The following is a 40,412-nucleotide window of genomic DNA, read 5'->3' as shown; positions in this document are numbered from 1 at the left end:
CATCCAGTACGAGGGCGTCCGGCCGGCACGCCGAGAGCACGCACCGGACGCCGCTCCTTGACGGGCAAACGTTGCCTGCCGCGGCACTAGCGGCCACCGCACACGGGGGTTGCGGGGGCCGGGGAGTGCGCACACTCCCCGGCCCCCGGTCCTTTCCCCCAGAAGGCCTCCCCGCCGCCCATGGGCGGCGAGGATGGGGCCGTTCGCCAGAAGGTCCCGCGGCCGCCCACGGACGGGAGGGGGCGTGTCGGGGGGTGCCCGCCCGCAGCGGCCGGCGCGTCGACGCCGGGTGCGCTCCTAGGAACCGAGTTCGCGCCGGTCCGAGGACGGGCACCCCCCGGCGCGCCCCCGGCACCCCGGACCCCCGGCTCGCGACGGCCGCTCGCACCGACCGCACCGACCGCACAGGCCCGGACCGCGCGCCGGACCGCGTGCTGGACCGCGCGGCGCTGGACCGGCGTAGCCTTTGCAGGCGCGTCGCCCGGACCGGCGGACCGGCGCCGGCAGTGAGGACGCCCCGCCGAGCCTGCGCCGGGGCGGACAGCCCCGCCGCCCCGGCTCCCTGCCGGACAGCCCCGGCTCCCCGCCCCGCCGCCCCGGCTCCCCGCCCCGGACCGCCCCGCCGCCCCGGCTCCCCGCCCCGGACCGCCCCGCCGCCCCGGGCCCCCGCCCCGGACCGCCCCCGACCCCCCCGGCCCCCCACCGGGCTTCGCCGACCACGGCGGACCGCCGCCGACCACGGCGAACGGCACGTTGTCCACAGCCCCACCAGCCGCCACTCGGGCGTCGTACGCTGGAAGTACCCCCGGCCCGCAGCGCGTGCCGGGCCGTTCGTGTTGCCTACCCCCCGGGACGGAACCCATTTCATGAGCCTGCACGGTCTGCTGGACGCCGTCGTCAAGGACCCCACCCTCGCGGAAGCGATCACGGCGGCCGCGGACGGCAACCGCATGCACGTCGACCTGGTCGGCCCCCCGGCCGCCCGCCCCTTCGCGGTAGCCGCCCTCGCCCGCGAGACCGGCCGCCCGGTCCTCGCGGTCACCGCCACCGGCCGAGAGGCCGAGGACCTGGTCGCCGCCCTGCGCTCGCTGCTGCCCCCGGAAGGCGTCGTGGAGTTCCCCTCCTGGGAGACGCTTCCGCACGAGCGGCTCAGCCCCCGCAGCGACACCGTGGGCCGCCGTCTCGCGGTGCTGCGGCGCTTGGCCCACCCCCGCCCCGACGACCCGGAGACCGGCCCCGTCTCGGTCGTCGTCGCGCCCGTGCGCTCCGTACTGCAGCCGCAGGTCAAGGGCCTAGGCGACCTGGAGCCGGTGTCCCTGAGGCCGGGCCAGAGCGCCGATCTGAACGACATCGTCGAGGCCCTCGCCGCCGCCGCGTACTCCCGTGTGGAGCTGGTGGAGAAGCGCGGCGAGTTCGCCGTGCGCGGCGGCATCCTGGACGTGTTCCCGCCCACCGAGGAACACCCCCTGCGCATCGAGTTCTGGGGCGACGACGTCGAGGAGATCCGCTACTTCAAGGTCGCCGACCAGCGCTCCCTGGAGGTCGCCGAGCACGGCCTGTGGGCCCCGCCGTGCCGTGAGCTGCTGCTCACCGACGAGGTCCGCACCCGCGCGGCCGCCCTCGCCGAGCGCCACCCGGAGCTCGGCGAACTTCTCGGCAAGATCGCCGAAGGCATCGCGGTGGAGGGCATGGAGTCCCTCGCCCCGGTCCTCGTCGACGACATGGAGCTCCTGCTGGACGTGCTGCCGAAGGGTTCCATGGCCGTCGTCTGCGACCCTGAGCGCGTGCGCACGCGCGCCTCCGACCTGGTGGCCACCAGCCAGGAGTTCCTGCAGGCGTCCTGGGCGGCCACGGCGGGCGGCGGGGAGGCGCCCATCGACGTCGGTGCCGCGTCCCTGTGGTCCATCGCCGACGTACGCGACCGCGCCCGCGAGCTGGACATGATGTGGTGGTCGGTGTCGCCGTTCGCCGCGGACGACACCGCCGAGGGCACCGACACCCTCAAGCTGGGCATGCGCGCCCCCGAGGCCTACCGCGGCGACACCGCCAGAGCCCTCGCCGACACCAAGGGCTGGCTCGCCGACGGCTGGCGTGCCGTCTTCGTCACCGAGGGCCAGGGCCCGGCGGCCCGCACGGTGGAGGTGCTGGGCGGTGAGGGCGTGGCCGCCCGCCTGGACGTCGACCTGGGCGAGCTGACCCCGTCGGTGGTGCATGTGGCGTGCGGCTGCGTCGACCACGGCTTCGTCGACCACGGGCTGAAGCTGGCGGTGCTCACCGAGACCGACCTGACCGGCCAGAGGACGGCCGGCCGGGACGGCGCCCGGATGCCGGCCCGCCGCCGCAAGACCATCGACCCGCTGACGCTGGAGTCGGGCGACTACATCGTCCACGAGCAGCACGGCGTCGGCCGCTACATCGAGATGGTGCAGCGCACGGTGCAGGGCGCCACCCGCGAGTACCTCGTGGTGGAGTACGCCCCCGCCAAGCGCGGCCAGCCCGGCGACCGCCTGTACATCCCCACCGACCAGCTGGAGCAGATCACCAAGTACGTCGGCGGCGAGCAGCCCACGCTGCACCGGCTCGGCGGCGCCGACTGGACGAAGACCAAGGCGCGCGCGAAGAAGGCGGTCAAGGAGATCGCCGCGGACCTGATCCGGCTGTACTCCGCGCGGATGGCGGCGCCCGGCCACGCCTTCGGCTCGGACACGCCCTGGCAGCGCGAGCTGGAGGACGCCTTCCCGTACGCGGAGACGCCCGACCAGCTCACGACCATCGCCGAGGTCAAGGAGGACATGGAGAAGACGGTCCCGATGGACCGCCTGATCTGCGGCGACGTCGGCTACGGCAAGACGGAGATCGCGGTCCGGGCCGCCTTCAAGGCCGTGCAGGACGGCAAGCAGGTCGCGGTCCTGGTGCCGACGACGCTGCTGGTGCAGCAGCACTTCGGCACGTTCTCCGAGCGGTACGCGCAGTTCCCGGTGAACGTGCGGGCGCTGTCCCGCTTCCAGACCGACACCGAGGCGAAGGCGGTCCTGGAGGGCCTGAAGGACGGTTCGGTGGACCTCGTCATCGGCACCCACCGCCTGTTCTCCTCCGAGACGAAGTTCAAGGACCTGGGCTTGGTCGTCGTCGACGAGGAACAGCGCTTCGGCGTCGAGCACAAGGAGCAGCTGAAGAAGCTGCGGGCCAATGTCGACGTGCTGACGATGTCCGCTACGCCGATCCCGCGCACCCTGGAGATGGCGGTGACGGGCATCCGCGAGATGTCGACGATCACCACCCCGCCGGAGGAGCGCCACCCGGTGCTCACCTTCGTCGGGCCGTACGAGGAGAAGCAGATCGGCGCGGCGATCCGCCGCGAGCTGCTGCGCGAGGGACAGGTCTTCTACATCCACAACCGGGTCGAGTCGATCGACCGGGCGGCGGCCAGGCTGCGGGACATCGTGCCGGAGGCGCGCATCGCGACCGCCCACGGCCAGATGTCGGAGCAGGCGCTGGAGCAGGTCGTCGTCGACTTCTGGGAGAAGAAGTTCGACGTCCTGGTCTCCACGACGATCGTCGAGTCGGGCATCGACATCTCCAACGCCAACACCCTGATCGTCGAGCGCGGCGACACCTTCGGCCTGTCGCAGCTGCACCAGCTGCGCGGCCGGGTCGGCCGGGGCCGCGAGCGCGGCTACGCCTACTTCCTGTACCCGCCGGAGAAGCCGCTGACGGAGACCGCGCACGAGCGCCTGGCGACGATCGCCCAGCACACGGAGATGGGCGCGGGCATGTACGTGGCGATGAAGGACCTGGAGATCCGCGGCGCGGGCAATCTGCTCGGCGGCGAGCAGTCCGGCCACATCGCGGGCGTCGGGTTCGACCTGTACGTGCGCATGGTCGGCGAGGCAGTCGCCGACTACCGCCGGCAGCTGGAGACGGGGGAGCCCTCGGCGGAGGAGGCACCGCTCGACGTCAAGATCGAGCTGCCCGTCGACGCGCACGTCCCGCACGACTACGCCCCCGGCGAGCGGCTGCGCCTGCAGGCGTACCGGGCCATCGCCTCCGCCAACTCGGAGGAGGACGTCAAGGCCGTCCGCGAGGAACTGACCGACCGCTACGGCAAGTTGCCCGAGCCGGTGGAGAACCTGCTGCTGGTGGCGGGGCTGCGCATGCTCGCCCGCGCCTGCGAGGTCGGCGAGGTCGTCCTGCAGGGCAACAACATCCGCTTCGCCCCGGTGGACCTGCGCGAGTCGCAGGAGCTGCGGCTCAAGCGCCTGTACCCGGGCACGGTGATCAAGCCGTCCTCCCACCAGGTGCTCGTCCCCCGCCCCAAGACCGCGAAGATCGGCGGCAAACCGCTGGTCGGCCGGGAACTGCTGGGCTGGGTCGGCGAGTTCCTGACGTCGGTCCTGGGCTCGTGACCGGGACGTCCCGGCGACGCCCGCCGGCGGGGCAGGCCGCACCACCCGTGCGGCCGGCCCCTGCACGGTGAGCCGCACCGTGATGCGGGCGCCCGTCATGCCGTCCCCGCTGCCGGGCGGAACGCGGGACGCCGTCAGCGCCCCGCTCGATCGGCGGGACGCGCCGCGCACACCGGGCAGACATCCTGCCTGCACGGATGCCCCGGGATCACGTCACACCGTTGTCGCGGCTGTGCCGTCCGCATGCCGGGGGTGCGCCGGGTCCGTCAGGGCTGCGGCGGGCCGCTCGGTGCCGTCACCTCCGGTCCGGATCCACCTCGGCTACGGCGCCATCCGTGAGCCGGGGGGACGCCCCGTTCGCCCGCGCCGGGCGGTCTGATCCACGCTCCCGGCCGTTGAAGGCGACGTCGGGGCGGTCTGTGCCGTGCCGAGGAAACGACGTCCGTGCCGGTGCTTCAGGAAGGCCGGCAGGGAGGGTGCGGACGCCCTCCCTGCCGGCCTTCGTTCGTCTGTGGGGTCGCGGTCCTACGGCTCGTCGTCGGGCCGGCGGTCGCGGTGGCTGCCGTACCTGCCCTCGATGTTTCGCTGGGCGTCGTCGACCTGGCTTTCGTACTTGTTGCCCGTCCTCTCGTTGATCTTCTGCTCGGCTGTGTCGGACATGTTCTTCGCCCGCTGCTGTACCTGGCGCTTGAACTTGTCGAAGATGCCCATGCAGGAGCTCCTTCCGGACGTCACTCAGAACGACGATACGACCGTTAGAGGGGCATCTGCACCTTTACAGGTGGTATGGTCTGGACATTTTCCCTGCTCCGGCGGGCATCCGGACCACGTGCGCCCCCAGCGGGGCGGCGATCGGGGAGGAACAGGGGAGGAGCGCACCGTGGCGCGTCTGAGGGGCGGGAGGGCCGTACCGGCGTTCGCCGTGACGGTGGAGGGGCACATGAGGCGCGGGGCAGTGGGCAGGGCGCGCTTCCTGCGCACGGCGACGGTGTCGGCGGCCGTCGTGCTCCTTCTTTCGGGATGCAAGGAGGACCTCGGCGCGGACGGCCCCTCCGCACGATCGGGCCCGGCCGTGGCGGACGGGCGGGCGGCCAGTCCGCTCGACAATCCGGAAGGCACGAAGCCGGGACTGGCGCCGCTGACGACGGACGCGGACAGGGCCGCGGCCCGCAGGCTCATCGGGAAGGTGCCGACGAAGGGGCGAGGACCGAAGACGGGCTACGACCGGGACGAGTTCGGCTACGCGTGGATGGACACGGCCGACGGGGTGCCGTTCGCGAGGAACGGGTGCGACACCCGCAACGACGTCATTCGCCGCGACGGCCAGGGACTCCGTTTCCGGTCCGGCTCCGACTGCGTGGTCGTCGCCATGACGCTGGACGACCCCTACACCGGGACGACCATCACGTGGCGCAAGCAGGAGGCCGCCGAGGTGCAGATCGACCACGTGGTGCCGTTGTCGTACAGCTGGCAGATGGGTTCGTCGCGCTGGCCGGAGAGCAGGCGCGAGCAGCTCGCCAACGACGCCCTGAACCTGATCCCGGTCCAGGGGCGGGCCAACTCCGCCAAGGGCGACTCCGGTCCCGCGTCCTGGTTGCCGCCGAACCAGCGCATACGGTGCTCCTACGCGGTCCGCTTCGCCCAGGTCGCCCTGGAGTACGAGCTGCCCGTCACGGCGCCGGACAAGCAGGCGATGCTGCGCCAGTGCGGCGGCTGACGGGCGGGCCGGCGGCGTGGCGGCGCCTCGACCCGGGCGAAGCCCGGTGCTCGGCGGCGTCGGGTGACGGGGCTTCAGCCCCGGGCGCTCCCCTGTCCGTGTCAGGCCGCGGCCGGCAGTGCCGACACGAACCGCGGGCCGTCCCCGCGGTGCTGCACCGGGAAGGTGACCTTCAGGCCCTGCTCCTGGCCGGCCACCGACAGGACCGTGACGTACTGCAGGCCCAGGAACGCCTTCCTCGAGCCGCCCGCGGTGACGTGAGGGCGGGGCAGGCTCACCTCGAGCCGGCCCGGCCTGCCGCCGCGGTTGCCGTCGAAGAACAGCACTCGCCGGTCGGTGAGGACGACGTACATCGGGCGGGGCGTGACCGTCGCCATGACCGTCCCGGCGCTCAGCACCCCGACGACCGCGGCGGTGAGCGCCTGCCGGCGCACGGAGACGGAGCCGACGCCGGCGAGGCTGGTCAGCTCGACCTGCTCGCCCTCCACCAGCACCGGGGCGGTGGCTTCCATCAGTTGACGGGCGCGACGGGCGTTGAGGGCCATGACGGACTCCTTGAGACGTGGAAGAGGACCGCGCAGGCCCCGGAGGTCCGGTACCGGTGCGGAGGAGAAGAAGGAACGGTGGCGCCGGATCCGGCGGTCCGGACCCCGGCGCCGGCAGGCGGCGGGCGCCGCCTGATGCTGTCCGGCGGGTCGTGCCGGAGACGCGGGGCCCGGCACGACCCTCTGCGGCGTCGTCGGTCGCCGACGCCGGCGCGTCGACGCCCCTCCCCGCTTTGCGGCCGCACGCACCGGATCCCACTCACCCGGGCCGCGAGGTGCCGGCGTTTTCCGCCGGCCTGATCCGCCGGAGAGCCCTACCGTCCGTACGGATAGCCGTACGGACCGGCCTGCGGCGCGACGGGCGCCGCCGCGTACGCGGCCGGCCCCGCCGTCCGCTTGTCGAACACCGCGAACAGCAGCATGCCGGTGCCCAGCAGCAGACACAGGACCATGACGAGGCCCAGCATCGCGTCGCCGTCGGCGTCCTCCGGCGTGAGGACCAGCCACGGCAGGGTCACGCACTCGTAGACCACGAACGAGGCGAAGGCCCCCCAGTCCGATCCCCGGCCGCGGCGGATCGCCACGTACAGGAACGGCACCCACGCCAGCAGCCCCAGCGAGCCCCACAGCAGGACCGACCACGCCGCCCGCTGGAACCAGCCGGCCTCCAGATGCTTGTTCATCACACACCCCCCAAGCGGCTCCGCCCCGCGGGACGGAGGCGAAGCAAGGGGGCAAGATTAAGCCACGAACGGCGCGCCGAGGCGGGGCGGGAGGAGCGAACGCACCTCGGAGGACCGTCAGGTGGTCTTCCGCAGCGCCCCGACGATCCGCTCCGTCAGCCTGCGCGCCGTCGCCGCCCCGTTGTCGTGGCCGTCCGTCGACATCACGGTGACGACGTTGGTGCCGACGCGGGCGGCGATCAGCGTGGTGCCGTTCTGCCAGGCGGTGTCGGTCAGGGTGACCGTGTAGGCCTCGTCGCCCAGACCGGGCGTGGCGGCGCCGGCCACCTTCACCTTCGTGTGGGTCTGGGAGTCGGCGAAGCCGTCGCAGGCCGCGACCGTCTTCTGCACGGCCTTCACGACGTCGGAGGCCGTCGTGCCGCGGTAGGCGTCGATCTCCTGGGCGATGTCCTCGGAGGTGTTCTTGCTGATGTAGTCGTTCTGCGCGAAGGACACCCCGGAGATCCCGGTGACGTCGATCCAGGCGGTGCCGCCCAACTTCGCGCAGTCCGGCTTGCCCGCAGGGGCCGTGGACGGAGCCGTGTAGGTGTCGCCGGAGTCCCTGGCCCCGCTCGGGTCCACCGCGAAACCGGTGGGGAAGAAGGACGCCGGAGCGAGCGCCTTCTTCAGCTGCGCGCCGGTCAGCAGGCCCGCGTTCGGGTCCTTGGCGGGAGAGGAGGACGCCGCCCCCTTGGCGGACGTGGCCTGCTGGGGTCCGCAGGCCGCCAGGGCCAGGGGGAGTGCGGCCACGGCGAGGACGCGGGCGGCGCGGGCGGTGCGGGACGGGATGTGCATCTGAGTCCTTCTGGAGAGACAACTGAGCCGGACCAGCGCCTGTTTGAGGCGGGGGAGCGGCCATCGGACCTTACGGCGTCCAGCGCGTGCCCAGTACACGTATGGGTATGGCGTTGCCCAAGATCACGTAAAGAGCGGCGAGTTGACGTGCGTGGTGCGCGCCTGCCGGTAGCGGTGCGTAAGTCTTTGCCGTTGCTTGAGGTAATCATGTGCTGAGCAAGGGGCTCCGTTTCCCGTGTTCATGGGCACGATCGGTTACTTTGCGATCCGCTTCGGGCGCCGGGGAGAGTGCCGGCGGACGGACTCACGCGCGCCGTAAGCCGTTTCAGGGGACCAAGCGACGTTTCTCAGCGGACGCACGACGCCCGACCGCCGTCGTACGCCGCTCCACACGCGTGCGCGGACGACATACACGCACACACAGACAAAAAGGGGTGGGGCATGGCCGAGCACCGGCAGTCCAGGAAGCGCAGGTACGCCACGTGGGCGGTGGCCGGGGCGGCCGTCGTCGCGGGAGCCGGGATCGCGGCGCAGACCTCGATGGCCACCACCACCTGGCCGGCCCAGAAGACGTACACCGGCCGCGCCTTCGACACCTGCACCGCGCCCTCGCTGTCCACCATGAAGGCCTGGCACACCGGGTTCTACGGCGCCGCCGCCGTCTACGTCGGCGGCAAGAACCGCGGCTGCAGCCAGCCCAACCTCACCGCCTCCTGGGTGAAGTCGGTCAGCTCCATCGGCTGGAAGCTCATCCCGATCTACGTCGGTGCCCAGCCGCCGTGCCAGACCAGCTCCAACCCCGAGAAGCTCACCGCCTCCACCGCCGCCTCCCTCGGCGCGAGCGACGGGGCCGACGCGGTCGCCAAGGCCTCGGCGCTCGGCATGAAGGCCGGCAGCGCGGTCTACCTGGACATGGAGCCGTACGACACCACCAACAAGTCGTGCAACGACGCCGTGCTCACCTACGTGCGCTCCTTCGACAAGGCCCTGCACGCCAAGACCTACCGCACCGGCTTCTACGGCTTCACCAGTTCCAGCGCCAAGGCCATCGCCACCGCGACCGACAAGACCGACCTGCCGGGCAACCTCTGGTACGCCCTGTGGGACAAGCACAACACCACCACCACCGACTGGCCCTGGGGCTCCACCCAGTTCACCAACCACAGCCGCGGCCACCAGTACATGGTGAACAGCAAGGAGTCGCACGGCGGCATCACCCTCACCGTCGACCGCGACGCGTGGGACGCGCCCGTCGCCATCACCGGCTGACGCGGGACCCGAGAGAAGAACGGGGACAGGAGCGGGCGGTTCTCGCGACCAAGCAGGTCGGACAGGTGACGCAGGCGCGCCCGGCGAAGGACGCGCGGACCCCGGCGGGCGGACGGCTCGCCGGGGTGGGGCGGGCCGTCGTCACCTGGCTGCGCTCGCTGCGCGGGCGGTGCGCGACCGGAGCTGAGCTGCGGGGCGGTGCGGCGGTGCGGCGGTGCGGCCGTGCGGCGGTGCGGCGGTGCGCGAGCGGGCTGAGCTGCCGGGGTCGGGCCACCGGGGGTGCGGCGGTGCGCGAGCCGAGCTGAGGGCCCGGGCGGCGAGGCGGTGCCCGAACTCGTGGTGAATCGTTGGTCGAATGGGTTGGCCGGAGCCCGGCCGCTGCCTACCATCGATCATCGCAAGACTTTGTGCACCGTCGCACAATCTCTCCTCGGGAGGCCTCCTTGCACCGCCGTCGTCGCACCGCGCTCCTGCTGTCCGCCGCGCTCGCCGCGGCGGCACCCCTGCTCACCGCCTGCGGGAACGACGCGCATCCGGGCGCGGCGGCCGTCGTCGGGGGGCAGCGGATCACCGTGGCCCAGTTGCAGAGCCGGGTGGACGAGGTGCGCCAGGCCCAGCGGGCCGCGGTACCGGACAGCACGCAGTACGAGCACGCCGTCGCCGGCACCGGCACCCTGACCCGGGACACGCTGCACGGCATGATCCTGGACCGCGTCGTGCACCGCGCCGCCGCGGACGCGGGCATCGCCGTCACCCCGCGCGAGGTCCAGCAGATGCGCGCCGGTCTCGAACGCCAGGCGGGCGGGGCCAAGGGCCTGCAGGCGACCTGGCTGCAGCAGTACAACATCCCGCCGGGGCGACTCGACGACAACCTCCGTCTGCAGATCGAGGCGCAGAAGCTCGCGGCCCACCTGGACACCCAGCCCGGCTCGCCGGCCTTCTGGCAGGCCCTGTCGAAGGCCTCCGGCGAGCTGGACGTCGACCTCAACCCGCGCTACGGCGGCTGGGACGTGCAGAAGAGCGTGGACACGAAGACGCCGTGGCTGCGGGACGTCTCGGCGGCGGGGACGCAGCAGACGGCGTGACGGGAGCGGACGCGCAGACGGCGTGACGGGAGCGGCGGGTCCCGTCCCCGTCACTCCCGTGGACGACGCCCCGGAGTGCCCGCAGGGGCTGTGGACAACTCGTGGGCCGGACGGCGGTGTGCGTTACGTTCGGAGGGTGAACGCAACCAGCTCCGCACCCGCCCCCGGCCGCGTCGTCCTGCTCACCACCAGTCACCGCGTCGCCCCCGGCCTGCTGTCCTGGCCGGCCTGGCAGGCCCTGCGCGCGGCCGACCGCGTGCTGTGCGCGGACGGTGCCCATCCGCAGGTGCCGTACCTGCGTGAGGCGGGCATAGCCGTCGACGAGGCGTCGCCGACGGCTCAGGAACTGGTCGACGCCTGCGCCGGCGGCCGCACCGTGGTGGTCGTCGCGACCGGCGAGGGGGAACCCGCCCTGACCGACGGCCTGGCCCGGCTGGCGGGCTCCGGCCGGGTGCGGATGCCGGACCTGGAGCTGCTTCCCGCCTCCTACGACCTGCCGGGCGCCCGGCTGCTCGACCTCGTCCAGGTCATGGACCGCATCCGCGCCGAGTGCCCCTGGTCGTCGCGCCAGACCCACAGGGGCCTGGCGAAGTACGGCATCGAGGAGGCCTACGAACTGGTCGAGGCGATCGAGGACGGCGACCGGGCGGAACTGCGCGAGGAGCTGGGCGACGTGCTCCTCCAGGTCGTCTTCCACGCCCGCATCGCCGAGGAGGACGCCGACGCCCCGTTCTCCATCGACGACGTGGCCGGCGGCATCGTCGCCAAGCTGATCCACCGTCATCCGCACGTCTTCGGCGAGGAGACGGCCTCCACCCCCGAGGAGGTCAAGGAGCACTGGCTGCGCACGAAGGCGGAGGAGAAGCGGCGCACCTCCGTGACAGAAGGCGTCCCCCTCGGCCAGCCCGGACTGGCCCTGGCCGCGAAGCTGGCGTCCCGCGTGCGCACGGCCGGCCTCGACGTGCCCCTGCCGAGGGCCGAGGGCGTCGGCTACGAACTGCTCGCCCTCGCGGCCCGCGCCGAGGCGGACGGGGTCGACCCGGAGGCGGCGCTGAGGGCGGCGGCACGGGCCTACCGCGACGCGATCCGGGAGACGGAGGGCGTGACGACGCAGGAAGAGCAGCAAGAGGAGGAAGTGGAGGAAGAGGGGGAAGAGGAGGAACGCCCGGGCGACGAATAGGACGGGGAACGCGCCGGCCGGGCGCGCAGGACGGCGAGGCGCCTTACGGAGCGGCGACGTACGTGACCTGTGCCGGAACGGCCCGAGGACAGCACCGGGCGTCCCGGAACCGCGTCGCTCCCGACGGAGTCGCGACCGCACCGCGGAGTCGGCGACCGCACATCCCCCGGCCGACCGCACCGGCCGCAGCGGCCGACGGCGCCCCGGGCGTCGGCCGCCGCGCGGCCCGAGGGCCGACCGCCGGCAGCCGGGACCGACCGGGCCGGCGAGCGGCCGGCCGGCCCGGCGTCCGGACGCGGGGGGAAACGTCCGGACGCCGCCGGATACGGTCGAGGAGTGACCGATCAGCCCGCCCCCGACCAGCCCACCCCCGGCAGCCCCGCGCCCGGCCGGACGCCGTCCGACCAGCCCGCCCCCGGCAGCCCCGCGCCCGGCCGGACGCCGTCCGAGCGGGACGCCACCGAGGGCGCCGCGCCCGAGCTCTTCACCTGGGAGTTCGCCGGCGATCCGTACCCGGCGTACGCCTGGCTGCGTGAGCACGCCCCCGTGCACCGGACGCGGCTGCCGAGCGGGGTCGAGGCCTGGCTGGTCACCCGGTACGCCGACGCCAAGCAGGCCCTGGCCGACCAGCGGCTCAGCAAGAACCCGGCACACCACGACGAGCCCGCGCACGCCAGGGGCAGGACCGGCATCCCCGGCGAGCGCAAGGCCGAGCTGATGACGCACCTGCTCAACATCGACCCGCCGGACCACACCCGGCTGCGCCGCCTCGTCAGCACGGCGTTCACGCCCCGCCGTGTCGCCGCGTTCGCACCGCGCGTGCAGGAGCTGACCGACGGCCTCATCGACCGGTTCGCCGAGCGGGGCAGCGCGGACCTCATCCACGAGTTCGCCTTCCCGCTGCCCATCTACGCCATCTGCGACCTGCTCGGCGTCCCCCGCGAGGACCAGGACGACTTCCGGGACTGGGCGGGCATGATGATCCGCCACGGCAACCCGCAGGCGGGCGGCGGGAGGCGGGCGGGCGGGTCGCGCGGCGGCGTGGCCCGGTCGGTCAAGCTGATGCGCGGCTACCTCGCCGACCTGATCCACCGCAAGCGGGCGGCCCTGCCCGCCGAGCCGGAACCGGGCGAGGACCTCATCTCCGGTCTCATCCGCGCCTCCGACCACGGCGAGCACCTCACCGAGAACGAGGCCGCCGCCATGGCCTTCATCCTCCTCTTCGCGGGTTTCGAGACCACCGTCAACCTCATCGGCAACGGCACCTACGCCCTCCTGACCCACCCCGGGCCGCGGGACCGGCTGCAGCGGTCCCTGGCGGCCGGCGACCGCGGCCTGCTGGAGACCGGCGTCGAGGAACTGCTGCGCTACGACGGCCCGGTGGAGATGGCCACCTGGCGCTTCGCCACCCGGCCGCTCACCATCGGCGGGCAGGAGATCGCTCCCGGCGACCCGGTCCTCGTCGTCCTCGCCGCGGCGGACCGGGACCCCGAGCGGTTCGCCGACCCGGACGTGCTCGACCTCGGCCGTCGGGACAACCAGCACCTCGGATACGGGCACGGCATCCACTACTGCCTCGGTGCGCCGCTCGCCCGGCTGGAGGGGCGGCTGGCGCTCGCCACGCTCCTCACCCGGCTGCCCGATCTGCGACTCGACGCGGAACCGGCCGACCTGCGCTGGCGCGGCGGGCTCATCATGCGCGGCCTGCGCACGCTGCCCGTCCGGTTCACACCGGCCGCTCCGTAGTAGCTGTCGGAGAGCGGTCGCTCACGGTCCGGTCGACGAAGACAAAGGTGACACGCGCTCAACTCTGTGATGTTCACGTGATCTACGCGGCATTAACTTGTGACAGGCGATTGTCAGCCGATACGTTCACGCATCAGCGCGGCGCCGTGCACCACCCGTCGCGCAGATCACCGCTGTCCCACGAAAGGTCTCCGCATGCTCTCCGGGAACGGTCGTCACCGGCGCCCCCGTCAGGCCCCGGCCATGCTCGTCGCGGCCGGAGTGACCGGATCCGCCATCGCCATCCCACTGCTCGGCGCCAGCGGCGCGAGCGCGGCCGACGGCACCACGTGGGACAAGGTCGCGGAGTGCGAGAGCGGTGGCTCCTGGAGCGCCGACAACGGCAACGGCTACTACGGCGGACTGCAGTTGTCCCAGGACGACTGGGAGAAGTACGGCGGCCTCACGTACGCGCCGAGCGCCGACCAGGCCAGCCGGTCCCAGCAGATAGCCGTCGCCGAGAGGATCCTCGACGAGAGGGGTCCGGGCGCCTGGCCCACCTGCGGACTGCTCTCCGGGCTGCACCAGGACACCGGTTCGGCCGACGTGGACACCGGTGTGAGCAACGACTCGCCCTCGAACTCCGGTTCGTCCGGCTCCACCGGAACGCCCCGGGTGCCCGACTCGGGCCTGTCCGACGGGGCCCAGGACTCCGGGCGCTCGGCCGGTGATTCCCGGTCCTCGTCCGGGGGTGAGGCCTCCGCTTCGTCCGACTCGACGGACGATTCCGGCCCGAATCCGTCCTCTTCGGGCTCTTCCTCCTCTTCGTCCGCCAAGGCGGGCGATCCTGGCAAGTCCGGCACATCCGCGCCCGCCGCTCCGGGCGGCACGCGGACTCCCGACAGCTCGCCGTCCGCGCCGTCCCGATCGGACGATTCGGACAACTGGCAGCAGGCCGCCGGTTCTTCCGCCCTCGTGGACACCGGGGCGCTCGGCACCGGCCGTCATCGCGGCGGCAGTGCCGCGGAGGATTCGGCCGGCACCCTCGCGGCCTCGTCCGCCGGCCGTCACGCCGTGCGCGACACCGACGACGCCCGTGCCGCCGGGGGGTCCTACATCGTCCGCGCCGGCGACTCCCTGGCGTCCATCGCCGACTCCCTTGACCTCGACGGCGGATGGCGGGCGTTGTACGCGGCGAACCGCGACGCGATCGGCTCCGACCCGAACAGCATCGTCGCCGGTCAAGCGCTGGATGTAGACACCGAAAACGCCCGAAACCAGGGGTAGTTCACGTGGGCATTGGTGCCGAATGACCGTTTCGGTGAAAGTGTGGGATGAGTCTCAGAAGCCCTGATCGTCTTTGAAATTCCGCGGCGGCCGTGTCTACGGTCGTGATCGTTCGCCATCGCGAGCCCCGGTCGCCGTAACGCCGAATCCTGCCAGCGGCTGCCCGGGAACAGTCGTCGCGTCACGCGCCGCAGGCAGGAGCGGGGGACCCAAGGTAAGTGCCGTGCCGGGCTGTTGCCCGGAGCGGCTCGGGGTGAAGCCGCGTCTCGCAGAGGGACGCGGCCGGGCAACTCAACCGGCCCGAACCCGACAGCTCACCTCGCAGGCGTCGGTGAGGGGATCCAACCATGCTGTTTTCCGGCAAGGGCACGCACCGTCGTCCGTCCAAGGCCACCCGAGCCATCGCGCTCGCCGGTGTCGCCGGCACCGCCGTCGCCGTCCCGCTGATGGCGTCCGGCAGCGCCTCCGCCGCCACCGTCTCCGAGTGGGACGCGGTCGCCCAGTGCGAGTCCGGCGGCAACTGGTCCATCAACACCGGCAACGGCTTCTACGGCGGTCTGCAGTTCACCAACTCGACCTGGGCCGCCTTCGGTGGCACGGCCTACGCGTCGCGTGCCGACCTGGCCGGCAAGGCCCAGCAGATAGCCGTCGCCGAGAAGGTCCTCGCGGGCCAGGGCAAGGGCGCCTGGCCGGTCTGCGGCAAGGGCCTGTCGAACGCCGCCTACAACGGCGGTGCCCCGGCCGCGTCGAACAGCGGCTCCACCCAGGGCGGCGGCGCCACCGCCAACCGCTCCACCGAGCAGAAGGCCTCCCGCTCCACCGAGCGCCCGGCCGCCAAGAAGACCGTCACCACCCCGACCGGCAAGAAGGTCGCGAAGGGTGACGGCGAGTACAAGGTGGTCACCGGCGACACCCTCAGCAGGATCGCGGCGAAGCAGAACGTCCAGGGTGGCTGGAAGAAGCTGTTCGACCTGAACAAGGACATCGTCGACAACGCCGACCTCATCTACCCGGGCCAGCAGCTGCACCTGAAGTGACAGCCGGCCGCTGACCGGGCCGTAGAGCCCCGACGGGCGCGGTCCCCCACGGCGGGGGCCGCCCCCGGCTCCCCGGCTCCTGCGGTCCACCCCGTCCCCCGGACTCCCCGCTCCGGTGCGTGTTCCCCCGTGCGCACCGGAGCGGGGCTTTTCGTTTCGCGCCTCGTTCGCTCCTGCCAGGGCATTTCCCGGACTCGCCCGGACCCCTTTGTTCCGAGCGGGAACAATGTGTACCGTCACCTTGTCCACGGGGCGGTCGGTCGGCTGTTGAAGGCCCCGGGACGGTTAGGCTCTAGTCGCAAGTCACACCAGCCCCGCACTTCCAGCGTCACATCCAAGAAGGAGATGCTCGTGCCGTCGATCGACGTCGTCGTAGCCCGGGAAATCCTGGACTCCCGAGGCAATCCCACGGTCGAGGTCGAGGTCGGCCTCGACGACGGCAGCACCGGGCGTGCCGCCGTCCCCTCCGGCGCCTCCACCGGCGCCTTCGAGGCCGTCGAGCTCCGCGACGGTGACCCCAACCGCTACCAGGGCAAGGGCGTCGAGAAGGCCGTCCTCGCCGTGATCGAGCAGATCGGCCCGGAGCTGGTCGGCTACGACGCCACCGAGCAGCGCCTGATCGACCAGGCGATGTTCGACCTCGACGCCACCGACAACAAGAGCTCCCTCGGCGCCAACGCCATCCTCGGCGTCTCCCTCGCCGTCGCCCACGCCGCGTCCGAGGCGAGCGACCTGCCGCTGTTCCGCTACCTGGGCGGCCCGAACGCGCACCTGCTGCCGGTGCCGATGATGAACATCTTGAACGGCGGCTCGCACGCCGACTCCAACGTGGACATCCAGGAGTTCATGATCGCGCCGATCGGCGCGGAGTCCTTCTCCGAGGCCCTGCGCTGGGGCGCCGAGGTCTACCACACCCTGAAGAAGGTCCTGAAGAGCAAGGGCCTTTCCACCGGCCTCGGCGACGAGGGCGGCTTCGCCCCGAACCTCGGCTCCAACCGCGAGGCCCTCGACCTCATCCTCGAGGCGATCACGGAGGCCGGCTACACCCCCGGCGAGCAGATCGCCCTGGCGCTCGACGTGGCCGCGTCCGAGTTCTACAAGGACGGCTCCTACCTCTTCGAGGGCAAGGAGCGCTCCGCCGCCGAGATGACCGAGTACTACGCCGACCTGCTCGAGGCGTACCCGCTGGTGTCCATCGAGGACCCGCTGTTCGAGGACGACTGGGAGGGCTGGAAGACCATCACCGCCAAGCTCGGTGACAAGGTCCAGCTCGTCGGCGACGACCTGTTCGTCACCAACCCCGAGCGCCTGGCCCGTGGCATCGAGGAGGGCGCCGCGAACGCCCTGCTGGTCAAGGTCAACCAGATCGGCTCGCTGACCGAGACCCTCGACGCCGTCGAGCTGGCCCAGCGCAGCGGCTACAAGTGCATGATGTCCCACCGCTCCGGCGAGACCGAGGACGTCACCATCGCCGACCTGGCCGTCGCCACCAACTGCGGCCAGATCAAGGCCGGTGCCCCGGCCCGCTCCGAGCGCGTGGCCAAGTACAACCAGCTGCTGCGCATCGAGGAGATCCTCGACGACGCCGCGGTGTACGCCGGCCGCAGCGCCTTCCCGCGCTTCAAGGGCTGAGCCGTCCGCCAGGTAGGCCCAGCCAGTCGTACGTACGTCCCCGTACCCGGTCCCGTACCGTGTGCGGGGACGTACGTACGTGTGACGTGCCCGCGGGCCGGCGGGGACGATGGCCGGGCCGTCCCGGGACATTCCCGGAGCCCGGCCGACGAGAGAGGTGACCGGCGTAGTGAGGCGAGGTGACATGCCGTGACCGACCGGGACCGGTTCTCCACCGCGACCAGGCTCAGGCTGCTCGGTGAGCAGACGGCGGCCCGCGTCTACCGCTCCCAGACGCGGCGGCAGGCCCGTCGCTCCCGGCTCACCGGGCGCGCGGCGCTGCTCGCGCTCGTGGTGTGCTCGATGGTCGTCGCGCTGGCGTACCCGATGCGGCAGTACGTCTCCCAGCGCGCCGAGATCGCCGACATGCGGCAGCAGAAGCGGCAGGCCCAGCAGCGGGTGCGGCAACTGCGCGACCTCAAGGCACGCTGGCAGGACGACGCCTACGCCCAGCAGCAGATCCGCCGCCGGCTGCACTACGTGTTGCCGGGGGAGACCGGATACGTCGTGGTCGACCCCGGCACGGCCAAGCAGTCGCGCGCCGACCTCACCCCGGCACGCCGTCCCTGGTACGCCAACGTCTGGGACGGCGTCGACAAGTCCGACGCCTCCGCCCAGTGAACCCGACACAGACCTCAGAGAGACTTTCGTACGGCATGCAGACCCCTCCGCCGCCCACCCCGCGTACCGAGCCCACCGACACGGACGTCGAGGCCTTCCAGCAGCAGCTCGGGCGGCCACCGCGCGGACTGCGCGCGATCGCCCACCGGTGCCCCTGCGGGCAGCCCGACGTCGTCGAGACGGCGCCGCGGCTGCCCGACGGCACGCCCTTCCCCACGCTGTACTACCTGACGTGCCCGCGCGCCGCGTCCGCGATCGGCACGCTGGAGGCGAACGGCGTGATGAAGGAGATGACGGAGCGCCTCGCCACCGACCCCGCGCTCGCGGACGCCTACCGGGCCGCGCACGAGGACTACATCCGGCGCCGCGACCAGATCGAGGAGCTGAAGGGCTTTCCGAGCGCGGGCGGCATGCCGGACCGCGTCAAGTGCCTGCACGTGCTGGTCGCCCACTCGCTGGCCGCCGGCCCCGGCGTCAACCCGCTCGGCGACGAGGCGCTCGCGATGCTGCCGGAGTGGTGGCTGAAGGGCCCGTGCGTCACGGTCGCGGGGCAGGACGCCGGCGCCCCGTCCTCCCTCGACGACGTGGCCGCCCCGAACACCGCCGAGGAGGACCGCAAGTGACCCGTGTCGCCGCCGTCGACTGCGGTACGAACTCCATCCGTCTGCTCGTCGCCGACGTGGACCCGGCCACCGGCCGGCTGGCCGAGCTGGACCGGCGCATGACCATCGTGCGGCTCGGCCAGGGCGTCGACCGCACCGGGCGGCTCGCGCCCGAGGCGCTGGAGCGGACCTTCGCGGCCTGCCGCGAGTACGCCGGGGTCATCAAGGAACTCGGCGCCGAGCGCGTGCGGTTCGTGGCCACCTCGGCCTCCCGGGACGCCGAGAACCGGGAGGAGTTCGTGCGCGGTGTCGTGGACATCCTCGGTGTCGAGCCCGAGGTGATCTCCGGCGACCAGGAGGCGGAGTTCTCCTTCACCGGCGCGACCAGGGAGCTGACGGGGCGGGACGACCTGGCCCGGCCGTTCCTGGTGGTGGACATCGGCGGCGGGTCGACCGAGTTCGTCGTCGGCGACGACCACGTTCGCGCGGCGCGTTCCGTGGACGTCGGCTGTGTGCGCATGACCGAGCGCCACCTGGTGCGGGACGGGGTCGTCGCCGACCCGCCCACCGAGGAGCAGATCGCCGCGATAAGGGCGGACGTCGAGGCCGCCCTGGACCTCGCCGAGGAGACGGTGCCGCTGAGGGAGGCGCACACGCTGGTGGGCCTGGCCGGGTCGGTGACCACCGTGTCGGCGATCGCGCAGGACCTGCCCGAGTACGACTCCGCGGCGATCCACCACTCCCGGATCTCCCGTGACCGCGTCCGCGAGATCACCGAGCGTCTGCTGCACTCCACGCACGCCGAACGCGCGGCCATTGCGTCCATGCACCCCGGCCGCGTCGACGTGATCGGCGCGGGCGCCCTGGTCCTGCTGGCGGTCATGGAACGCATCGGCGCCCGCGAGGTCGTCGTCAGCGAACACGACATCCTCGACGGCATCGCATGGTCCTTGGTCTGACCGCCTACAGGGTGCGGTGGACGGCCCGCCGGTCGCCCACCTCGACGACGAGGATGACGAGTTCACCGTCGTTGATCCGGTAGGCGACCCGGCACCTGCCGACCCGGAGCCGGCAGAGCCCCGACGGGCCGGTGAGCTTCTTGACGTCGGCGGTGGCGACCCGTTTGCTACTGGTCGGTAGCCTCCGCTGAGCAGGTCCGCTACCGTATGAGCGCGTTCGCCGGGCGTCGTCCGCGCCCTTCGGCGATCACCGGCGGGAAACATCGTGAAGTTCTTCACAAGAACTGCTGTCCCGAGGGGGCGCGATGAGGGCCGAACGGGCCCTTCCGGGGGCGCGTGGAAGCTGGGACGCTGTTCCCGGCGATGGCGTCCGGCGACTCGTGAAGGAGGGTGCCCGAGCCCGCCCTGACGGCTCTTCGGCCCGGATGGGCAGCTCACGCGGCATTGACAACGGACTGTGAGGCGGCGTGGTTCCCTGTCGTCGCCATGATCTGCGTCACGCGGGGCGCGGAGTGTAGCACAGGGGCTGCCCGAGCTTGTGAAGGGGCGCACGAGCTACCCCCCTGGGGCGGGTGGATACTCGATGCCATGAGCACCACGGAGCGTCCCAGGATCCTCGTAGTAGGCGGTGGGTACGTAGGCCTGTACGCAGCTCGGCGCATTCTCAAGAAGATGCGCTACGGCGAGGCGACCGTCACGGTCGTCGACCCCCGGTCGTACATGACCTACCAGCCCTTCCTCCCCGAAGCCGCCGCCGGCAGCATCTCCCCGCGTCACGTCGTCGTCCCGCTGCGGCGCGTGCTTCCCAGGGCGGAGGTCCTCACCGGCCGGGTCACGACCATCGACCAGGACCGCAAGGTCGCCATGATCGCCCCCCTCGTCGGCGAGGCGTACGAGCTGCCCTTCGACTACCTGGTCGTCGCGATGGGCGCGGTCTCCCGCACCTTCCCGATCCCCGGCCTCGCCGAGCAGGGCATCGGCATGAAGGGCATCGAGGAGTCCATCGGCCTGCGCAACCACGTCCTGGAGCAGCTCGACAAGGCCGACTCCACGACCGACGAGGAGATCCGCCGCAAGGCGCTCACGTTCGTCTTCATCGGCGGTGGCTTCGCCGGCGCCGAGACGATCGGCGAGGTCGAGGACATGGCCCGGGACGCGGCCAAGTACTACCGGAACGTGTCCCGCGAGGACATGCGCTTCGTCCTGGTGGACGCCGCCGACAAGATCCTGCCCGAGGTGGGACCCAAGCTCGGCACGTACGGCAAGGAGCACCTGGAGGGCCGCGGGGTCGAGGTCTACCTCTCCACCTCCATGGATTCCTGCGTCGACGGTCACGTGGTGCTGAAGAACGGCCTCGAGGTCGACTCCAACACGATCGTCTGGACGGCGGGCGTCAAGCCGAACCCGGCGCTGTCCCGCTTCGGTCTCCCGCTCGGCCCGCGCGGGCACATCGACTGCGAGCCCACGCTCCAGGTCAAGGGCACGGACTACATCTGGGCCGCCGGTGACAACGCCCAGGTCCCGGACCTCGTCGGCCGCAAGGCGGGCAACGAGAACGCCTGGTGCCCGCCGAACGCCCAGCACGCGCTGCGCCAGGCCAAGGTCCTCGGCGACAACGTGGTGTCCGGCATGCGGGGCTTCCCGCAGAAGGAGTACAGCCACGCCAACAAGGGCGCGGTCGCGGGCCTCGGCCTGCACAAGGGCGTCGCGATGATCGTCATGGGCAAGATGAAGATCAAGCTCAAGGGCCGTCTCGCCTGGTACATGCACCGCGGCTACCACGGTCTGGCGATGCCGACCTGGAACCGCAAGATCCGCATCTTCGCCGACTGGACCCTCGGCATGTTCCTCAAGCGCGAGGTCGTCTCCCTCGGCGCCATGGAGAACCCGCGCGAGGAGTTCTACGAGGCCGCCAAGCCGGCGCCGGTCGCCGTCGCGGCGAAGACCGGGGAGAAGGCCAAGGCCTCCTGACCCGAGGTCACCGAACGCGCCGAAGGGCCTCCCGCCATCCGTGGTGCGGGGGGCCCTTCGGCGTGCCCGGGCCGGGGCCCGTCGGCCCGGGCCGGGGCCCGGTGCCGGCCGCTGGGCCGGACGGGTGAGCAAGTGCGTGGCCGGTGCAACTGTTTTGCCCAGTCGTAACTCCTTTGCGGGACTGCCCTGTGGGCCTGTCGGCGTTTACGTGGTAACCCCCATTCGGGGTTCCTCACCACGGAGGTGTGCGCCATGGCCGATGCCGCGCTGCGGCTGAAGAGTCTGCTCGAACAGGCACTGGGAGCACGGCTCCCCGTGCGCATCCGCGCCTGGGACGGCTCGCTGGCGGGCCCGTCGCACGGGCCGACGTTGATCGTCCGCAACCGCCGCGCCCTGCGCCGGCTGCTGTGGAAACCGGGAGAGCTGGGCCTCGCCCGGGCCTGGGTGGCAGGCGACCTGGACGTCGACGGCGACCTGTACGCCGCCCTCGACCTGATGTCCGGGCTCGTCTGGGAGCGCGGTGAGGGGGCCCGCACCCTGACGCAGGCCCTGCGCGACCCGGAGGTACGGGCCGCGATCCGCGGCCTGGTGAGGCTGGGCGGCCTGCCGCTGCCGCCCTCGCCGCCCCGCGAGGAGGTGCGCCGCCGCGGCCACCTGCACACCAAGCGCTCCGACCAGCGGGCCATCAGCCACCACTACGACGTCGGCAACGACTTCTACGAACTCGTGCTCGGCCCGTCCATGGTGTACTCCTGCGCCTACTGGCCGGCCCCGGAGCCCGACGCCACCCTCGAGGAGGCCCAGCGCGACAAGCTGGAACTGGTCTGCCGCAAACTGGACCTGAGGCCCGGTCGGCGGCTGCTCGACGTCGGGTGCGGCTGGGGCTCCATGGCCCTGCACGCGGCCCGCGAGCACGGTGTGAGCGTCGTCGGCGTCACCCTGTCCCAGGAGCAGGCGGCGTACGCCCGCAAGCGCGTCGCCGACGAGGGCCTCACCGACCGCGTGGAGATCCGCGTGCAGGACTACCGGGACGTCCGGGACGGCCCGTACGACGCCATCTCCTCCATCGGCATGGCCGAACACGTCGGCGCGGTCCGCTACCTGGACTACGCCCGCGACCTGTACGCCCTGCTGGTGCCCGGCGGCCGGCTCCTCAACCACCAGATCGCCCGCCGCCCGCAGTCCGACGAGTCCGCCTACAGCGTGGACGAGTTCATCGACGCCTACGTCTTCCCGGACGGCGAACTGGCGCCCCTCGGCACCACCGTCACCCAGCTGGAGCGCGCCGGCTTCGAGGTGCGCGACGTGGAGTCGATCCGCGAGCACTACGCGCACACCCTGCGCCGCTGGGTCGCCAACCTGGAGGCGGACTGGGCCCGGGCCGTGACCCTCACCAGTCCCGGCCGCGCCCGCGTCTGGCGCCTGTACATGGCGGCCTCCGCCCTGGCCTTCGAGCACAACCGCATCGGCGTCAACCAGGTGCTGGCCGTGAAGACCCCCGCGTCCGGTGACGCGGGCATGCCGCTGCGGGCCCGGACCTGGGGGACCGCACGGCCGTAGCGGCCCGGCCGTGCCCGCGCCGGGCGGGGGGAACCGCCCGCCGCCGGCCGCGCACACACCGCAGGCCCCCGTTCCGCACCGGAACGGGGGCCCTGACGCGACCGGCGGACCACGAAGGCCACAGAGGTCACGGGAACCGCGCAGGCACCACGGGGGTTACGGGAACCACGGCCTACGGGAACTACGGGGCTACTCCGACTTGATGGCCTGGAGCACGTTCAGCCGGGCGGCCCGCCGGGCCGGCCACAGCGCCGCCAGCACGCCGACCGCCGCGGCCAGCAGAAGGAAGACACCCATCCGGGCCCAGGGCAGCACCAGTTCGTACGTCGCCATCCTCGTGCCCAGCAGCTCACCGGCCGCCCAGCCGAAGAACACGCCCAGCCCGATGCCGAGCACGCCGCCGAAGAGGGAGATGACCAGCGACTCCAGACGGACCATCCGCTTGACGCCCCTGCGGTCCAGGCCGATCGCGCGGAGCATGCCGATCTCCTGGGAGCGTTCGAACACCGACATGGCCAGGGTGTTGATGACGCCGAGGACCGCCACGATCACCGCCATGGCCAGCAGGCCGTAGAGCATGTTCAGCATCAGCGTGAACATCCGCGCGATGTCGTCCGAGAGGTCCTTCTTGTCCTGGACCCTGATGGCCGGGTTGGAGCCGAGGGCCTTCTCCAGCCGGTCCTTTACCGCGGCGGAGGCGCCGTCGGCCGTCTTCACCATGACCTGCATGTCGGACGGGTCCGACTGGTGCGGGGCGAGGGTGGCGTTGTCGAGCATGATGCCGCGCATCATCTCGTTGCCCTCGTAGACCCCGGCGACGGTCAGCCGCTGCTTCGCGCCGTCCTCGTAGGCGAGGGTGAAGGAGGAACCGGCCCGCCAGCCGTGGGAGCGGGCGGTGCCGTCGTCCACGACGACCTTCGTGCCGCCGACCGTGAACGAGCCGTCGTCGACCGGGAGGTCCGTCAGCCGGCCGATCACGCCGCCATTGACGCCGGTCAGGTACTCGGTCGAGCCCTCGACCCGGGCCGGCGCGTTGCGCAGCGGGCTGGTGGCGGTCACCCCGTCGGTGGCCCGCAGCTTCCGGTCCACGTCGGTGGAGAGGGGGTTGCCGTTGGCCATCGACACCACGTAGTCGGCCCTGATCGCGGACGACGCCATCCTGTCGATCGACGTCTGCAGGCTGCCCGCCATCACCGTCATACCGGTGATCAGGGTCAGGCCGATCATCAGTGCGGACGCGGTGGCCGCCGTACGGCGCGGATTGCGCACCGAGTTCTCGCGGGCCAGCTTGCCCGAGACGCCGAACGCGCGCAGGACGGGTGCCGCGGCGGCGATCAGCGGGCGCGACAGCAGCGGGGTCAGGACGAACACGCCCGTGATCAGGAGCACCGCGCCGACGCCCATGGGTGCCTGGCCGTCCGAGCCGTCCATCCTCGTGGCCGCCAGGATCACCGCGACACCCGCGGCCGAGAACAGCGCACCGATCGTGTTGCGCAGCACCAGCGACTTGGTGGTCGCCTTCGCGTGCATGCTGCTCATCGCCGCGACCGGCGGGATCTTCGCCGCCCGGCGGCCCGGCAGCCAGGCCGCCAGCATGGTCACCAGGACGCCCACCGCGAGGGCGGCGCCGACGGTGCCGGGCGTGACGACGAGCGGTCCGTCGGGCACCGTCGCGCCGAAGGAGCCCATCAGCGAGCGCAGCCCGGCACCGATGCCGACACCGGCGACCAGACCGGTCACGGCGGCCACCGCGCCCACCACGAACGCCTCGGTCAGCACCGACCGGGTGACCTGCCGCCGGGAGGCTCCGACCGCGCGCAGCAGGGCCAGCTCCTTGGTGCGCTGGGCGACCAGCATGGTGAAGGTGTTGGCGATGATGAAGGTGCCGACGAACAGCGCGATGCCGGCGAAGACCAGCAGGCCCTGGCGCATGCCGCTCATGGAGGAGGCGATCATCCGTGCCTGGTCGTCGGCGAGCTGCCGGCCGGTGGTGGTCTCCGTCCGGCCCTTCGGCAGCGCCCGGTCCAGCTGCGCCTTCAGCGCCGCCTGGCCGACGCCCGGCTTCGCCGCCACGTCGATCTCGTCGTACGTGCCCGGCTTGCCGAACAGCCGCTGGGCCGTGGCCGTGTCGAAGAGGGCGAGGCTGCCGCCGGCGGCGACGTTGCCGTCGTCGGTGGTGAAGACGCCGGTGATCGTGGGCTTCAGGACGGGGCCGTCGACGGAGAGGCGGACGGTGTCGCCGACCGCGTATCCGGCGCGCCGGGCGGTCCCGGAGTCGACGAGCACCTCGCCCGCGCCCCGCGGGGCGCGGCCCTCGGTGAGCGGGTACCGGGGGTCCTTGGCGCCCCAGTAGTTGCCGCCCTGCGACTGGAAGCCGTCGCCGATCAGCTTGCCGTCCCTGCCGGCGATGGCGGTGAAGCCGCGGACGACGCCGACGGCCGACGCCGCGCCCGGGACGCGGGTGCTCCTGTCCAGCTCGGCGGGGGTGAGTTCGGCGCGCTTGCCGAGGCGGTCGCCCGCGCCCTCCTGGTAGGCGGGCTCCACGGCGACGTCGACCTGGTCGAAGCCCTTGGCGGAGCTCTTCTGGTACGCGTCGGAGATGGTGTTGGTGAAGACCAGGGTCCCCGACACGAACGCGACGCCGAGCATCACGGCGAGCACGGTCATGAGGAGCCGGGCCTTGTGCGCGAGTACGGTGCGCAGGGCGGTGCGGAACATGGGTTGTCTCAGTCCAGTAGGGCGTGCGGGTACGGGGACGTCAGCTGGTGCGGCCCTTGGCGTCGAACTGCTTCATGCGGTCCAGCACGGACTCCGCCGTGGGTCCGTGCACCTCGTCCACGATCCGTCCGTCGGCGAGGAACACCACCCGGTCCGCGTACGCGGCGGCCACCGGGTCGTGCGTGACCATGACCACCGTCTGGCCCAGCTCGCGCACCGAGTTGCGCAGGAAGCCCAGGACCTCGGCGCCCGAGCGCGAGTCGAGGTTTCCGGTGGGCTCGTCGCCGAAGACGATGTCGGGCTTGGAGGCCAGGGCCCGGGCGACGGCGACGCGCTGCTGCTGGCCGCCCGACAGCTGGGAGGGCCGGTGGCCGAGCCGGTCGGACAGCCCCACCATCGCGATCACGGTGTCCAGCCACTCCCGGTCCGGCTTGCGGCCCGCGATGTCCATGGGGAGGGTGATGTTCTCCCGCGCGGTCAGCGTCGGCAGCAGGTTGAACGCCTGGAAGATGAAGCCGATCTTGTCCCGGCGCAGCCTGGTGAGCTGCTTGTCCTTCAGCGCGCCCAGTTCGGTCTCACCGATCCGCACGGAACCGGAGGAGAACGTGTCCAGACCGGCCACGCAGTGCATCAGCGTGGACTTGCCGGACCCGGACGGGCCCATGATCGCGGTGAACTCGCCCTGCCGGAAGTCGACGGAGACCCGGTCGAGGGCGACCACCTGGGTCTCGCCCTGTCCGTAGATCTTCGACAGATCCGTGGCGCGTGCGGCCACGGCGGTGGTCCGGCCGACGATGGATGAGGTGGTCACGGGCGGGGCTCCTGACGGTACGGCGATGTGCGGGACGAGGACGTTGTCCATCGTGTCCGCTGCCGGCGCCCGTGGAGTCAGCCGCTGTTCCCGTTCCGGGGGCGACTCGGGTCGCACCGCACTCGTTCGCGTCATACCTGGGGATGACGGCCGTCCCTGAGAGGGGAGACGTCAAGAACAGGTGGAGCTCCCTGGTTCGGACGGTGAAATCCCGTCATTCCGCCTGCGCGACCGCCCCACGGTTGGACGGCTACTGGCAAGTGCCTATGGCCCACGCCGGGTCCTGATGCTCCCTCAGACGTCAATAAAATAAGACAACATCGGTCCGGAGGGCCGCTGTCCGCGGGGGGCCGTCCCGATAGGCTCGGCCCTCGACGCGGAGCCCATGGCCTGCCCGGATGGTGGAATGCAGACACGGCGAGCTTAAACCTCGCTGCCCCTCGCGGGCGTACCGGTTCAAGTCCGGTTCCGGGCACCACCCCGCTCACCGCGAGTTGCCGGCGCGAACACTGTGTGCCCACTCGGAGGCTCGGCCCGATCACTGAGCGGAGGTCGGCTGCGGGGGGAGTGCGAACCGCAGCAGGGCTCCGGCCTGCTGCGTGCGCAGTTCTGTCTCCGTGTCCACGTGCCGCACCCCGCCTCCGTCGTCGATGACGGCCTCGGTCAGTTCGTCGAGCACGTCGGGCACCTCACGCAGCGCCTCCCCGCAGAGCGGGCAGGTTTTCCCCGTGCGCGTCAGCAGCCCGTCCCGGTCGCAGACGAAGCCCGGTACGACGGCCTGCCCGTCCACCGCCAGTGTCCGGATCGCGGCCAGGGACGCCGCCCACAGCGTCTCGTCGAGCCCGACGGCGGCAGGTCTGCGGGCCGCCTTGGTTTCGAGGATCTCGCCGACCAGCCGCCGCTGCTCCTCCACGGCGTGGTCGGCTACAAGCTCCCGCACCTTCTGCCGGAGGTCCTCGGGCGTCGCGGTCTCCCGGTCGAGGGTGAAGGTCCCGACGAGGCGGTCCGTCAGCTCACGCGGCAGGAAGTTGACGAAGACCGACACCTCATGCGCCTGACCGCCGACGGCGAGCAGGTCATAGCCCCCGCCCGCGAACAGTTGCTTGAGCTCGCCGACCAGCCGCCGGTAGTGCTTCTTGCTCAGCTCGTCCGCCTTGTTGCGGACGTGGTACTCGGCGTACGCGTCGGCGTAGGCGTGTTTGCCCAGCACGCGGTCCCGGATCGCCTCGAGTTCGCGGACCTCGTCGAGGTGGTACTCCCAGACCTGGCCCACACTCTTGTCGACCACGACGGCGCCGGTGCGGTAGTACTCGTCGAGCACACCCAGGAGAGGGCGGACATAGGGATCGGCGTCCACCACGAACTTCTCGCGCGTCCTGCGGGGCAGCCAGACCTGTTCGTAGATGTCGCGGCCGGCGCAGGAGAAGACCGCGATGGTTCCCGACCGGACGGGCTCCTCAATCAGTGTCTTCCCGATCCTTGCCATGTCCCCGCGGAGCGAGAGCCGCACGGCGTGCTCGGCCGAGGCGTCCTCCGCGAACGGCCGGATCCGGCCCAGCAGGCTCGATATGCGGCTGTCGAATTCTTGGCGGCCTGACACGCCGGGGTTCACCGGGACGTACAGCGACACCAAGGGGAGTCCGTTGCCTCTCAGCCGCAGGATTCGATCGATCTGCTCTTGCGTGATCATCGCCGCTCCTCGCCGCCCCGTGCGCCTCGTCGCCCGTCGGGCCTCGTCCCTCGTACCAGCTAACGAGGTGGGCGGGGCGGCGGCAACCGCAGCGTGACGGCCGTGGGCGGACCCCGGTCAGCGCGCCCGGCGACGGCGATCGAGAGCGTCCCGTGGCGATCGGTGCGTTCCGGTGGCGTGGTCACCGGTGCCTCTCCGGCGGCGTCCGCGGTGCCGGAGCCGCCGCCCTTCCGGGGGAACCATTGACATCGGGTGGGGGCGGACGGAAACTCATGCCCGACGTCAGTGAAGGAAAGTTCACCACGCGAACACGACGCGCGAGTGCGACCTCGCGAACGCCATTCGCGACCATCGGCAAGCGAACTCGCTGACTACCCGGCAAAGACGCCTCACCCGAAGGGAACGACGATGCGCACGACCGTCGGCATCATCGGAGCCGGCCCGGCCGGCCTGCTCCTCGCCCGCCTGCTCCACCAGGCCGGGATCGACTCGGTCGTCCTGGAGAGCCGCGACCGCGCCTACGTCGAGCAGCGCCAGCGGGCAGGGATCCTGGAGCAGGGCACGGTCGACGTGCTGCGTGCCGCCGGGGCCGGGGAGCGGATGGACCGGGAGGGGCTGCGGCACGACGGGATCGAGCTGCGGTTCGACAGGCGGCGTCACCGCGTCGACTTCCCCGCGCTGACCGGCGGCCGGTCCGTGACGGTCTACGCCCAGACCGAGGTCTGCAAGGACCTGATCGCCCTTCAGCTCAAGGACGGCGGCCCCCTGCTGTTCGGCGCCGAGGCGCTGGCCGTGGAGGGCGCGGAGGGCGACCGCCCGCGCGTGCCGTTCCGGTACGAGGGGCGCGAGGACGTGCTGGAGTGCGACTACGTCGTCGGCTGCGACGGCTTCTGGGGCGTGGCCCGCAAGGCGGTGCCCGCCTCGCTGACCCGCGTCTTCGAGCGCGCGTACCCCTTCGCATGGCTCGGCATCCTGGCCGACGTCGCGCCCTCGCACGACGAGCTCGTCTACGCCCGCCACGACCGCGGCTTCGCCCTGCTGTCCATGCGGTCCCCGACCGTGTCCCGGCTCTACCTGCAAGTGCCCGCGGGCACCGACGCCGGAGCGTGGAGCGACGAGCAGATCTGGGACGAGCTGGAGCGGCGCTTCGAGACCGCCGACGGCTGGGAGCTGCGGCGCGGACCCGTCACCCAGAAGTCGGTCACGCCCATGCGGTCCTACGTCCACGAGCCCATGCGCCACGGCCGTCTCTTCCTCGCCGGGGACGCCGCCCACATCGTGCCGCCCACCGGCGCCAAGGGGCTGAACCTGGCCGTCGGGGACGTGGTCACCTTCGCCCGGGCGCTGACCCACCACAGGGAGAGCGGCTCGACGGAGCTCCTCGACGCCTACTCGGCGACCTGTCTGCGCCGCGTCTGGCAGGCCGAGCGGTTCTCCTACGACATGACGACGATGCTGCACCGGGACCCGGACGCCACGCCCTTCGACGGCCGCCTGCAGCTGGCCCGCCTGGACCGGATCGCGACCTCCCGCGCGGCGGGGACCGAGCTCGCGGAGGCGTACACCGGCTTCCCGATCGGGTGAGACCCGAGTGCGGGGATCGGGTGAACCGCGGCGCCGGGACCGGGTGACGCCCCGGTGCCGGAACCGCAATGATCTCCGGCCGGTTCCGGACGTGTTCCGGATCGGTCATGAATGGGGCCGCGCACTGCCGGGAATCAAAGGCCCGCGTAGCGTGTTCCGCAGCACGACGAGGGAAAGATCCTCCCCAGGTACCAGGGGCGATCTTTTGCCTTTCCATTACTCTTGAGCCAAGGCTGCGCAGTGCGGCCATGGAGGAGTGAGATGAGGAGCAGAAACCCGGTCTTCTCGCGACGGGGGTTCAGCCGCGACAACGGCTACGCGGGCTTCAACGCCGCGCCGCAGGCCGGGGGCCCCGCAGTCGGCACCCAGGGCAGTCCGCACGCGCAGGGCAACCCCTACGCCCAGCCGACCGGCAGCCCCTACGGGCAGAACCCGTACGCCCACAACCCGTACGCGCAGCAGGACGTGCAGTACGCCCCGCCGCAGGCCCCGGCCACCACCGGCCGGATGACGATGGACGACGTCGTCCTGCGCACGGCCAGCACGCTGGGGACGCTGATCGTCACGGCCGCCCTCGCCTGGGCGCTGCTGCCGGTCGACACCGCCAGCCTCGGCCGCTCGTACGGCATCGCCGTCGGCGCCGCGCTGATCGGCATGGTGCTGGCGCTGGTGCAGTCCTTCAAGCGCAAGGCGGCGCCCGCGCTGATCCTGACGTACGCGGCCTTCGAGGGCGTGTTCCTCGGCGTCGTCTCCAACGTCGTCGACACCCACATCGCGAGCGGCGCGGCCATGCAGGCCGTGATCGGCACGATGGCGGTCTTCGCCGGCGTGCTGGTGGCGTACAAGGCGGGCTGGATCCGGGTCAACCGCCGGTTCTACGGCTTCGTGATGGCGGCGGCGCTGGGCTTCGTGCTGCTGATGGCGGTCAACCTGCTGTTCGCCGTGTTCGGCGGCGGTGACGGCCTCGGCTTCCGCAGCGGCCCGCTCGGTGTCTTCTTCGGCGTCGTCGGCATCATCCTCGGCGCCTGCTTCCTCGCCCTGGACTTCAAGCAGGTCGAGGACGGCATCGCCTACGGCGCCCCGCGCGAGGAGGCCTGGCTCGCGGCCTTCGGCCTCACCCTGACGCTGGTGTGGATCTACATGGAGTTCCTGCGGATCATCGCGATCCTCAACAGCGACGACTGACGCCCACCGCGGCAGGTCCCGCTCCGCGGCCGGCACGGCCGGTTGCCGGACATACGGTGGGCGAAGGGCCCCGGGTCTTCCCGGGGCCCTTCGCCGTACCGGCGCTGCGGCGTGGCGCCGGGAGGCCGCCGGCGCTCAGCGCAGTTTGCGCGCGGCCCTTCTCAGGTCGTACTCGTGGATGATCGCCTTGGCGTGGCCGTACGCGAGGTCGTGCTCGTGGCGGAGCCAGCTGACCTTCTCCTCGAATCTGAGGGCGGGGCCTTCTTCGACGGTGCGCAGCCAGTCGGAGACTTCACGACCGGTGCAGCGGGGGATGCGGGCGAGCAGGTTGCGATGGGTCTCTTCGGAGAAGACTTGGGACATCGGCGCCTCCGGACGCATTCGATGAAGCCGGTCCTTCAGGTCACCGTGCCTGAGCGTCCGCCTGTTGGCAACAGTCCCGTTGCGACGCGTAATCTCGCGGCGTGGTTGACACGACACCTCTCACCCGGGCAGTGGATCACTTCGCCGACCGTCTGCGGGCCGCTCCGCAGAGCCGGCTCCAGCGGGGCGCCGCCGCGGAGGCGCTGGCGCTGGCGCGGGAGCTGGCGCGGCGGGCGCAGCTGATCGAGGACCCCGGGGCGCAGCCGCGGGAGATGCCCGACGCCGGGATGTTCGCGGCCGCCGACCAGGTGACGGTCGCCGTGCACGACCTGGCGCTCGTGGTGCGCAGCGAGGCCGAGGTGGCGGAGGCGGTCACGCTGGTGCAGGAGGCGCAGCAGCGCGCGGGCGTGTGAGGTGAAGCGTCCCGGCGAGGCGCCCCCGGGTCTCACAGTGAGGCGATGACGCGGTCCGCCAGGATGTACACGTTCTCCTCGCCGCAGGCGAAGGTGAGGCTGTAGGCGCCGGACACGCCGGAGCCGCCGAGCAGCGTCGGGGTCTGACCCGCCCGCAGGGCCGCGGCCAGGCGTTCCGCCGTCTCGCGGTGGCCCGGGGTCATGCACAGGGTGGTCCCGTCGGCGAAGACGTAGACGTCGAGGGTGCCCAGCGGGCCCGGGCGGACGTCGGTCAGCCCGACGCGGGACTCGGCCAGCTCCTCCAGCGTGGCGACCGTGCGCTCGTGGTCGCCCACCACCGGCGAGGGGGACGGGCTGAAGTCCGGGTGCGAGGGATGACGGCGGCGGGCCGCGGCCAGCTCCGGCGACTCCCCGGAGAGCTCGTCGGCGTCCTTGCCGAGCTCGGACACCGGCTCCAGCGAGTCCAGACCCGCGAGGTCGGACTGGCGCGGCAGGAACAGCTCGCTGTCGGGCAGCCCGAGCAGGGTGGGGCCGTCGGAGGCGTCGCGGGCCTCCTGGGCGGCCCAGAACGCGCGCGCCTCGGCCAGCTCCCGCTCGCGCTCTTCGGCGAGTGCCTGCGCGACGGCGGTGCGTATCTCGTCGGCGTCGGCGTCGATGCGCGCGGCGGGTACGAGGGCGCCCGCGGCGGCGTGGTTCTCGGCGAGCTGCGTGTGCAGCGCCGCGACCTGGCGGCGCAGCACCATCAGGCTGCGCAGGACGGCGACGCCCACGGCGCCGGTGGCGGCCGTGGTGAGCAGCAAGGCGATCGGCATGGCGCTCACTGACGTACTCCCGGGTTCAAGGTAGACCCCCGACTTCCTACATCAGCTTGAACGATGAACTGACCAGCGGTCAGTGCGTAACGTCACGAAACGGACGGGACTTCGGCCGGGGACTGCCTGGCGAAACGGTGCTGACCTGCGCTGACCTGCGTCGTCCCTCCCCCCGGGGAGATAGGTCACATCCTGGGGGAGATTGGATCACAAAACGGCCCGGAACCAAGTCGTTTCTTGGATTCCGGGCCGTTCCGTCACCTTGCGTGGTAAGGCGGCCACTGAGGGTGCGTCAGTGGCGCGCCGGGCTCCGCCGCTTCGGGCGGCCGCCGGTGGGGGCGGGGATCAGCTCAGGCGCTCGATGACCATCGCCATGCCCTGGCCGCCGCCGACGCACATCGTCTCCAGGCCGAACTGCTTGTCGTGCCACTGCAGCGAGTTGATCAGCGTGCCGGTGATGCGGGCGCCGGTCATGCCGAAGGGGTGGCCGACGGCGATGGCGCCGCCGTTGACGTTCAGCTTGTCGAGGTCGATGCCGAGGTCGCGGTAGGAGGGGATCACCTGGGCGGCGAACGCCTCGTTGATCTCGACCAGGTCGATGTCGTCGATGGTCAGGCCGGCGCGGCGGAGGGCCTGCTGAGAGGCCTCGACCGGGCCGAGGCCCATGATCTCCGGGGAGAGGCCGGACACGCCGGTGGAGACGATCCGCGCCAGCGGGGTCAGGCCCAGTTCGCGGGCCTTGGTGTCCGACATGATGACGAGCGCGGCGGCACCGTCGTTGAGGGGGCAGCAGTTGGCCGCGGTGACCAGGCCGTCGGGACGGAAGACGGGCTTCAGGCCGGCGACGCCCTCCAGGGTCACTCCGGGGCGCGGGCCGTCGTCCCTGGAGACGACGGTGCCGTCGGGCAGAGTGACCGGGGTGATCTCCCGCTCCCAGAAGCCGTCCTTGATGGCCTGCTCGGCGAGGTTCTGCGACCGCACGCCGAACTCGTCCATCTCCTCGCGGGTGACGCCCTTCCAGCGCGCGAGGTTCTCGGCGGTCTGGCCCATGGCGATGTAGGGGTCGGGCAGCAGCCCGTCCTCACGCGGGTCGTGCCAGGTGGTGCCCTCCTGCGCGGCGACGGCGGCGGTGCGCTCCTCGGCCTCGGCGAACAGCGGGTTGTGCGTGTCCGGCAGGCTGTCGGAGTTGCCCTTGGCGAAGCGGGAGACCATCTCGACACCGGCCGAGACGAAGACGTCGCCCTCGCCGGCCTTGATGGCATGCAGGGCCATGCGCGACGTCTGCAGGGACGAGGAGCAGTACCGGGTGATCGTGCAGCCGGGGAGGTGGTCCATGCCCATCTGCACGGCGACGATCCGGCCGAGGTTGTTGCCCTGCTCGCCGCCGGGGAGGCCGCAGCCGAGCATCAGGTCGTCGATCTCCCTGGGGTCCAGCTCGGGGATCTTCGCGAGGGCCGCCTGGATGATCGTGGCGGCCAGGTCGTCGGGGCGCAGGTCCTTGAGGGAGCCCTTGAAGGCGCGGCCGATGGGCGAGCGGGCGGTCGAGACGATGACGGCTTCGGGCATCACGGCTCCATGTCGAACGGTCGCGGCGCGTAGCGCCTCATTGAGGGTGGTGAGGGACGTCGGGGGGCCTACGGAAGGGGTCTGCCGGCTGTCTGGGAAGTTACCCGTCCGTATGGTCCAGGTCACGGGGAGCGCGGTGTGACCCTGACCGCAATTTTCTAAGCGCTTGCTTTGTGGGCGCACGGGCCCGGGTGCCGGGCGGTGCCGGGCGGTGCCGGGCGGTGTCCTCCGGAACCGCCGGGACGGGCGGCCGGAACCGGGCTGGACGGGCGGCCGGGACCGGGCTGGACGGGCGGCCGGGACGGCCGGCCCGCTGCGGCCCGGTGCCGCTCGGGCGGGGGGCCCGCGTCCCCCCGAATGCCCGCGCCGTCCGCTGCGGCATGACCGTCCACGGTCCGGCGCCCCGCCGACCTCCGCGCTCCCGACGGCGGCGCGCTCGGCCGCAGCCCCGTCCTCGTCCCGGGCCGTCCGGCGCGCGGCCGTGCACGACCGCCACGTCGACGCCGCGCGCCCACCCACCCCGGCCCCGGCTGCGACAGCGACCGCCCCGCGCGGCCCCGCGCCCCGCTGGGCCGGGTGCCCCGCGCGGCCCCGTGCGGTCCTGGGGCCAGTGTGGTCCTACGGCCCCGGGCCCGTACGGTCCCGCGGCTCCGCGCCCCGCGCGGCTGCGGTCCCGGGCTCGTGCGGGCCTGTGCCCCGCGCGGCCCCGCGCCCCGATCGGCCGCGTGCCGCGCGGGTCGCGGCGCTACGCCGGCTGGCTGGGGGTCGTCTCCGGCTCCGGCAGGCGCCGGCGGCGGCGCCGCTTGAGCAGCGCCCACGGCCCGCGGGGTCCCGTCGGCATCGCCGCCGCGACCTCCGTGCCGGCCTCCTCCGCCGCCTCCGCCGCCGCCCGGGCCACCGGCAGGAAGCCCTCGCGGCGGGCGGCGTCCGGACGGTCCTCCTCCGCCGGCCACAGCCCGAGCGCCGCGCACAGCGTCGGCAGGACCGCCATCGCCGCCGTGGCGTACCCCTCGGCGGAGGGGTGGTAGTTGTCGGGGCCGAACAGCTCGCGCGGGTTCGCCGCGAACTCCGGTCCCAGCAGGTCCCCCAGCGACACGGTGCGGCCCCCCTGCTCCACCACCCCGATCGTCTGGGCCGCCGCCAGCTGGCGCGAGGCCCGCCGGGCCAGCCAGCGCAACGGCTGCTGCACCGGCTCGATGGTGCCGAGGTCCGGGCAGGTGCCGACCACCACCTCCGCGCCCGCCGTGCGCAGCCGCCGCACCGCGGCCGCCAGGTAGCGCACCGACCGCGTGGGCGGCATCCGGTGTGTCACGTCGTTCGCCCCGATCATGATCACGCAGATGTCCGGCACCTGGGTGGGATCGCCGACGACCAGCGTGACCTGGCGGTCCAGGTCGTCCGACTGGGCACCGGTGACGGCGACGTTGCGCAGCTCCACCGGACGCTCCGCGACCGCCGCGAGGCCCGAGGCGAGCAGCGCGCCCGGCGTCTGGCCGGCCCGGTGGACGCCCTGGCCCGCGGCCGTCGAGTCGCCGAGCAGGGCCAGCCGCAGCGGCAGCTCGCCGGGGATCGCGTAGGCGCGGCCGTAGAGCCCGTCCGCCACCGGTAGGTAGTTGTCCGTGCCGTTGCCCACCTGGCGCTTGGCCAGCTGCACCTCCGCCAGCAGCAGCCCGACGGCGGCCGCGCCCACCAGGCCGATCCCGCCGCCGCCGTACGCGGCGCCGGCCGCGATCCGCCTGGCCACCCTCGCCCTCGACAAGCTCGTCATGCCTCGCCGCCACCTCCTCGTAGCCCCACACCCACTGCTTGCCCCGTACCGGGCGTCGGCCAATCTCAACGGCGAGTGAACGCCCCTGCGGGGCCGTAGGCTGGCGGAACACCACGACCGCATTCTTTGCAGCGACCGGAGACAACGGTGCAATACCACGACTCGATGATCAGCCTCGTCGGCAACACCCCGCTGGTGAGACTCAACAACGTCACCCGGGGCCTCAGGGCGACCGTCCTGGCGAAGGTCGAGTACTTCAACCCGGGCGGCTCCGTGAAGGACCGCATCGCCCTGCGCATGATCGAGGCGGCCGAGCAGAGCGGGGAGCTCAGGCCCGGCGGGACGATCGTCGAGCCGACCAGCGGCAACACCGGCGTCGGACTTGCCATCGTGGCCCAGCAGAAGGGCTACAGGTGCATCTTCGTGTGCCCGGACAAGGTCTCCACCGACAAGATCAACGTGCTGCGCGCCTACGGTGCGGAAGTCGTGGTGTGCCCTACCGCGGTGGCGCCCGAGCACCCGGACTCCTACTACAACGTCTCCGACCGCCTGGTGCGGGAGACCCCCGGGGCCTGGAAGCCCGACCAGTACTCCAACCCGAACAACGCGCTGTCGCACTACCACTCCACCGGCCCGGAGCTGTGGGAGCAGACCGAGGGCAGGGTCACCCACTTCGTGGCCGGCGTCGGCACCGGCGGCACCATCTCCGGCACCGGCCGGTACCTGAAGGACGCCAGCGACGGCAGGGTGAAGGTGATCGGCGCCGACCCGGAGGGCTCGGTGTACTCGGGCGGCTCGGGCCGGCCGTACCTCATCGAGGGCGTCGGCGAGGACTTCTGGCCCACCGCCTACGACCGCACCGTCGCCGACGAGATCGTCGCCGTGTCCGACAAGGACGCCTTCCAGATGACCCGGCGGCTGGCGAAGGAGGAGGGGCTGCTGGTGGGCGGCTCCTGCGGCATGGCCGTGGTCGCCGCGCTGCGGGTGGCCGAGCGGCTCGGCGAGGACGACGTCGTGGTGGTGCTGCTGCCGGACAGCGGGCGTGGCTACCTCAGCAAGATCTTCAACGACGAGTGGATGGCGGACTACGGCTTCCTGGAGAACGAGGGCCCCAGCGCCCGCGTCGGCGACGTCCTCAGCGACAAGGAGGGCGGCATCCCCTCCCTGGTCCACATGCACCCGGACGAGACCGTCGGCCAGGCCATCGAGGTGCTGCGCGAGTACGGCGTCTCGCAGATGCCGATCGTGAAGCCGGGCGCCGGGCACCCCGACGTCATGGCGGCGGAGGTCGTCGGCTCCGTGGTGGAGCGGGAGCTGCTGGACGCGCTGTTCACCAAGCGGGCCTCGCTCGACGACCCGCTGGAGAAGCACATGTCCGCCCCGCTGCCCCAGGTCGGCTCCGGCGAGCCGGTCGCCGACCTCATGTCCGTGCTCGGCGCGGCGGACGCGGCGATCGTCCTCGTCGAGGGCAAGCCGACCGGCGTGGTCAGCCGGCAGGACCTGCTGGCCTTCCTGGCCAAGGGCGGAAAGCAGTAGCGAACCGCGACCGGGCCGCGCACGGACCGCGGGTGCCCTCGGGGAACGCGCGGTGACCGGCGGGGGAGAGGCGGTCGCGGAAGCGGTACGAGCGTGTCACGTGCCCGCAGTACCCGCTTAACACGCGCCGGGCACAGTGGTGGGTGTCGGCAGGGGCGACGGGGTACCTCCCGGGCGTCGAGCACTGGGGGACGCACCCGCCCCGCCGGCGCGGAACGGCGTCAGGGACTCCGGAGCGGCTCCCGGACCTCCACCGACGCCGGGACGCGAGCCCGGCCTGACCCGGCCCGCGTCCCCCGCGGGGACCGCCGTCGTCCCGCCCCCCGAGCTCGGGGGTGCGGCGGTCCCCGCGCACGACTTCCTCCCGCACGTCCTGGGGCGCCCCGTCCGGCTGCTCTCCCGGCCGCCCGGCAGCGCCGGGGCTCAGTCCTCCCAGTCGCCGTCCGGCGCCGGGCCGCGGCGCCGGCGGCCGAAGAGGCCGGGGGTGGTGCGCGCGGCCTGGACGGCGTTGACGCCCACGATGCCGAACCACGCGACGATGAGACCGGGCAGATGGGCGACGCCGCCGCCGATCGCGGACAGCGGCACCGCCAGCACCATCGAGACGATCCCGAAGCCGAAGCGCTCGCCCCAGGAGTCGGTGGCCCCCGGCGCGCGGGTGTCCCGGGCCACCGCCATCTGCTGTTCGGCGAGCCCGCGGCGCACCCGGCGCTCGACGGTTCCGTCGATGCGCTGCTCGACCTTCTCCAGGAACGACTCGACCAGGGCGGAGTCGTACTCCTCGCCCAGCTCCCGCCGTGCCTGCAGGGTGGCGTCGAGTTCCTTCCGCAGGTCGGCGTCCCGCGCGTTCATTCCCGTCATGCGCACCAGGCTAGGAAGCGGGCGCCCCACCCGCACTGGGGTTAGCCCCCCTGTTCGCCGGGAGGCTGCCCTGTGTGTGACTGTATGGAGACATGCAGGGTGCGGGGCGTCCGAAGAGAACGCGCGGGGTGCCCTCCCCGGCCCCCGGCGCACGGGCCGCCACGACGGCGTCCGCGTCGTCCGGCGGCGCTGTACTCTCCCGCGACGAGGACATCTGGAGGGGGAGCGCGTCATGAGCGTGACCGACAGCCCGGCCGCACGGCTGCAGGCGCTGTTCGAAGGGCACCGGCTCACGCCGACCCAGCGGCGCATCGCGCACAGCATGGTGCGGCGGGCCGCGGACGTGCCGTTCCTGTCCAGCGTCGAACTGGCCGAGCTGGCCGGGGTCAGCCAGCCGTCCGTGACCCGCTTCGCGGTCGCGCTCGGGTTCGACGGCTACCCGGCGCTGCGCCGGCACCTGCGCGAGGTCGCGCCCGCCGGACAGGCCGCCGAACCGGCCTCCCGCAACGAGTACCAGCAGGCCGTCGAGGCCGAGATCGCCAACCTCCGGCACCTGGCGGAGGCGCTGGCCGATCCCCGGCCGGTGCACGAGGCGGGCCGGGTCCTCGCCGCCTCCCGCCCGCTGCCCGTGCTCGGCCTGCGGGCCGCGGCCTCCCAGGCGTACGGCTTCGCGTACTTCGCCGGCAAGGTCCACCCGGACGTACGGCTGCTCGACGAGGGCGGCACGATGATCTACGACCGCATCGACACCGCCGTGCGGGCGGGTGCCACGGCCCTGCTGTGCTTCGCGCTGCCGCGGCACCCGCGTGAGGTCGTGGACGCCCTCGCCCACGCCAGGGACGCGGGGCTGACCGTCGTGACGGTCGCGGACTCGGCCTTCGCGCCGGTCGCGAAGTACTCCGACGTGCTGCTGCCCGCGGCCGTCGGCACCGGGCTCGCCTTCGACACCGCGTGCGCGCCGATGCTGCTCGGCCGGGTCCTGCTGGAAGCCGTGTGCGACGGCCTGCCGGACGCGCAGGCCCGGCTGGAGGAGTTCGACACCCGGGCGGCCGCGCGGGGGCTGTTCGCGGAGTGACGTGCGGGACCCCGGGCTCCGCCGGTCCTCTCAGATTCGTCTCACGCTTCCTCGCTAACCTCCCCGTCCGAACGGAGTGTGCCAGGACGTCACGGACGATGAGGAGGCAGAACGTGGCACGCGGAGGTCAGGGACTGGCCCGGGTGGCGGTCGTCGTGCGCGCGGGAGCGGCGCCGATGTGGTGGCTCGGGGTGTGCGCGGCGGGAATCGGTTCGCTGGTACCGGGCCTGACGGGGCGCCGGATCGGCCTGCTGGCGGGGGCCGCGCTGTTCCTCGGGTGCGCGGCCGTGGTGGCGTGCGCCCGGCGCGGGCGCTACACATCGCTCGCCCGGGGCGCGGCCCGCGCCGGGCGCCACGACGTACTGCAGGACCGCGCCGTGAGCCTGCGCGCCTGGCGCCGGGGGCACCGCTGGTGGCTGCTCCTGGCCTTCGCCGTCGCCCTCGGCAGCGCGTTCGCCGTGCCGGCGGCCGGCGGTCTGCTGCTGGCCGGCGCCGGGGCCGGACTGAGGCTGAAGGCGGCGTGGCTCGGGCGGCTGGAGCGGACGGGTGAGGCGCTGCTGTGGGTGCGCGTCGACTGGCTGGACCGGCGCGGCGGACGCCCCGCGGGCAGAGCCGTCAGGGCGTACCGCAGCACGGGCGTCGCGGCGGGCGACGCGGCCCCCGGAGGAGCCCGCCGCCGCACCGCCGCCCTCGTCCGGGCCTGAGACCCGCGGCGCAGCCCCTCGGTCCGGTCGTCGGGCTCGCGTCGTCGCCCGAAGGGCAGACGGGAGTCCGACGACCGGACCTAGTGCCGCGGCAGGCAACGTTTGCCCGTCAAGGAGTGGCGTCCGGTGCGTGCTCTCGGCGTGCCGGCCGGACGCCCTCGTACTGGATGTACT

32 protein-coding genes, 1 tRNA gene, 1 pseudogene and 1 riboswitch are annotated in these 40,412 nt (G+C 72.5%); of the genes and pseudogenes, 21 read left to right on the top strand and 13 right to left on the bottom strand.

Going from position 1 to position 40,412, the window contains the following annotated elements; translation table 11 throughout:
* The first annotated feature begins 866 nt into the window (after positions 1–866).
* On the top strand, positions 867–4,406 hold the full coding sequence (gene mfd / locus ACWDNY_RS23070; protein ID WP_451647686.1) for a transcription-repair coupling factor: 3,540 nt from the start codon (positions 867–869) through the stop codon (positions 4,404–4,406).
* Positions 4,407–4,931: 525 nt separating this feature from the next.
* Here the strand turns inward: mfd and ACWDNY_RS23065 are convergent.
* Positions 4,932–5,117 carry an Rv0909 family putative TA system antitoxin gene (locus ACWDNY_RS23065; RefSeq protein WP_451647685.1) on the bottom strand — a complete coding sequence of 62 codons (186 nt, stop codon included), beginning with the start codon at positions 5,115–5,117 and terminating at the stop codon, positions 4,932–4,934.
* A gap of 229 nt (positions 5,118–5,346) precedes the next feature.
* Between ACWDNY_RS23065 and ACWDNY_RS23060 the strand changes: the two genes are divergently transcribed.
* Entirely contained in the window at positions 5,347–6,123 is a 777-nt protein-coding gene (locus ACWDNY_RS23060) for an HNH endonuclease family protein (RefSeq protein ID WP_451647688.1), read from the top strand.
* A gap of 101 nt (positions 6,124–6,224) precedes the next feature.
* On the opposite strand, the gene ACWDNY_RS23055 is transcribed toward ACWDNY_RS23060, so the two are convergent.
* The 3 genes from ACWDNY_RS23055 to ACWDNY_RS23045 all read right to left on the bottom strand — a co-directional run bounded on the left by ACWDNY_RS23055 (position 6,225) and on the right by ACWDNY_RS23045 (position 8,185).
* Positions 6,225–6,668, bottom strand: coding sequence for a hypothetical protein (locus ACWDNY_RS23055; RefSeq protein WP_451647684.1), 444 nt, complete (start codon positions 6,666–6,668; stop codon positions 6,225–6,227).
* Between the two features lie 314 nt (positions 6,669–6,982).
* Positions 6,983–7,351 carry a hypothetical protein gene (locus tag ACWDNY_RS23050; RefSeq protein ID WP_451647683.1) on the bottom strand — a complete coding sequence of 123 codons (369 nt, stop codon included), beginning with the start codon at positions 7,349–7,351 and terminating at the stop codon, positions 6,983–6,985.
* A gap of 117 nt (positions 7,352–7,468) precedes the next feature.
* Entirely contained in the window at positions 7,469–8,185 is a 717-nt protein-coding gene (locus tag ACWDNY_RS23045) for a hypothetical protein (RefSeq protein ID WP_451647682.1), read from the bottom strand.
* Positions 8,186–8,626: 441 nt separating this feature from the next.
* Here ACWDNY_RS23045 and ACWDNY_RS23040 point away from each other — a divergent pair, with 441 nt between their 5' ends.
* The 10 genes from ACWDNY_RS23040 (at position 8,627) to ACWDNY_RS22995 (ending at position 19,621) form a co-directional block, all read left to right on the top strand.
* Complete coding sequence (locus ACWDNY_RS23040) at positions 8,627–9,454, top strand: glycoside hydrolase domain-containing protein (RefSeq protein ID WP_451647681.1); 828 nt, start codon at positions 8,627–8,629, stop codon at positions 9,452–9,454.
* 443 nt (positions 9,455–9,897) lie between these two features.
* Entirely contained in the window at positions 9,898–10,539 is a 642-nt protein-coding gene (locus tag ACWDNY_RS23035; RefSeq protein WP_451647680.1) for a SurA N-terminal domain-containing protein, read from the top strand.
* A gap of 136 nt (positions 10,540–10,675) precedes the next feature.
* Positions 10,676–11,719, top strand: coding sequence for a nucleoside triphosphate pyrophosphohydrolase (locus ACWDNY_RS23030; RefSeq protein WP_451647679.1), 1,044 nt, complete (start codon positions 10,676–10,678; stop codon positions 11,717–11,719).
* Positions 11,720–12,055: 336 nt separating this feature from the next.
* On the top strand, positions 12,056–13,465 hold the full coding sequence (locus ACWDNY_RS23025) for a cytochrome P450 family protein (RefSeq protein ID WP_451647678.1): 1,410 nt from the start codon (positions 12,056–12,058) through the stop codon (positions 13,463–13,465).
* 195 nt (positions 13,466–13,660) lie between these two features.
* A complete protein-coding gene (locus ACWDNY_RS23020; RefSeq protein WP_451647677.1) occupies positions 13,661–14,731 on the top strand; it encodes a transglycosylase family protein in 1,071 nt (356 codons plus the stop codon).
* 176 nt (positions 14,732–14,907) lie between these two features.
* Positions 14,908–15,074, top strand: a riboswitch (cyclic di-AMP (ydaO/yuaA leader).
* Between the two features lie 4 nt (positions 15,075–15,078).
* The gene (locus ACWDNY_RS23015) at positions 15,079–15,768 is read left to right on the top strand and encodes a transglycosylase family protein (protein WP_451647676.1); all 690 of its coding nucleotides are present in this window, start codon (positions 15,079–15,081) and stop codon (positions 15,766–15,768) included.
* Positions 15,769–16,119: 351 nt separating this feature from the next.
* Positions 16,120–17,400 (top strand): phosphopyruvate hydratase, encoded by a 1,281-nt coding sequence (gene eno / locus ACWDNY_RS23010; RefSeq protein WP_451647675.1) that lies wholly within the window; start codon positions 16,120–16,122, stop codon positions 17,398–17,400.
* A 189-nt stretch (positions 17,401–17,589) separates the two neighbouring features.
* Complete coding sequence (locus ACWDNY_RS23005; RefSeq protein ID WP_451647674.1) at positions 17,590–18,060, top strand: FtsB family cell division protein; 471 nt, start codon at positions 17,590–17,592, stop codon at positions 18,058–18,060.
* Between the two features lie 35 nt (positions 18,061–18,095).
* On the top strand, positions 18,096–18,683 hold the full coding sequence (locus ACWDNY_RS23000) for a DUF501 domain-containing protein (protein ID WP_451647673.1): 588 nt from the start codon (positions 18,096–18,098) through the stop codon (positions 18,681–18,683).
* Positions 18,680–19,621: a Ppx/GppA phosphatase family protein gene (locus tag ACWDNY_RS22995; RefSeq protein ID WP_451647672.1), complete on the top strand. Its 942-nt coding sequence runs from the start codon at positions 18,680–18,682 to the stop codon at positions 19,619–19,621. The genes ACWDNY_RS23000 and ACWDNY_RS22995 overlap by 4 nt, the downstream gene beginning before the upstream one ends.
* Positions 19,622–19,625: 4 nt before the next feature.
* Here ACWDNY_RS22995 and ACWDNY_RS22990 read toward each other — a convergent pair.
* Positions 19,626–19,772 (bottom strand): annotated as a pseudogene (locus ACWDNY_RS22990) (type II toxin-antitoxin system RelE family toxin); the annotation flags it as partial.
* A 437-nt stretch (positions 19,773–20,209) separates the two neighbouring features.
* Between ACWDNY_RS22990 and ACWDNY_RS22985 the strand changes: the two are divergent.
* Together ACWDNY_RS22985 and ACWDNY_RS22980 are read left to right on the top strand one after the other, a co-directional pair.
* Complete coding sequence (locus ACWDNY_RS22985) at positions 20,210–21,592, top strand: NAD(P)/FAD-dependent oxidoreductase (RefSeq protein ID WP_451647671.1); 1,383 nt, start codon at positions 20,210–20,212, stop codon at positions 21,590–21,592.
* A gap of 252 nt (positions 21,593–21,844) precedes the next feature.
* Entirely contained in the window at positions 21,845–23,152 is a 1,308-nt protein-coding gene (locus ACWDNY_RS22980; RefSeq protein WP_451647670.1) for a class I SAM-dependent methyltransferase, read from the top strand.
* 189 nt (positions 23,153–23,341) lie between these two features.
* Here the strand turns inward: ACWDNY_RS22980 and ACWDNY_RS22975 are convergent, their stop codons facing one another.
* Complete coding sequence (locus tag ACWDNY_RS22975; RefSeq protein WP_451647669.1) at positions 23,342–25,870, bottom strand: ABC transporter permease; 2,529 nt, start codon at positions 25,868–25,870, stop codon at positions 23,342–23,344.
* A 40-nt stretch (positions 25,871–25,910) separates the two neighbouring features.
* Entirely contained in the window at positions 25,911–26,681 is a 771-nt protein-coding gene (locus ACWDNY_RS22970; protein ID WP_451647668.1) for an ABC transporter ATP-binding protein, read from the bottom strand.
* A 392-nt stretch (positions 26,682–27,073) separates the two neighbouring features.
* Between ACWDNY_RS22970 and ACWDNY_RS22965 the strand changes: the two genes are divergently transcribed.
* A tRNA-Leu gene (locus ACWDNY_RS22965) sits at positions 27,074–27,159 on the top strand.
* Between the two features lie 60 nt (positions 27,160–27,219).
* On the opposite strand, the gene ACWDNY_RS22960 is transcribed toward ACWDNY_RS22965, so the two are convergent.
* A complete protein-coding gene (locus ACWDNY_RS22960; RefSeq protein ID WP_451647667.1) occupies positions 27,220–28,371 on the bottom strand; it encodes a baeRF10 domain-containing protein in 1,152 nt (383 codons plus the stop codon).
* A gap of 408 nt (positions 28,372–28,779) precedes the next feature.
* On the opposite strand from ACWDNY_RS22960, the gene ACWDNY_RS22955 reads away from it, so the two are divergent.
* Complete coding sequence (locus ACWDNY_RS22955; protein ID WP_451647666.1) at positions 28,780–29,955, top strand: 4-hydroxybenzoate 3-monooxygenase; 1,176 nt, start codon at positions 28,780–28,782, stop codon at positions 29,953–29,955.
* A gap of 261 nt (positions 29,956–30,216) precedes the next feature.
* Positions 30,217–31,140 carry a Bax inhibitor-1/YccA family membrane protein gene (locus ACWDNY_RS22950; protein ID WP_451647665.1) on the top strand — a complete coding sequence of 308 codons (924 nt, stop codon included), beginning with the start codon at positions 30,217–30,219 and terminating at the stop codon, positions 31,138–31,140.
* A 135-nt stretch (positions 31,141–31,275) separates the two neighbouring features.
* Here the strand turns inward: ACWDNY_RS22950 and ACWDNY_RS22945 are convergent, their stop codons facing one another.
* Positions 31,276–31,503 (bottom strand): DUF4287 domain-containing protein, encoded by a 228-nt coding sequence (locus tag ACWDNY_RS22945; protein WP_451647664.1) that lies wholly within the window; start codon positions 31,501–31,503, stop codon positions 31,276–31,278.
* 101 nt (positions 31,504–31,604) lie between these two features.
* Between ACWDNY_RS22945 and ACWDNY_RS22940 the strand changes: the two genes are divergently transcribed.
* Entirely contained in the window at positions 31,605–31,916 is a 312-nt protein-coding gene (locus tag ACWDNY_RS22940) for a hypothetical protein (RefSeq protein ID WP_451647663.1), read from the top strand.
* 32 nt (positions 31,917–31,948) lie between these two features.
* Here ACWDNY_RS22940 and ACWDNY_RS22935 read toward each other — a convergent pair whose 3' ends face one another.
* The 3 genes from ACWDNY_RS22935 to ACWDNY_RS22925 form a co-directional block, all read right to left on the bottom strand.
* Positions 31,949–32,737: a hypothetical protein gene (locus tag ACWDNY_RS22935; protein ID WP_451647662.1), complete on the bottom strand. Its 789-nt coding sequence runs from the start codon at positions 32,735–32,737 to the stop codon at positions 31,949–31,951.
* A gap of 336 nt (positions 32,738–33,073) precedes the next feature.
* A complete protein-coding gene (locus ACWDNY_RS22930) occupies positions 33,074–34,294 on the bottom strand; it encodes an acetyl-CoA C-acetyltransferase (protein ID WP_451647661.1) in 1,221 nt (406 codons plus the stop codon).
* 745 nt (positions 34,295–35,039) lie between these two features.
* On the bottom strand, positions 35,040–36,062 hold the full coding sequence (locus ACWDNY_RS22925; RefSeq protein ID WP_451647660.1) for an SGNH/GDSL hydrolase family protein: 1,023 nt from the start codon (positions 36,060–36,062) through the stop codon (positions 35,040–35,042).
* Positions 36,063–36,209: 147 nt separating this feature from the next.
* Here ACWDNY_RS22925 and ACWDNY_RS22920 point away from each other — a divergent pair, with 147 nt between their 5' ends.
* A complete protein-coding gene (locus ACWDNY_RS22920) occupies positions 36,210–37,598 on the top strand; it encodes a cystathionine beta-synthase (protein ID WP_451647659.1) in 1,389 nt (462 codons plus the stop codon).
* 423 nt (positions 37,599–38,021) lie between these two features.
* On the opposite strand, the gene ACWDNY_RS22915 is transcribed toward ACWDNY_RS22920, so the two are convergent.
* Positions 38,022–38,450 (bottom strand): hypothetical protein, encoded by a 429-nt coding sequence (locus ACWDNY_RS22915; RefSeq protein WP_451647687.1) that lies wholly within the window; start codon positions 38,448–38,450, stop codon positions 38,022–38,024.
* 241 nt (positions 38,451–38,691) lie between these two features.
* Between ACWDNY_RS22915 and ACWDNY_RS22910 the strand changes: the two genes are divergently transcribed.
* Complete coding sequence (locus ACWDNY_RS22910; RefSeq protein WP_451647658.1) at positions 38,692–39,534, top strand: MurR/RpiR family transcriptional regulator; 843 nt, start codon at positions 38,692–38,694, stop codon at positions 39,532–39,534.
* 113 nt (positions 39,535–39,647) lie between these two features.
* A complete protein-coding gene (locus ACWDNY_RS22905) occupies positions 39,648–40,238 on the top strand; it encodes a hypothetical protein (RefSeq protein WP_451647657.1) in 591 nt (196 codons plus the stop codon).
* The last annotated feature ends 174 nt before the right edge of the window (positions 40,239–40,412 follow it).

The organism is Streptomyces sp. NPDC003697, from assembly GCF_053587115.1.
Note: the sequence above shows the minus strand (reverse complement) of the source record. Positions and strands in the feature narration are given on the sequence as shown.

What these genes read in the sequence shown, in the direction of transcription:
- mfd (WP_451647686.1), top strand. Translation starts at nt 867, where the DNA reads ATGAGCCTGCACGGTCTGCTGGACGCCGTCGTCAAGGACCCCACCCTC.
- ACWDNY_RS23065 (WP_451647685.1), bottom strand. Translation starts at nt 5,117, where the DNA reads ATGGGCATCTTCGACAAGTTCAAGCGCCAGGTACAGCAGCGGGCGAAG.
- ACWDNY_RS23060 (WP_451647688.1), top strand. Translation starts at nt 5,347, where the DNA reads ATGAGGCGCGGGGCAGTGGGCAGGGCGCGCTTCCTGCGCACGGCGACG.
- ACWDNY_RS23055 (WP_451647684.1), bottom strand. Translation starts at nt 6,668, where the DNA reads ATGGCCCTCAACGCCCGTCGCGCCCGTCAACTGATGGAAGCCACCGCC.
- ACWDNY_RS23050 (WP_451647683.1), bottom strand. Translation starts at nt 7,351, where the DNA reads ATGAACAAGCATCTGGAGGCCGGCTGGTTCCAGCGGGCGGCGTGGTCG.
- ACWDNY_RS23045 (WP_451647682.1), bottom strand. Translation starts at nt 8,185, where the DNA reads ATGCACATCCCGTCCCGCACCGCCCGCGCCGCCCGCGTCCTCGCCGTG.
- ACWDNY_RS23040 (WP_451647681.1), top strand. Translation starts at nt 8,627, where the DNA reads ATGGCCGAGCACCGGCAGTCCAGGAAGCGCAGGTACGCCACGTGGGCG.
- ACWDNY_RS23020 (WP_451647677.1), top strand. Translation starts at nt 13,661, where the DNA reads ATGCTCTCCGGGAACGGTCGTCACCGGCGCCCCCGTCAGGCCCCGGCC.
- ACWDNY_RS23015 (WP_451647676.1), top strand. Translation starts at nt 15,079, where the DNA reads ATGCTGTTTTCCGGCAAGGGCACGCACCGTCGTCCGTCCAAGGCCACC.
- ACWDNY_RS23000 (WP_451647673.1), top strand. Translation starts at nt 18,096, where the DNA reads ATGCAGACCCCTCCGCCGCCCACCCCGCGTACCGAGCCCACCGACACG.
- ACWDNY_RS22985 (WP_451647671.1), top strand. Translation starts at nt 20,210, where the DNA reads ATGAGCACCACGGAGCGTCCCAGGATCCTCGTAGTAGGCGGTGGGTAC.
- ACWDNY_RS22980 (WP_451647670.1), top strand. Translation starts at nt 21,845, where the DNA reads ATGGCCGATGCCGCGCTGCGGCTGAAGAGTCTGCTCGAACAGGCACTG.
- ACWDNY_RS22975 (WP_451647669.1), bottom strand. Translation starts at nt 25,870, where the DNA reads ATGTTCCGCACCGCCCTGCGCACCGTACTCGCGCACAAGGCCCGGCTC.
- ACWDNY_RS22960 (WP_451647667.1), bottom strand. Translation starts at nt 28,371, where the DNA reads ATGATCACGCAAGAGCAGATCGATCGAATCCTGCGGCTGAGAGGCAAC.
- ACWDNY_RS22955 (WP_451647666.1), top strand. Translation starts at nt 28,780, where the DNA reads ATGCGCACGACCGTCGGCATCATCGGAGCCGGCCCGGCCGGCCTGCTC.
- ACWDNY_RS22950 (WP_451647665.1), top strand. Translation starts at nt 30,217, where the DNA reads ATGAGGAGCAGAAACCCGGTCTTCTCGCGACGGGGGTTCAGCCGCGAC.
- ACWDNY_RS22945 (WP_451647664.1), bottom strand. Translation starts at nt 31,503, where the DNA reads ATGTCCCAAGTCTTCTCCGAAGAGACCCATCGCAACCTGCTCGCCCGC.
- ACWDNY_RS22930 (WP_451647661.1), bottom strand. Translation starts at nt 34,294, where the DNA reads ATGCCCGAAGCCGTCATCGTCTCGACCGCCCGCTCGCCCATCGGCCGC.
- ACWDNY_RS22925 (WP_451647660.1), bottom strand. Translation starts at nt 36,062, where the DNA reads ATGACGAGCTTGTCGAGGGCGAGGGTGGCCAGGCGGATCGCGGCCGGC.
- ACWDNY_RS22915 (WP_451647687.1), bottom strand. Translation starts at nt 38,450, where the DNA reads ATGAACGCGCGGGACGCCGACCTGCGGAAGGAACTCGACGCCACCCTG.
- ACWDNY_RS22910 (WP_451647658.1), top strand. Translation starts at nt 38,692, where the DNA reads ATGAGCGTGACCGACAGCCCGGCCGCACGGCTGCAGGCGCTGTTCGAA.